The sequence below is a fragment of the Kitasatospora sp. NPDC057738 genome (assembly GCF_042798815.1).
Classification (GTDB): domain Bacteria; phylum Actinomycetota; class Actinomycetes; order Streptomycetales; family Streptomycetaceae; genus Kitasatospora; species Kitasatospora lactacystinica.
Genome location: NZ_JBHVJT010000025.1, coordinates 55,428 through 102,518, shown reverse-complemented (window position 1 = coordinate 102,518; position 47,091 = coordinate 55,428). Strand labels below are relative to the sequence as shown.

39 protein-coding genes, 1 tRNA gene, 1 pseudogene and 1 riboswitch are annotated in these 47,091 nt (G+C 72.9%); of the genes and pseudogenes, 20 read left to right on the top strand and 21 right to left on the bottom strand.

Annotated features, from left to right (window positions below; genetic code table 11):
* Positions 1-217 (bottom strand): annotated as a pseudogene (locus tag ACFVGO_RS16475) (TIGR03767 family metallophosphoesterase); the annotation flags it as partial.
* A gap of 331 nt (positions 218-548) precedes the next feature.
* Here ACFVGO_RS16475 and ACFVGO_RS16470 point away from each other — a divergent pair.
* Both ACFVGO_RS16470 and ACFVGO_RS16465 read left to right on the top strand, forming a co-directional pair.
* Positions 549-1,844, top strand: coding sequence for a cobalt-precorrin-5B (C(1))-methyltransferase (locus ACFVGO_RS16470; RefSeq protein ID WP_359901669.1), 1,296 nt, complete (start codon positions 549-551; stop codon positions 1,842-1,844).
* Positions 1,845-2,086: 242 nt separating this feature from the next.
* The gene (locus ACFVGO_RS16465; protein ID WP_380348769.1) at positions 2,087-3,616 is read left to right on the top strand and encodes a UDP-N-acetylglucosamine 1-carboxyvinyltransferase; all 1,530 of its coding nucleotides are present in this window, start codon (positions 2,087-2,089) and stop codon (positions 3,614-3,616) included.
* A gap of 34 nt (positions 3,617-3,650) precedes the next feature.
* On the opposite strand, the gene ACFVGO_RS16460 is transcribed toward ACFVGO_RS16465, so the two are convergent.
* From ACFVGO_RS16460 to ACFVGO_RS16435, 6 genes are all read right to left on the bottom strand, one after another.
* Positions 3,651-4,157 carry a protein phosphatase gene (locus tag ACFVGO_RS16460; RefSeq protein ID WP_359901663.1) on the bottom strand — a complete coding sequence of 169 codons (507 nt, stop codon included), beginning with the start codon at positions 4,155-4,157 and terminating at the stop codon, positions 3,651-3,653.
* Between the two features lie 48 nt (positions 4,158-4,205).
* Positions 4,206-4,709 carry a DinB family protein gene (locus ACFVGO_RS16455; protein ID WP_359901660.1) on the bottom strand — a complete coding sequence of 168 codons (504 nt, stop codon included), beginning with the start codon at positions 4,707-4,709 and terminating at the stop codon, positions 4,206-4,208.
* 160 nt (positions 4,710-4,869) lie between these two features.
* Entirely contained in the window at positions 4,870-5,607 is a 738-nt protein-coding gene (locus ACFVGO_RS16450; protein WP_380348840.1) for a cobalt-precorrin-6A reductase, read from the bottom strand.
* Positions 5,607-6,368, bottom strand: coding sequence for a precorrin-4 C(11)-methyltransferase (cobM, locus tag ACFVGO_RS16445; RefSeq protein ID WP_359901657.1), 762 nt, complete (start codon positions 6,366-6,368; stop codon positions 5,607-5,609). The genes ACFVGO_RS16450 and cobM overlap by 1 nt, the downstream gene beginning before the upstream one ends.
* Positions 6,365-7,603, bottom strand: coding sequence for a precorrin-6y C5,15-methyltransferase (decarboxylating) subunit CbiE (gene cbiE, locus ACFVGO_RS16440; protein WP_380348772.1), 1,239 nt, complete (start codon positions 7,601-7,603; stop codon positions 6,365-6,367). The genes cobM and cbiE overlap by 4 nt, the downstream gene beginning before the upstream one ends.
* Positions 7,604-7,691: 88 nt before the next feature.
* Entirely contained in the window at positions 7,692-8,132 is a 441-nt protein-coding gene (locus tag ACFVGO_RS16435; RefSeq protein ID WP_359901651.1) for a gamma-glutamylcyclotransferase family protein, read from the bottom strand.
* Between the two features lie 189 nt (positions 8,133-8,321).
* On the opposite strand from ACFVGO_RS16435, the gene ACFVGO_RS16430 reads away from it, so the two are divergent.
* On the top strand, positions 8,322-9,407 hold the full coding sequence (locus tag ACFVGO_RS16430; RefSeq protein WP_380632316.1) for an EamA family transporter: 1,086 nt from the start codon (positions 8,322-8,324) through the stop codon (positions 9,405-9,407).
* 180 nt (positions 9,408-9,587) lie between these two features.
* Here ACFVGO_RS16430 and ACFVGO_RS16425 read toward each other — a convergent pair whose 3' ends face one another.
* The 5 genes from ACFVGO_RS16425 to ACFVGO_RS16405 form a co-directional block, all read right to left on the bottom strand.
* Positions 9,588-10,151, bottom strand: coding sequence for an EF-hand domain-containing protein (locus ACFVGO_RS16425; RefSeq protein ID WP_359901645.1), 564 nt, complete (start codon positions 10,149-10,151; stop codon positions 9,588-9,590).
* Positions 10,152-10,349: 198 nt separating this feature from the next.
* The gene (locus ACFVGO_RS16420) at positions 10,350-12,065 is read right to left on the bottom strand and encodes a dipeptide ABC transporter ATP-binding protein (RefSeq protein ID WP_380632314.1); all 1,716 of its coding nucleotides are present in this window, start codon (positions 12,063-12,065) and stop codon (positions 10,350-10,352) included.
* A gap of 14 nt (positions 12,066-12,079) precedes the next feature.
* Positions 12,080-13,072, bottom strand: a complete 993-nt coding sequence (locus ACFVGO_RS16415; protein ID WP_359901642.1) for an ABC transporter permease — start codon at positions 13,070-13,072, stop codon at positions 12,080-12,082.
* Between the two features lie 153 nt (positions 13,073-13,225).
* Entirely contained in the window at positions 13,226-14,986 is a 1,761-nt protein-coding gene (locus ACFVGO_RS16410; protein ID WP_380632312.1) for an ABC transporter substrate-binding protein, read from the bottom strand.
* Positions 14,987-15,059: 73 nt separating this feature from the next.
* A complete protein-coding gene (locus tag ACFVGO_RS16405) occupies positions 15,060-16,040 on the bottom strand; it encodes an ABC transporter permease (RefSeq protein ID WP_359901637.1) in 981 nt (326 codons plus the stop codon).
* Between the two features lie 305 nt (positions 16,041-16,345).
* Positions 16,346-16,442, top strand: a riboswitch (ZMP/ZTP riboswitch).
* 19 nt (positions 16,443-16,461) lie between these two features.
* Between ACFVGO_RS16405 and ACFVGO_RS16400 the strand changes: the two genes are divergently transcribed.
* A complete protein-coding gene (locus tag ACFVGO_RS16400) occupies positions 16,462-17,919 on the top strand; it encodes a glycine hydroxymethyltransferase (protein WP_380348780.1) in 1,458 nt (485 codons plus the stop codon).
* A 128-nt stretch (positions 17,920-18,047) separates the two neighbouring features.
* Here ACFVGO_RS16400 and ACFVGO_RS16395 read toward each other — a convergent pair whose 3' ends face one another.
* From ACFVGO_RS16395 to ACFVGO_RS16360, 8 genes are all read right to left on the bottom strand, one after another.
* Positions 18,048-20,174: a hypothetical protein gene (locus ACFVGO_RS16395; protein WP_380632310.1), complete on the bottom strand. Its 2,127-nt coding sequence runs from the start codon at positions 20,172-20,174 to the stop codon at positions 18,048-18,050.
* On the bottom strand, positions 20,171-20,938 hold the full coding sequence (locus ACFVGO_RS16390; protein WP_380348786.1) for a hypothetical protein: 768 nt from the start codon (positions 20,936-20,938) through the stop codon (positions 20,171-20,173). The genes ACFVGO_RS16395 and ACFVGO_RS16390 overlap by 4 nt, the downstream gene beginning before the upstream one ends.
* A gap of 141 nt (positions 20,939-21,079) precedes the next feature.
* Positions 21,080-21,733 carry a Crp/Fnr family transcriptional regulator gene (locus ACFVGO_RS16385; RefSeq protein ID WP_380348788.1) on the bottom strand — a complete coding sequence of 218 codons (654 nt, stop codon included), beginning with the start codon at positions 21,731-21,733 and terminating at the stop codon, positions 21,080-21,082.
* Positions 21,734-21,801: 68 nt separating this feature from the next.
* Positions 21,802-22,239: a Pycsar system effector family protein gene (locus ACFVGO_RS16380; RefSeq protein WP_380348790.1), complete on the bottom strand. Its 438-nt coding sequence runs from the start codon at positions 22,237-22,239 to the stop codon at positions 21,802-21,804.
* 272 nt (positions 22,240-22,511) lie between these two features.
* Positions 22,512-23,948, bottom strand: coding sequence for an aldehyde dehydrogenase family protein (locus ACFVGO_RS16375; RefSeq protein ID WP_380632307.1), 1,437 nt, complete (start codon positions 23,946-23,948; stop codon positions 22,512-22,514).
* Between the two features lie 115 nt (positions 23,949-24,063).
* Complete coding sequence (locus tag ACFVGO_RS16370) at positions 24,064-24,528, bottom strand: DUF6624 domain-containing protein (RefSeq protein ID WP_380632323.1); 465 nt, start codon at positions 24,526-24,528, stop codon at positions 24,064-24,066.
* 337 nt (positions 24,529-24,865) lie between these two features.
* Positions 24,866-26,515 carry an APC family permease gene (locus ACFVGO_RS16365; RefSeq protein WP_380632305.1) on the bottom strand — a complete coding sequence of 550 codons (1,650 nt, stop codon included), beginning with the start codon at positions 26,513-26,515 and terminating at the stop codon, positions 24,866-24,868.
* Between the two features lie 314 nt (positions 26,516-26,829).
* Positions 26,830-26,914 (bottom strand) — tRNA-Leu (locus ACFVGO_RS16360).
* A 521-nt stretch (positions 26,915-27,435) separates the two neighbouring features.
* Between ACFVGO_RS16360 and ACFVGO_RS16355 the strand changes: the two genes are divergently transcribed.
* Positions 27,436-27,903: an ATP-binding protein gene (locus ACFVGO_RS16355; RefSeq protein ID WP_359901750.1), complete on the top strand. Its 468-nt coding sequence runs from the start codon at positions 27,436-27,438 to the stop codon at positions 27,901-27,903.
* 69 nt (positions 27,904-27,972) lie between these two features.
* Here ACFVGO_RS16355 and idi read toward each other — a convergent pair whose 3' ends face one another.
* The gene (gene idi, locus ACFVGO_RS16350) at positions 27,973-28,626 is read right to left on the bottom strand and encodes an isopentenyl-diphosphate Delta-isomerase (protein WP_359901625.1); all 654 of its coding nucleotides are present in this window, start codon (positions 28,624-28,626) and stop codon (positions 27,973-27,975) included.
* A 629-nt stretch (positions 28,627-29,255) separates the two neighbouring features.
* Between idi and ACFVGO_RS16345 the strand changes: the two genes are divergently transcribed.
* From ACFVGO_RS16345 to ACFVGO_RS16275, 15 genes are all read left to right on the top strand, one after another.
* Complete coding sequence (locus ACFVGO_RS16345) at positions 29,256-30,011, top strand: phosphocholine cytidylyltransferase family protein (RefSeq protein ID WP_359901623.1); 756 nt, start codon at positions 29,256-29,258, stop codon at positions 30,009-30,011.
* Positions 29,999-31,060, top strand: coding sequence for an iron-containing alcohol dehydrogenase family protein (locus ACFVGO_RS16340; protein ID WP_359901620.1), 1,062 nt, complete (start codon positions 29,999-30,001; stop codon positions 31,058-31,060). The genes ACFVGO_RS16345 and ACFVGO_RS16340 overlap by 13 nt, the downstream gene beginning before the upstream one ends.
* A 91-nt stretch (positions 31,061-31,151) precedes the next feature.
* Entirely contained in the window at positions 31,152-31,889 is a 738-nt protein-coding gene (locus ACFVGO_RS16335) for a CDP-alcohol phosphatidyltransferase family protein (protein WP_359901747.1), read from the top strand.
* On the top strand, positions 31,886-32,782 hold the full coding sequence (locus tag ACFVGO_RS16330; protein ID WP_359901618.1) for a glycosyltransferase: 897 nt from the start codon (positions 31,886-31,888) through the stop codon (positions 32,780-32,782). The genes ACFVGO_RS16335 and ACFVGO_RS16330 overlap by 4 nt, the downstream gene beginning before the upstream one ends.
* Before the next feature lie 152 nt (positions 32,783-32,934).
* Entirely contained in the window at positions 32,935-33,876 is a 942-nt protein-coding gene (locus ACFVGO_RS16325) for an ABC transporter permease (protein ID WP_380348796.1), read from the top strand.
* Positions 33,869-34,678 (top strand): ABC transporter ATP-binding protein, encoded by an 810-nt coding sequence (locus tag ACFVGO_RS16320; protein WP_359901613.1) that lies wholly within the window; start codon positions 33,869-33,871, stop codon positions 34,676-34,678. Before ACFVGO_RS16325 ends, ACFVGO_RS16320 begins: the two co-directional genes overlap by 8 nt.
* A gap of 305 nt (positions 34,679-34,983) precedes the next feature.
* Positions 34,984-35,946, top strand: a complete 963-nt coding sequence (hpnC, locus tag ACFVGO_RS16315; protein WP_380632301.1) for a squalene synthase HpnC — start codon at positions 34,984-34,986, stop codon at positions 35,944-35,946.
* Positions 35,947-35,987: 41 nt separating this feature from the next.
* The gene (gene hpnD / locus ACFVGO_RS16310) at positions 35,988-36,845 is read left to right on the top strand and encodes a presqualene diphosphate synthase HpnD (protein ID WP_359901745.1); all 858 of its coding nucleotides are present in this window, start codon (positions 35,988-35,990) and stop codon (positions 36,843-36,845) included.
* 127 nt (positions 36,846-36,972) lie between these two features.
* Positions 36,973-38,406 carry a hydroxysqualene dehydroxylase HpnE gene (hpnE, locus tag ACFVGO_RS16305; RefSeq protein ID WP_359901607.1) on the top strand — a complete coding sequence of 478 codons (1,434 nt, stop codon included), beginning with the start codon at positions 36,973-36,975 and terminating at the stop codon, positions 38,404-38,406.
* A 236-nt stretch (positions 38,407-38,642) separates the two neighbouring features.
* The gene (locus ACFVGO_RS16300; protein WP_380348844.1) at positions 38,643-39,731 is read left to right on the top strand and encodes a polyprenyl synthetase family protein; all 1,089 of its coding nucleotides are present in this window, start codon (positions 38,643-38,645) and stop codon (positions 39,729-39,731) included.
* Positions 39,732-39,882: 151 nt separating this feature from the next.
* Positions 39,883-41,820, top strand: a complete 1,938-nt coding sequence (gene shc, locus ACFVGO_RS16295) for a squalene--hopene cyclase (RefSeq protein ID WP_359901739.1) — start codon at positions 39,883-39,885, stop codon at positions 41,818-41,820.
* The gene (locus tag ACFVGO_RS16290) at positions 41,817-42,497 is read left to right on the top strand and encodes a 1-hydroxy-2-methyl-2-butenyl 4-diphosphate reductase (protein WP_359901604.1); all 681 of its coding nucleotides are present in this window, start codon (positions 41,817-41,819) and stop codon (positions 42,495-42,497) included. The genes shc and ACFVGO_RS16290 overlap by 4 nt, the downstream gene beginning before the upstream one ends.
* 2 nt (positions 42,498-42,499) lie before the next feature.
* On the top strand, positions 42,500-43,528 hold the full coding sequence (gene hpnH, locus ACFVGO_RS16285; protein ID WP_359901601.1) for an adenosyl-hopene transferase HpnH: 1,029 nt from the start codon (positions 42,500-42,502) through the stop codon (positions 43,526-43,528).
* Positions 43,529-43,704: 176 nt separating this feature from the next.
* Complete coding sequence (dxs, locus tag ACFVGO_RS16280; RefSeq protein WP_380632298.1) at positions 43,705-45,615, top strand: 1-deoxy-D-xylulose-5-phosphate synthase; 1,911 nt, start codon at positions 43,705-43,707, stop codon at positions 45,613-45,615.
* Positions 45,605-47,002, top strand: coding sequence for an aspartate aminotransferase family protein (locus ACFVGO_RS16275; RefSeq protein WP_359901596.1), 1,398 nt, complete (start codon positions 45,605-45,607; stop codon positions 47,000-47,002). The genes dxs and ACFVGO_RS16275 overlap by 11 nt, the downstream gene beginning before the upstream one ends.
* Positions 47,003-47,091: the final 89 nt, after the last annotated feature.

Here is a 47,091-nt window from a genome sequence, read left to right as displayed (position 1 = left end):
GCCAGCCCGGTCCGGCCGTCAGCCACTCGCAGCCACCGGTGCCGACCGGGGTGGCCACCTGCTCCAGCGTGGTCCCGGTGATCCTGATCGCCCGCTCGGCCGTCGTCGCGAGCGCCCGGTCGCGCGCCGCGGCCGAGGCGAACTGCGCGCCGCCCAGCGACAAGGCCGACCAGGCGGCGGCCACCGACGTACCGGTGAGGAACGTACGCCGACTCATCCCTGCCACAAAAACCCCCACATGCTGATGGCCCGGCGGGGCGCTTCGACCCCGGCCGGGCCCACGTCTGTCATGAACCCGCTTCTGGCGGACCGCCAGATTACTCACTGGTAGGCACGGTGGGCGAGGCCCGTGCGGAGAACTCTTCGGGAACGCGGGGCAGCGGCCCCGTGCGGCTCGTGCTCGGGATTCCTCCGCACCGCGCGGGACGCGGGTGCCGCCACCCCGGTCGGGTCCCACCCGGCCCGGTGGGGGAAAATCGGCGGCGGCGGCCGGTGTGGCCGCCGGAGCGGAGCAGGACGGCGCGGGCGCCGTCGGAAACGGGGCGCAGGTGGCCGCAGCGGGAGCCGAGGCGGGAGCCGGAGCAGGAGGCCGGGCCGGCCAGCTGAAGAGCAGCGGCCTGCGGCCCGGCTGGACGACGGGGGCCTGCGCCACCGCGGCCACCAAGGCGGCGTACACCGCGCTGCTCACCGGCGAGTTCCCGGACCCGGTGGTCATCACCCTGCCCAAGGGTCAGCAGCCCGCCTTCGCCCTCGCCGCCGAGGAACTGACCGCTGCCGAGGAACTGACCGTCGCCGAGGAGTCGGCCGCCGCCGGAGAGCCGGCCACGGCCGAGGAGTCGGCTGCCGCCGCGAACCCCGTCGCCGGAGAGCCGGCCGGTGCGCCCGACAAGCCCGACAGGCCCGGTGCGCCCGGCCCCGACCGGCGCATCGCCGCCATGGCCGGGGTGGTCAAGGACGCGGGCGACGACCCCGACGTCACCCATGGCGCACTGATCCGCTCGACCGTACGGCCCGGCGCGCCCGGCACCGGGGTGGTGTTCCGGGCCGGTCCCGGGGTGGGGACGGTCACCAAGGCCGGCCTGCCGCTGCCGGTCGGCGAGCCCGCCATCAACCCGGTGCCCCGGCAGATGATCCGGGACGCGGTAGCCGAGGTGGCCGCCGCCCGCGGGGGCAGCGGGGACGTGGTGGTGGAGATCTCGGTCGACCACGGCGAGGAGATCGCCCGTTCCACCTGGAACCCCCGGCTCGGCATCCTCGGCGGTCTGTCCATCCTCGGCACGACCGGGGTGGTCGTCCCCTACTCGTGTTCGGCCTGGATCGACTCGATCCGCCGCGGGGTGGACGTGGCCCGGGCGGCGGGGCGCACCCACGTGGCCGGCTGCACCGGGTCGACCTCGGAGAAGGTCGCGGTGGCGGAGCACGGGCTGCCGGAGGACGCGCTGCTGGACATGGGCGATTTCGCCGGCGCCGTGCTCAAGTACCTCAAGCGCCACCCGGTGCCCCGGCTGACCATCGCGGGCGGCTTCGCCAAGCTGTCCAAGCTCGCGGCCGGCCACCTCGACCTCCACTCGGCGCGCTCCCAGGTGGACAAGGGGTACTTGGCCGAACTGGCCCGTCGGGGCGGGGCCGACGAGGTGCTGGCCGGGGCGGTCGCGGGCGCCAACACCGCACTGGAAGCGGTGCAGTTGTGCCGGGCGGCCGGGGTGCCGCTCGGGGATCTGGTCGCCGAGGCGGCCCGGGCGACGGCGCTCGGCGTGCTGCTGGGCTCGCCGGTCGCGGTGGACGTCATCTGCATCGACCGCGCGGGCACCGTCGTCGGCCGGGCGGAGCCGCTCGGGCCGTGACCCTGCCCGCCCGTCGCGCGGCCTGCCCGTGAGGTCGTCGGGTCGTGGCCTCGTGGGGCCGTGGCCTCGTCGGGCCGTGGCCTCGTGGGGCCGTGACACTGTCACGAGTGTCACGACGGCGTGACAACCTCACCTGGTGATGTGAAGAACTGACGTCCATACGGGGCGAGAAACGGACAAATGGAGTACCACGCCGGGCCCCAGTTCTGTCGCCATCTCAACCATGAGATATCGTCTGGCGAGTGACAGGCGACTACCTCACCCGTATCGGCACCCTCATCCGTACCGCGCGCCAGCACCGCGGCTGGTCCCAGGCGCAGCTCGGAGAGGCCCTCGGAACCAGCCAGAGCGCGGTCAACCGCATCGAACAGGGCAAGCAGAACGTCAGCCTTGAGATGATCGCCCGCATCGGCGAAGCCCTCGACAGCGAGATCGTCTCCCTCGGCTACTCCGGCCCGATGCACCTGCGCGTCGCCGGCGGCACCCGGCTCTCCGGTGCGATCGACGTCCGCAGCAGCAAGAACGCCTGCGTGGCGATCCTCTGCGCCTCGCTGCTGACCACCGGCCGCACCACGATCCGCAGCGTCGCGCGGATCGAGGAGGTCTACCGCATCCTCGAGGTGCTCACCAGCATCGGCGTCAAGAGCCGCTGGATCAACGAGGGCCGCGACCTCGAACTCACCCCGCCCGCCGAGCTGGACCTCGCGGCGATGGACGTCGAGGCGGCCCGCCGCACCCGCAGCGTGCTGATGTTCCTCGGCCCGCTGATGCACCGCGCCCAGCACTTCGCCATCCCGTACGCGGGTGGCTGCGACCTCGGCACCCGCACCGTGCAGCCGCACCTGACCGCGCTGCGCCGCTTCGGCCTGGAGGTCGCCACCACCGGCGGCGCCTACCACGCCTCGGTCGAGCCGGGTGCCCCGATGGACCGCCCGATCGTGCTGACCGAGCGCGGGGACACGGTCACCGAGAACGCCCTGCTGGCCGCCGCCCGGCACGACGGCGTCAGCGTCATCCGCAACGCCTCGCCCAACTACATGGTCCAGGACCTCTGCTTCTTCCTGGAGAAGCTGGGCGTGAGGATCGAGGGCATCGGCACCACCACCCTCACCGTGCACGGCGTCCCGCAGATCACCTGCGACGTCGACTACACCCCGGCCGAGGACCCGGTGGAGGCGATGAGCCTGCTGGCCGCCGCCGTCGTCACCTCCTCCGAGCTGACCGTCCGCCGGGTGCCGATCGAGTTCCTGGAGATCGAGCTCGCCGTGCTGGAGGGCATGGGTCTCGACTACGACCGCACCCCCGAGTACCGGGCCCACAACGGTCACACCCGGCTGGTCGACCTCACCGTGCGCCCGTCCAAGCTGACCGCGCCGATCGACACCATCCACCCGATGCCGTTCCCCGGCATCAACATCGACAACGTGCCGTTCTTCGCCGCCATCGCCGCGGCCGCGCACGGCACCACGATGATCCACGACTGGGTGTACGACAACCGCGCGATCTACCTGACCGAGCTGACCCGCCTCGGCGCCGACGTCAAGCTCCTCGACCCGCACCGGGTGCTGGTCCAGGGGCCGACCCGGTGGCGCGCCGCCGAGATGATGTGCCCGCCGGCCCTGCGCCCCGCCGTGGTCATCCTGCTCGCCATGCTCGCCGCCAAGGGCACCTCGGTGCTGCGCAACGTCTACGTCATCAACCGCGGCTACGAGGACCTCGCCGAGCGCCTCAACTCCATCGGCGCCCAGATCGAGACGTTCCGCGACATCTGAGAAATCTGACGGAACGTCATGCCGCTGACCGGCCTCACCCGTTGAGGCCGGTCAGCAGCACGGCGACCTCCAGTCCGGTGTCCAGGTAGTCCACGAACACCGGGTTGTTCAGTGCCCAGGGCGAGCGCCGTTCCCGGACCAGCCGGACCGCCTCGCCGCTCTCGTGGCCGAGGCCGATGAGCGCCTGCGCCACCACCAGGCCCGAGCGGTTGTACCCCGAGTGGCAGCGCACCAGCGTCCGCCGGCCCCGGCGGACGGCCGACTCGGTGAGCCCGGCCGCCTCCTGGACGGCGAGCAGCTGACCGGGGGAGAGCGGGGCGTCGGGCACCTCCCGGACGACGTGCTCCACTCCCGGTGCCGGACCGTGCCCGGAACGGGTGAACAGGCTGACCACCAGGTCGAACTCGGCCCGTACGATCGCGAGTTCCAGTTCGCCGCCGGGCCGGGTGAAGTAGTGCCCGCCCATCCAGAGCCCGGGGACGATCTCGTTCCAGGGCTCGGACGGCCCGGGGGTGTCGCGTTCCTTCTGACGGGTCCGCACGCTCTGCTCGCTCCCTCGTCGTCCGGCCGCGTCCGGCCGCGTCCGGTGCTACTCGCCGGTGGTGCCGTCGAGGTGCTCGCGGAGCAGGTCGGCGTGGCCGTTGTGGCGGGCGTACTCCTCGATCATGTGGGTGAGGATCCAGCGGAGCGAGAAGACCTCGTCGCCGTAGTGGCCCAGGACGTCCAACGACTCGGCGGCGGAAACGAGTTCCCGGGCGCGGTCGCACTCCCGGCGCCAGATCGCGAAGGCCTCGTCGGGGTCGGCGGTGTCGGCGTCGAACTCGGCGAAGGACCCGTCCGGGTGCTTCCAGAATCCCGGCAGGCCCTCGTCGTTGAGGACGTTGCGGAACCAGCCGCGCTCCACCTCGGCGAGGTGGCGGACCAGCCCGAGCAGGGAGAGCCCGGACGGTTCCAGCACCCGGGCGCGGAGCTGCTCCGCGGTGAGGCCCGCGCACTTCATCGCGAGGGTGTCGCGCTGGTAGTCCAGGAAGCCCGCCAGAGTGGCGCGTTCGTCGGCGGTGCGGGGAGTCTGCGTGCGCTGATCATCGGTCATCGGGCCATCCTTCCCGACGTCCGCCGGGGCCGCCCCGCAATTTCCGCGGGACGACCGGGCGAGCGGGCACCAGCACGACGGCGAGCGGGTACCAGCGCGACGGTGAGCAGCCGCAGCGCCCGGGCCGGCTGGTGCCCGGGCCGTCCAGCGCCCGGGCCGGCTAGCCCAGGTGCTCCAGCCAGCGCAGTGCGCCGGGGACGTCCGGTGCGACCGGGACGCCTTCCGTGACCGGCGGGCGTTCCACGATGATGACGGGCAGGCCGAGTCCGCGTGCGGCGGCCAGCTTGGGGGCGGTCGCGGCGCCGCCGCTGTCCTTGGTGACCAGGACGTCGATGTCGTGTTCGCGCAGCAGCGCCTCTTCGCCGTGGATCGTGAACGGCCCCCGGTCCAGCAGGACTTCGAACGAGGGCGGTACCGGGGGCTCGGGCGGGTCCACCGAGCGGGCGAGGAAGTGGACCCCGTCCAGGTGGGCGAAGGCGCCGACGCCCTGTCGGCCGACGGTGAGGAAGACCCGTTCCCCGCGCCGGGGCAGCAGGTCGGCCGCCGCGGCGAGGGAGGGGACGGGGAGCCAGCGGTCGCCGTCGACGCGGGTGAAGCCGGGGCGGCGCAGCACCAGCAGCGGGACCGCGGTGGCGGCGGCCGCGAGGGCGGCGTTCCGGGAGATGCCGGCGGCGAACGGGTGGGTGGCGTCCACCACCGCGTCCACCTGCTCGGTGCGCAGCCAGTCGGCCAGACCCTCCGGTCCGCCGAAGCCGCCGATCCGCACCTCCCCGGCGGGCAGCCGCGGCTGGGCGACCCGGCCGGCCAGCGAGCTGGTGACCCGGTGCGCGGTCGGGGCGAGCTCGGCGGCCAGCGCCCGCCCTTCGGTGGTGCCGCCGAGGATCAGGACGTGCCGCATCACGCCCCGCAGGGCTCGTGCGGGCGCTCGCGGTCCGCCGAGTAGAGGTGGCTGTCGCGGAACTGCTCGGCGGCCAGCGTGCGGCCGACGAGGATGACGGCGGTGCGGACCACGCCCGCCGCCTTGACCTGCTCGGCGATGTCGCCGACGGTGCCGCGCAGCACCAGCTCGTCAGGGCGGCTGGCCATCGCGACCACGGCGGCCGGGCAGTCCGCGCCGTAGTGGGGGAGCAGCTGCTCGACCACGTCGTCCACGTAGCCGGCGGCCAGGTGCAGCACCAGCAGGGCGCCGCTGCGGCCGAGGGTGGCGAGGTCCTCGCCCTCGGGCATCGGGGTGGCGCGCTTGGCGATCCGGGTGAGGATGACGGTCTGGCCGACGGTCGGGACGGTCAGCTCCCGCTTCAGCGCGGCCGCGGCGGCGGCGAAGGCGGGCACGCCGGGGACCACCTCGTACGGCACGCCGGCCGCGTCCAGGCGGCGCATCTGCTCGGCGACGGCGGAGAAGACGGACGGGTCGCCGGAGTGCAGCCGGGCCACGTCCTGGCCGGCCCGGTGGGCGGCGACCAGCTCGGCGGTGATCTGGTCCAGGTTGAGCTGGGCGGTGTCGATCAGGCGGGCGCCGGGCGGGCACTCGTCCAGCAGCTCGCGCGGGACGAGGCTGCCCGCGTACAGGCAGACCTCGGCGCGGGCCAGGATGCGCTGGCCGCGCAGGGTGATCAGATCGGCGGCGCCCGGGCCGGCTCCGATGAAGTGGACGGTCACGAGGCGTTCTCCTGAGGGGTTTCGGGCTTGACTGCGGACCACTGGGTGACCGGCATGGCCTGGCGCCACCCGGTGAAGCCGCCCACCGGGACGGCGTGGGCGACGGCGAGTTTGACGAGCTCCCCGCCGTGGCGCCGGTACCACTCGGTGAGCAGCGCCTCGGACTCCAGCGTCACGGTGTTGGCGACGATCCGGCCGCCCGGGCGCAGCGCGGCCCAGCAGGCGTCCAGCAGGCCGGGCGCGGTGAGGCCGCCGCCGATGAACACGGCGTCGGGGGTGGGGAGTTCGGCGAGAGCGGCGGGGGCGGGGCCGGTCACCACGCGGAGCCGGGGCACCCCGAGTGCGGCGGCGTTGCGGACGATCCGCTCGGCCCGCGCCGGGTCGCGCTCGATGCTGACGGCCCGGCAGTCGCGGTGGGCGCGCAGCCACTCGACGGCGATCGAGCCGGAGCCGCCGCCGACGTCCCAGAGCAGCTCGCCGGGGGAGGGGGCCAGCGTGGCGAGGGTCGCGGCGCGGACGTGGCGCTTGGTGAGCTGGCCGTCGCTCTCGTACGCGGCGTCGGGCAGGCCGGGGACGAGGGAGGCGCGGGGGCCGTCGCCGAGGTCGACGGCGATGACGTTCAGCGGGTCGCCGGGCGGGTGCGGCCAGCCGTCGGCGGGGCCGTCGAGGTGGCGTTCGGCGGGGGCGCCGAGCTGTTCGAGCACCCGCAGGCGGGCGCCGCCGAAGCCGCGGGCGGTGAGCAGCTCGGCCACGGCGGCCGGGGTGGCGGCGTCGGCGCTGAGCACCAGCAGGCGGCGGCCGGGGTGGAGGGCGAGGGAGAGGGCGTCCAGCGGCCGGCCGACCAGGCTGACCACCTCGGTGGCCTCCAGCGGCCAGCCGAGCCGGGCGCAGGCGTAGGAGACGGAGGAGGGGTGCGGCAGGACGCGCAGGCGCTCGGCGCCGACGGTCTCGGCGAGGGTGCGGCCGATGCCGTAGAACATCGGATCGCCGCTGGCCAGGACGGCGATGCGGCGGCCGGCGTGGGCGGCGAGCAGTCCGGGGACGGCGGGGCGCAGGGGGGACGGCCAGGGGACGCGCTCGGCGGTGACCTCGTCGTGGGGGAGCAGGTCCAGCTGGCGGGGGCCGCCGACGACGGTCTCGGCCTCCCGCAGCGCGGCCCGGGAGCCGGCGGCGAGGCCGGGCCAGCCGTCGGCCCCGATCCCGACGACGGTGATCGGGGGTGGCAGCTCGGGCACCGGGTGGCTCCTCGTCGTTCGATGGGCCGATGAGCGGGAAATCTCATTGGCCGGGGCAGCCTACCTGGCGGTTGTCATCCGCCACCCGTCATCCCACTCCTCCCCCGGCCGCTCCCCAGTCCCCCGATTCGATCAGCGCCGGCCGCTCCCGCAGCCGTGCCTCGGCCCTCGGCCCGGCGAGGTAGACCCAGGCCTCCCGCAGCTCGCCCGCCGCCGTCCGCACCGCCATCCGCCGCCGCACGTACAGCCCGGTCCCGTCCGCCCGGCAGTCCTCCAGCCGGTCCAGGGCGTCCAGGGCTCCGGCGTACGCGCCCGGGCGTACGGTGACGAGCTCACCCAGGATCCGGCGCCCGGGCGCCGGATCCGGCACCGCGTACGGGAAGCCGGGGCCCTCGTGCAGCGCGGCGCCCTCCAGGACCGCCGGCCGGATCTCGGCGCAGCGTCCGGCCAGGTGGGCGGCGTGATTGCGGCCGCCGCTGCGCAGGGTGCCGTACACGAAGAACGGCAGGGCCTCCTCGGGTGCGGGCACGGGTTCGACCTCCTCGTCGGGGAGCGCCCACCGTACGTCCCGCGGTCCGGGTTCCGATACGGACTGGCGCACCGGGCCGTCCATGCGCTGTCATGTCGGATGTTCGGCCAGCACCGTCCAAGGGGGACACCCATGACATCGCCCGCTTCACCCTCCCAACCGGCCGCGGATCCCGGCCCGACCCCCGGCGTGGCTCCCGACGTTCCCGCGCCCGCCGACGCCCCCGTCCGCCCCGACGCCCCCGCCCGCGCCGACAGCCCCGTCCCCGCCGCCGCCGGCGTCCCCGCCGACGCCGCCGTCAGGGCCGAGGCGGCCCCCGCCCGCGGCCCCCGCCTCGGCGGCGCGGTCTGGCTGGCCCTCCTCGTGGTCTACATCGTCTGGGGGTCGACGTACCTCGCGATCCGGGTCGCCGTGGAGACGATGCCCTCCTTCCTCTCCGCCGCCGCCCGCTTCCTCGTCGCCGGCCTGCTGCTGACCGGCTACCTCCTGGTGCGCCAGGGCCCGGCCGGTCTGAAGGTGACCAAGCGGCAGCTGGCCTCCTCCGCCCTGGTCGGCCTGCTGCTGCTGACCGGCGGCAACGGACTGGTGGTCCTGGGCGAGACCTCCGTCCCCTCCGGGCTGGCCGCCCTGCTGGTGGCCGCGGTCCCGCTGTGGATGGTGGTGCTCACGGCGGTCGGCGGCGAGCGCCCGAGGCCCGCCGAGCTGGCCGGGGTGCTGCTCGGACTGGTCGGCCTCGGCGTCCTGTCGGCGCCCGCGATCGGCGGGTCGATCGAGCCGACCGGCGTGATCATGATCATCGCTGCCACCCTGCTCTGGGCGACCGGCTCCTTCGCGACCAAGAAGATCCCGATGCCCGACAACGTGCTGGCCGCGAGCGCCTACCAGATGCTGGTCGGCGGAGTCGGCGACCTGGTGATCGGACTGGGCCGGGGAGAGCAGCACGGGCTGGACCTCGCAACGATCTCCGGGCGGTCCTGGCTGGCCCTCGCCTACCTGGTGATGTTCGGCTCGCTGCTCGCCTTCACCGCGTACGCCTGGCTGCTGCGGTCGGCCCCGCTGACCCTGGTCGCCACCTACGCCTACGTGAACCCGGTGGTCGCGGTGCTGCTGGGCTGGCTGATCCTCGCCGAACCGCTGACCGGCCCGACCCTCGCGGGCGGCGCGATCGTGGTGGCGGGCGTCTGCCTGGTGGTGAGCGTCAGCCGGCGTTCGGGCGGCTCGTCGCGTGCCGGGAGTCCGGCCCGTCCGGCGAAGGAGCCGTCCGCTCGGAGGTGAGCCCGGCCCGCCACCACCGCCCCGGACGACGGCCATGGCGGTCACGACGGCCACGGCATCCACAGCGTCCACGGCATCCACAGCAGTCAGGACGGCCACGGCGGCCACGGCGGCCACGACGTCAACGGCGGCCCGCCCCCGCGCTTCCGGCTCACGGGGGAGGGCCGTCCGCCGTACGGCTCAGAAGGCGTACGGCGGCTTGCCCGTCCACCAGTTGCCGGGCGCGTCCGGGTCGCGGCTGGTCCAGAACTCGATGATCGCGGTGGTGAACTCGGCGGCGGAGAGCACGCCGTCGCCGTCGGTGTCGAGGTGGCGGAAGGCCTCGTCGGCGTCGTCGCGGGAGAGGCCGGCGAAGTGGCCGCGCTGGAAGACGAAGAACTCACCGGCGTCCACCGTCCCGCTGCGGTCGGCGTCGGCGACGGCGAGGAAGGCCTCGGCGAGCGCGCCGAGGATCTCGCGCGCGGCCTCGGGGTCGTCGGCGAGCGAGCCGGTCGAGGTGACGAACTGCTGACGGGTGATCGCCTCGGTGCCGGCGGGCAGCCGGGCGAGGTGCAGGTCGTGCCAGGTCGTCAGGTAGGCGCGGACTATCACGGCCTCGGCCTCGGAACCCTCCTGATGGCCGAGCGAGCGGGCCACCGAGAGGCCCATCAGGACGTGGTCCCGCTCGGTGAGCAGGCCGTCGCCGTCGGCGTCGAGGTGATCGAAGCCGTGGTTGATCTTTGCGATGAGCAGGTCGTCCGACAAATGTGCCTCCTCGGTTGGTGATTCCTTGCTCGGTCTCCTACGTCACATCGCCTGCACGCTAGCGTCTTGAGCCGGACCGGCGCAGCCGAACGAACGGCGAACGACCTGCCCGTTCACTCCCACACCACTCGCCGAGCCGTCCGCCGGGCCGCTGGCCGGGCCGTCCGCCGGGCCACTCGCCGGACGGCCCGGAGCGTCTCAGTGCACCGCCGCCAGCAACTCCCTCGTGTACGCGGTGTGCGGCGCCTCGAAGAGCTGGTCCCGGTCGGTGGACTCGACCAGCCGGCCCCCGTGCATCACCGCCACCCGGTCGCAGAAGTGCCGCACCACCGCGAGGTCGTGGGAGACGAACAGGAACGCCACGCCGAGCCGTTCGCGCAGCTCCATCAGCAGGTTGAGCACCTGGGCCTGCACCGACACGTCGAGCGCGGAGACCGGCTCGTCGGCGATGATCAGCCGCGGCTGCGGGGCCAGCGCCCGGGCGATGCCGATCCGCTGGCGCTGCCCGCCGGAGAACTCGTGCGGGTAGCGGTCCAGGTGCCCGCCCTCCAGCCCGACCTGCTCCAGCAGTTCGACGGAGCGCTCCCGACGTTCGGCCGGGCCCAGCGAGGTGTGCAGGCGCAGCGGGGTGTCCAGGGTCCGGCCGATCGTCCGGCGCGGGTTGAGCGAGGCGTACGGGTCCTGGAAGACCAGCTGGATCTCGCGGCTGAGCCGCTTCCGGAGCTCCCGGTCGGGCCGGGTGACGTCCTGGCCGTCGTACAGCACCCTTCCGCCGGTGGGTCGTTGCAGCCCGGCCAGGACCCGCGAGGTGGTGGACTTCCCGGAGCCGGACTCGCCGACCAGCCCGAGTGTCTCGCCGGGGGCGATCCGCAGGCCGACGCCCTCGACCGCCCGGACCGGTTCGGCCCGCAGGCGGGGGAAGCGCCGGCGCCCCGGGAAATGCACGGACAGGTCGTCCACCTCGACCAGCCAGCGCTCGGGACGCCCGACGGTTCGCGGCCGGAACGTCCGCGAGGGTGTCGGCTCGTCGACCGTCGGAAGGGCGGTGCCCGGCACCGAGTCCAGCCGGAGCGCCGCGCCCACCAGGGCCCGGGTGTACGGCTCGCGCGGCGCGGCCAGCAGTTCGGCGGTCGGCGCGGACTCGATCCCGGCCCCGCCGCGCATGACCAGCGTGCGGTCCGTCGTCCCGGCGACCACGCCCAGGTCGTGGCTGACCAGCAGCACCGCCGTCCCGTGCTCGCGCTGCAACTCGCCGAGCAGGTCGAGGACCTGCCGCTGCACGCGGGCGTCCAGGGCGGTGGTCGGCTCGTCCGCGATGATCAGCCGGGGGTCGTTCATCAGCGCCATCGCGATCATCACCCGCTGGCGCATGCCGCCGGAGAACTGGTGCGGGTAGTCGCGGCTCCGGGCCGCCGGGATGCCGACCCGGTCGAGCATCTCGGCGGCCCGCCGGCCCGCCTCGGCGCGGCCCGTGCCCGGGTGGTGCAGCCGGTACATCTCGGCGAGCTGGGCGCCCACGCCGTGGAAGGGGCTGAGCGAGGTGAGCGCGTCCTGGAAGACCAGCGCGGCCCGTCCGCCCCGCACCCCGCGCAGCGCGGACTCCTCGGCACCGACGACCTCCTGTCCGCCCAGCCGGATCGAGCCGGTGACGGTGGTGGTGCGAGGGTCGTGCAGACCGAGGACGGCGAGCCCGACGGTCGACTTGCCGGAGCCCGACTCGCCGACCAGGCCCAGGACTTCACCCGGCGCGAGGTCGAAGGAGAGGTTCCGGACGGCGGTCACGGGTGCGCCGCCGCGCGGGTCGGCGAAGGCGACGGTCAGGTCGCGGACGCTCAGCACCGGCTCGTCGCTCCCCGCCGCGGTGCCCTTCGCCCCTTCGCGCCGCACGCCGTCCCCGGGAACAGTGGATTTCATCGAAGGACTCCCCATCAGCTCAGCCGCACACGCGGATCGAGCCAGGCGACCGCGAGGTCGGCCAGCGCGACGAACAGCACCATGAAGCAGGCGGCCAGCAGCACCGCGCCGACCACGGCGGGCAGGTCCTGCCCGGCGACGGCCTCCGCGGCGAACCGTCCGACCCCGTTCAGCCCGAACACCGTCTCGGTGATCACGGCTCCGCCGAGCAGCACCCCGGCCTCCAGCCCGATCAGCTGCACCAGCGGGCCGGCGGCGCCGCGAGAGGTGTACTTCAGGTGGGCGCGCAGCCGTCCCAGACCCTTGCCGCGGGCCGTGCGGACGTATTCCTCGTTCATCGTCTCCAGCAGCTGCGAGCGCGAAAGCCGGGCGAACACGGCCGAGTTGACGAAGCCGAGGACGAACCAGGGGAGCAGCATCCCGCCCGCCCAGGCGGCCGGGTCCTCGGCCGGCGGGGTGTAGGAGGGCAGCGGCAGCAGCCCGGTGGAGTACACCAGCAGCCACTGCGCGACGTACCCGAGGAAGTAGATCTGCACGCTCGCGCCGACCAGGGTGAAGCCGGAGAGCAGCCGGTCAGTCCGCCGCCCGTGCCGCAGCGCGGAGACGAACCCGGTGCCGAGGCCGAACACCAGCAGGACGGCGAGCGCCCCGGCGGTCAGCGAGAGGGTGACGGGCAGGTGGTCGGCCAGTGCCTCGGTGACGGGCTGGTGCAGCCGGTAGGAGTAGCCGAGGCAGGGGGCGTCGCAGTGGATGGTCGAGCCGTCCACGTCGCCGATGTCCCGCCCGGCGACCACTCCGACCAGGTAGTCGGTGTACTGGGTGAGCAGCGGCTGGTCCAGGCCCATGCTCTGGCGCACCGCCGCGACCTGCCCGCTGTCGCAGCGCGGGCCGCAGGCGGCGCGGGCCGGGTCGGCGGGCGCGGCGTAGAAGAGGGCGAAGGCGGCGGCGGAGACCGCGACCAGGACCGCGAGGGCCTGGGCGGTCCGCCGCAGGACGAAGGAGAGCATGGCCGATCCGGGGTCGACGTGACGGGGGAGGCGCGCGAAGGGTGAGCAGCTGAGCGGGAAGCGGGCGAGAGGGAGGGGGAAGGGGCCCGCCCCCGTTCCGCCGTGGAACCGGGGAACCCAGGGAACCCGGGGAACGGGAGCGGGCCCCGGCACTCAGGACTTCAGGTACAGCCAGGCCAGCGAGACGGTCCCGTAGATCGGGTGGACGAACGCCCCGCCGACGTTGCTGCCGCGCAGCTGGTTGACCGTCGGGTAGGCGAACGGCAGCACCGGCAGGTCCTTCATCACGGTCTGCTCCAGCGCGTACAGCTCCTTGGCCTTGGCGCGGGGTTCGCCGATCTGGTTGATCCGGTCGATCTCCTTGTCGACCTCCGGGTTGCGGTAGCGCGCGGAGTTGATGTCGCTGCCGGCCCGGCCGTCGAAGGAGAACGGGACGAGGGTGGACGGGGTGGGCCAGTCGACCGAGCTGGTCTCCTCGAACAGGTCGTACGGGGAGTCGGTGCGGTGCACCTCGTCCAGGAAGGCCTTGGGGTCGACCGGCTTGGGCACGACGGTGATCCCGGCCTTGCCGAAGCCCTCGACCAGCACCTGCGCGACGCGCTGCCCGGTCGGGGTGTTCCGGTACGCGTAGGTCAGGCTCCCGGGCGCCTGCTTGGCCTTGGCGAGCGCGGCCCTGGCGGCCTCCGGGTCGCCCTCGGGCCTGGCCGGGTAGAGGTCGTACTTCTGGTAGTCGATCAGCGCGGGGGAGCTCAGCGTGGTGGCCAGCTCGCCGGTCCGGGCGCCGCCCTGGACCTGGCGGGCCTGCTGGCGCGGGTAGGCCAGGTGCAGCGCCTTGCGGACCTCGACGTCGGGCACCCGCTCGTTGTTGATCATCAGCTGGGTGACGAAGGCGCCCTGCCGTCCGGAGACCACCAGTTCCTTGGCCTTCGGGTCGGTGTCGGTGGTCTGGTACAGCTCGGCGGAGAGGGTGTCGGAGGCGGTGGTGGCGTTGGCGCCGCCGTCCCGTCCGGAGAGGATCTCCTGGTTGAGGTTGAGCGCCTCCTTGCCGTACGTGAAGACGAACTTCTCCGGGTACTGGCTGCGGATCGGGTCCGTCTCGGGCTTCCAGGCCGGGTTGCGCTCCAGCACCATGCGGGTGTTCTGGACGTGCTCGACGATCCGGTACGGCCCGGTCGCGAACGGCAGTCGGTCGTAGTCCGTCCCGGTGTCCTTGTCCCGGCGCACCGGGGAGGAGGAGGACTGCGCGGCCATGTACGGGACGTCGGCCTGCGGCTGCGGGAAGTGGAAGACGATCGTGCGCTCGTCCGGCGTCTCGATCGCGTCCAGGTCGCCGGCCTGCGGGCCCGCGTACTTGGTGCGCGCCGCCTCGTAGCCGGCCTCGCCGGTGAGCCACTGCGGCCAGTACGGCGGGCCGACCTCGTAGCCCTTGCCGAAGGTGCGCTCGATGCCGTACTTGACGTCCTGGGCGGTGATCGGCTGCCCGTCCTCCCAGGCGACGCCCGGCTTGAGGCGGTACGTCCAGGTGCGGCCGCCGTCGGCCGGGGTGCCGGTGTCGGTGGCCAGGTCGCCGACCAGCTTGGCCTTGCCGTCCACGACCTGGTACTGGGTCAGCTGGCGACCCCAGAGCAGCGAGGCGTTGTAGGCGGCGCCCGCGTAGACCTTCTGCGGGTCGAGGTGGCGGAACTCCACGCTGTTGTACACGTTCACCGTGCCGCCCGCGCGGGCGCCCGGGACGGCCGGGGCCGGGCCGGCGCTCTCCTGCTCGCTGCCGAGCACGGCGGTCAGCGGGGAGGTCTCCTTGGCGGAGGCCCCGGCGGCGCCGCCGGAGCCGGTGGTGCTGCCCGCGCCGGCCGAGCAGGAGGTCGCCAGCAGGGCGGTGGCGATGACGGCGAGGGACGGTCTGGTCCAGCGCATGGCGAATCTCTCCTTGCCCCGGCGGATCGTGCCGGGGCGGGCTCGGGTTGATGGATGGGAGGAGGCGAGGGGGTCAGCGGGCAGTGCGGGCGCGCGGGTCCAGCGCGTCCCGGACGGCGTCGCCGAGCAGGTTGAAGGCGATGACGAACAGCAGCAGCGCCACGCCGGGGAACACCATGTAGGTGGGGTCGGCCTGGAAGACCTCGGAGCCGCGCGCGATCATCCGCCCCCAGTCCGGGACCGGCTCGGTGATGCCGACGCCGAGGAAGGACAGCGCGGCCTCGGAGGCCACGAAGGTCGGCACCGCCATGGTGGCGTGCACCAGCAGCTGCGAGCGCACATTCGGCAGAAGTTCGTGGACGACGACATGGAACCGGCCGGCGCCCTGGGCCCGTGCGGACTGCACGAAATCCCTTTCCCGGAGTGAGCGGACGGTGGCCCGCAGGGAAAGCGCGAGCGGAATCCAGCCGAACGCCGAGAAAACCAGGATCAGCACCAGGAACTGCATCCACTCCGGTTCCGCGGTGCCCGGGTCGACCAAACGGGACTGGATCACCGGGCTGAGCGCGAGCAGCAGCAGCAGCGTGGGAAAGGCCAGCAGCACATTCGCGAGGAATCCGAACAGCCGGTCCGTGATCCCGCCCAGGTAGCCGACCGCGACGCCGGCCAGCACGCCCAGGGTGGTGGTCACCGCGGCGGCCGCGAAGGCGATCAGCAGCGAGGTGCGGATGCCGTACAGCAGCTGGGTGAAGACGTCCCGGCCGAGGCCGGGCTCCAGGCCGAACCAGAAGTCGCCGGAGATCCCGCCGTTCGGCAGCATCGGCAGTCCGCTGTCGCTGAGCAGGCCCGGGACGTTCTGGCCGTAGTGGTCGACCGGGTTCTTCCCGTACAGCGCGGCGACCAGCGGGGCGCCGAGGGCGAGCAGCAGGAACAGCACCACCACCGCCAGGGCGGCGCCGCCGACCCGGTCCCGCAGGATCCGGCGGAGCAGGCCGGGGTCGGCGGCGGGCGCGGGCCCGGCCGTGGTGCCTGGGACGGTGTCGACCGCTGCCATGAGGCGTAACCCCCGAATTCTCCGCCGCCCCATGGGTGAGGGTGCGCTGGTGTGCATTTCCGGTACGGCGTCCCGGGGTTTTCCCGGCGGCCGTTCGAGCGCCATTGGATCGGATGCGTCCGAGGTTCCGCAAATCACCTTCGGCGGTCGTTCGGCTCATTCCTGCGGAACTGTTTCGGGATATGTGGCGGCTTCATTTCGCCGAAACACCGGCGTTGCAAAAGAACGGACATAGCGGCACATAGCGGACTGCCCGTTCCGCATTCTGAGACCTCCGCCACAGTCCCTCCGGTGTTGGTACGATCCCGGTGGGCCGCAACTGGCGCGTAGGGATGGAATCAACCATCGGGAAGCGGCCCCGTGAATCCTCACGTGAACTTGCCGAGCGCCTGGGCCCCCGCATCCCCACCAGGAGACCGCCATGGCCCAGCAGCCCCACACCGCCGCCTCCGCCGCGGCCGACACCGCCTTCCGCAGCGCCCTCGACGTGGTCGCCGGCGTCGAACCCCGGATCGCCGCCGCCATCGGCCAGGAGCTGGCGGACCAGCGCGCCTCGCTCAAGCTGATCGCCAGCGAGAACTACGCCTCCCCGGCGGTCCTGCTCACCATGGGCAACTGGCTCAGCGACAAGTACGCCGAGGGCACCGTCGGCCGCCGCTTCTACGCGGGCTGCCGCAACGTCGACACCGTCGAGAGCATCGCCGCCGAGCACGCCCGCGAACTGTTCGGCGCCGACCACGCCTACGTCCAGCCGCACTCCGGCATCGACGCCAACCTCACCGCCTTCTGGGCCGTCCTCTCCCAGCGGGTCGAGAGCCCAGCCCTGGAGCGCGCCGCGGTGCGCAACGTCAACGACCTCACCGAGGAGGACTGGGCGCGGCTGCGCCAGGAGCTCGGCAACCAGCGGATGCTCGGCATGTCCCTGGACACCGGCGGCCACCTCACCCACGGCTTCCGGCCCAACATCTCGGGCAAGATGTTCGAGCAGCGCAGCTACGGCACCGACCCGGCCACAGGCCTGATCGACTACGACGCGCTGCGTGAGACCGCCCGCGAGTTCCGCCCGCTGATCATCGTCGCCGGCTACTCCGCCTACCCGCGCCTGGTGGACTTCCGCAGGATGCGCGAGATCGCGGACGAGGTCGGCGCGACCCTCATGGTCGACATGGCGCACTTCGCCGGCCTGGTCGCGGGCAAGGTGCTGACCGGCGACCACGACCCGGTCCCGCACGCCCACATCGTCACCACCACCACCCACAAGTCCCTGCGCGGCCCGCGCGGCGGCATGGTGCTGTGCCAGTCCGAACTGGCCGAGCACGTCGACCGCGGCTGCCCGCTGGTGCTCGGCGGCCCGCTCTCGCACGTCATGGCCGCCAAGGCGGTCGCCCTCGCCGAGGCCCGCCGCCCCGAGTTCCAGGCCTACGCCCGCGCCGTCGTCGCCAACGCCCAGGCGCTCGCCGAGGGCCTGCTGCGCCGCGGCGGCAAGCTGGTCACCGGCGGCACCGACAACCACCTGGTCCTCGCCGACGTCTCCGGCTACGGCCTGACCGGCCGCCAGGCCGAGGCGGCCCTGCTCGACTCGGGCATCGTCACCAACCGCAACTCCGTCCCGCTGGACCCGAACGGCGCCTGGTACACCTCGGGCGTCCGCCTCGGCACCCCGGCCCTCACCACCCGCGGCCTCGGCACCGCGGAGATGGACGAGATCGCCGACCTGATCCACACCGTCCTGAGCGCCACCACCCCCACCACCACCGCCAAGGGCTCCCCGTCCAAGGCCGCCTACAGCCTGGACGCCGCCCTCCGCGACGCCACCGCCAAGCGCGCCGCCGACCTGCTCGCCCCGTACCCGCTCTACCCGGGCGTCGACCTGGTCTGACGGCGGACGGCAGACGGCGAACAGATGACAGATTTCGAAATCTGTCATCTGTCATCTGTCATCTGTTCGCTGAAAGCTGTCAGCCGCTGGCGGTCCTCCGCGAACCTCCCCTGCCGGGGACGCGGGCTTCAGGAGCGCCGTAGCCGGACGAGCGAGGCCCAGAGGTCGTCGCCGACCTGGGTGCCATCGGGCAGGAGCAGTCGGCCGACCTGGTGGAACAGGTCGATGCCGGCGTCCCGTGACGACTGTCCGCCCAGCGCGGGCACGACGCAGTTCCGGACGGCGGCGTACGCCGCGGTGTCGGTTGCCGCGGTCTTGAACCACGCGCAGATGGCGGGGACCGCCTGTGGCTCGAACTGCGGGTCCGCCAGGAGGTCCCGCAGACCTTCGTCGATCTCGGTACGGGCCTTCTCATTGGCCGTGCCGAGCAGCCAGGGCCGAGGGCCGTCGAACTGCGCCATCAGCCCCAGCAAGGCGATCTTCCCGGATCGGCGGGCCTTCTTCTCGCGCCAGCGCAGCACCTCGGAGAGCAGCAGGTTCCGTCCCTCCTCCCGGTGGCCGAGGCGGTGGAAGACGGCCAGGACACCGGCGAGGAGGGACTGGTCCTTCGAAGTCGAGGCAACCCGGCGCAGCCGCGTCATCGCCTTTCGGTGGTCCCTGCCCCCGGGGTCTTCGGCGGTCAGGACGTGCTCGGCTACGTCGACAACCACGGACTGCGTCGCAAGGCGGCGGTCGTCGGCCCAGTCGTAGAGCCGGGCCCACGCGGCCCGCTCCATCCCCACGTCCTTGAGCACGCGTGTCATGACGGCCGCGCACATGTCCGATCGTCCGGACTCGTGGGCGGTGTCGCGGATCTCGGTCAGAACCGTCGGCGCCTGGTGCCGGGCAGCCAGTGTGGTCAAGGCGGAGATGCTCTTGTCCGCCTCGGCCCGCTCGGCCGGGGCGGTCGAGATCAGCCACTCCAACAGGACGGATCGCATGTCCTCGTAGTTGTCCCAGACGTACGTGAGGACGGCCTGGGCGTAGCCCGGGCGACTGAGCGCGGCGATGTCCTGGGAACTCACCGTCGCATGGAGGGCGGTGAGCCTCTGCCGAAGTCCGCGCCCGGCGAAGACCTGGCCGAGGTTCGTCGGAGCGTGCGTCCGGTCCTTCTTGGCGATCAGGTCCTCCAGGGCACGGGCATCCCGTGAGATCTTGGCGGCCGGCGCGACCCGGTGGAGGGCGAGGGAGAGCAGCAGGCACCGGTCGGGCAGGGACAGCGCACCGCCGGTGTCGCCGCCGTGTGCGAAGACGCCGTCCAACTCGGTGCGCCAGTCACCGAGGGCGTTCTCGACGCTCGTGCGGAGTTCGGGATGGCACGCGTTGTCGCCCGCTTCATCGGGCCGGCCGAGTTTTCCTTCCTCGATCCAGCTGGCCTCCTCCGAGTGGTCGCGCTTGAACTCCAGCCACTGTTCGGCCACGGCGCCGGCGGCGCGTACGGCCTCCACCGCGTTGCGCAGGGACGACAGATGGACCCGGGCGGTGTCCGACCGGAGGTACGGCACGAGCCAGGGCATGCCGGCTGCGGTCAGATGGCGTTCCGCGACGGCGAACGGCTCCGGCGGGGAACGGAGTTCGACCACCCGGACCCCGGGGGCGACGGGCCAGGTCCGCTGTTCGGTCCAGAGATCCGCGGCGATGTTGAGGACCCAGGTCGAGCTGACCTGCTTCAGCACCGGGACGCTCGCAGCGAGGTCGTCGAGGAACGTCGTCGACGGGTGGTCGGTGTGCGGGTCCTTGAGGTCCAACTGGTAGGCGCGCCCGCGCTCCCGGCGGATCCTCGACACCTTCGGGCGCGGCCCGTCCGGTTCGAGTTCGACGAGCTTCGTCTCGAACGGTGTGTGGTGCGCCAGGACATGGTGGACGAAGGTGGTCGAGCCGTAGCCGCGCGGCGCCACCATGATGATCACCCGGACCTCGGGGTCCGCCAAGGCGTCGGCCAGCTGGGCCCGGACGGCTTTCCAAGCGGAGGGAAGGGCGAACGTCCGGGACTCGAGCAGCTTGGTGCGGTCCAGCCCCCGGGCCTCCAGGAAGTCCTGTCGGATCTCCTGGTACATCCTGTCGACCTGGCCGATGGCGACCCCGACGTCCGCCATGAAGGTCAGCGAGGGCGCAGTGTGCTCCGGCGTGACGGGCTTCCTGGTGGCACCGGCCGGAGCAGTGCGGACCGGCGCGGGCAGGAAGGCCTGGATCCGCTCCAAGTCGTCCCTGGTCATGCGAGGTTGACGCCCCCCATGTTCAGCGTCGCGACTGTTCCGACGGCCGTGCCGACGCTGCCGTTGAAGGTGAGCTGTGGACCGGGCGCGGGGCTCGGTGCGGGCTCCACGGGCGGTTCCCCCCGGCCGAGGGACGCCTTGACCGTCACGGGCGCGAGCCGCGGCACGTGGACCCAGGAGGTGCGGCGGAACTGCTTCTTCGGCACGACTGCCGAGACCTCCAGAAAGTCCCGCTCGGCCAGCGTGTACGTGCGAGCGGCCGCGACGGCTCGTCGGTAGACCTCGTCCGAGAGGATCGCCGCGACGAACGATTCGTGTTCCGCGGCCACGCCGGCCGCGACGCGGACCTCCTCGCTGTCCACCAGGCGGCAGGCGTCATTGATGGCGTCGCCCCGGTGACCGGGGGAGAGCGGGCCGAGGTGGACGCTCAGCCGGGTCCGCAGGACCGGATCGTGGGCGCGTCGCGCCCGGTCATGGCGGCGCAGCGCGTCCTCCAGGAGCGCGATGCCCGGGTCGACCAGCCGTACGACCTTCGCAGCGGGCACGATCCTGATCCAGCCGTCACCCGTGTCGCTGCCCCGGCGTTCGTCGGCCCAGAGCGCGGCCAGGCCGATGTGGGTGAAGGTCTCGGCGACGGCGTTGTCCAGTGCAGCCCGCATACCGGGCATTGCGGTCTCCGGCACCTTGCTGTAGCCGACGATGTCGACCACGAGGATGGCGAGGTCGGGCGGGAGGTCGTCCACGTCAACGGGGGCGGGGAGCATGCCTGTTTGTCCTCCTGGTGCGGTGGCGAATCCGAGGTCCGTGTGCCAGGCAGCGATCATGCCTCCGATCGGGCGGTCGGTGCTGCCCAACGGAGGGCAGCGCGGAAGTGACCTGCGCCACTTCATGGAGACGTCGGCGTACTACTGCTCGGCGGCGTGCGCACGCAGCGCCCGTACGTCGGTCACCGTCACGCCACCGCCCGGAGCCGTGGTCAGCCAGCCGTGTCGGCTCCACTCCTTCAGGACCTTGCCGACGGCGTTGCGTGAGGCACCGATGAGCCTGGCGAGGTCCTCCTGCGGCAGCCGGATCCGGGACGGGCCGTTGGGCGTTGCCGGGCCGGAGAGCCGCATGAGAAGACCGGACAGCCGGAGCGCGACGGATCCGGTCGCGAGTTCCAGCTTGGTTCGGTCGGCTTCGCGGAGCCGACTGTAGGAATGCCGGAGCAACGGTCGCAACAGGCCGTGCGATTCGATGAAGTCCGTGAAGTCCACAGCGGGGACCACGCGGACCTGGCAGGGCTCAAGGGTCCGTACGGTCGCACTGCGCACTCCCTCCGCCAACACCGACATCTCACCGAGGAGTTCGCCGTTGCCGCGGACCGCGAGCAACTGCTCGCTGCCACGAGGGCCGTCGGCGGTCACCATCACGCTGCCGGTCTCCAGGAGCACGACACAGCTGGCGGGTTCGTCCTGCCGCAGCAGGGTGGCGCGGGACGCGCGATAGCGCACCGGCGCCAGCCGCTGGAGGAGGGTCCACTTCTCGTCACTCAGGAACTCTCGGTGTGACTCCTGCATGTGGCGCCTCCGGTGGCCGGGTTCACGGTCGGCGGATCACCGAGTTGCCGGCCGACACCATGATCCGATCAGTGTGCCGCAAGCATCAGAACGGCGGCCAGCGTGCCCAACACCAGCCCACAGGACAGCAGATCGACCGCACGCCGGAGAAGGCGGTACTTCCGCAGGACGAGCCGGGAAAGCTCCACCAGGCGTTGTGCGTGCGCCGTTGCGAGATCACCGGAATTCCGCTCCGAGAACGATTCGACCAACTGTTCCGGCGTCAAACCGGCGAATTCCAAGTAGGAGAGAGCGCGATGGCCGTCGTGGCGGAGCTGGGGCCTGGCGGCTGCCAACGACAGGGCGAGCGAGCCGATCAGGAGGGTGAGGACGCCCAGGAGCGTAGCCTTGGCCAGCGGGGAGAACGGCGGCAGCGCGCTGCTCAGCGCGGTTGCCATGGTGATGCCGCCGACGGCCGCGGCTCCAATGCCGGTGGCCTTGGCGTCGCTCCGTTGCAGCTCTGCCATGACCTCCTGGGTGGACGACTCCATCCGGCGCGGAGTCTGAGGGCCGGCCGGACCGGTGACAAGGGGGCGGATCGCTCGCATGACGGGGCCTTCCGTCGGTGTACGGGTCTCTGTGGCCCCAGTTTCCGCGCGATCTTGGTTCCGTACTGCCCAGTGGATTGCCGATCCGCCGAGACGTGCGTCACTTGCCGGCCCGGATGAGCCGGTCGGTGCGAGCCGGCCGGGAGGTGGCGGACCGAACGGCCCGCGCACCGCCCTGGCCAGGGATGCCGTCAGTACTGCAGGGACTTGTACTGGAGGAACTCCTCCAGCCCGTGGCGGCCCAGCTCCCGGCCGAGGCCCGAGTTCTTGTAGCCGCCGAAGGGCGCGAGCGGGTTGAAGCGGCCGCCGTTGAGGTCCACCTGGCCGGTGTCGAGGCGGCGGGCGAAGGCGGCGGCGGTGTCGGTGTCGCGGGCCCAGACGCCGCCGCTCAGGCCGTACGGGGTGCCGTTGGCGAGTTCGGCGGCGTGGTCCTCGTCGCGGTAGCGGAGGATCGCCAGCACCGGGCCGAAGACCTCCTCCTGGGCCACCGTCATCTCCGGGGTCACGTCGGCGAGCACGGTCGGGCGGACGTAGTAGCCGGTGGGCAGTTCGGCGACGGGCTCCGAGCCGCCGACGACGAGCCGGGCGCCCTCGGCCAGCGCGCCGTCGATGTAGCCGCGCACCCGGTCCAGCTGCTTGGCGTTGACCAGCGGGCCGATCCGGGTCCGCGGGTCGGTCGGGTCGCCCGGCCGGTACTGGGCGGCGAGCTCCTCGGCCCGGGCGACCGCCTCGTCGTACTGGTCCTCGTGCACCAGCAGCCGGGTCAGCGCGCTGCAGGTCTGGCCCGAGTTGGCGAAGACGTTGGCGACGTTGGCCTTGACCGCGCGGGCCAGGTCGGCGCCCGGCAGCACCACGTTGGCGGACTTGCCGCCCAGCTCCAGGGAGACCCGCTTCAGCCCCCGGCCGGCCGTCTCGGCGATCTGCCGGCCGACGGCGGTGGAGCCGGTGAAGGAGACCAGGTCCACTTCCCGGTGCCCGACGAGCGCCGCGCCCGCCACCGCGCCGGTGCCGGTCACCAGGTGGAAGGTGCCGGCCGGGAAGCCGGCCTCGTGCACCAGCCGGGCGAACAGCCGGGCCACCAGCGGGGTGTCCTCGGCCGGCTTGAGGACCACCGGGCAGCCGGCCGCCAGCGCCGGGACGGCCTTGGCCACGATCTGGTGCAGCGGGTAGTTCCAGGGCGTGATCGCCGCGACCACCCCGGCCGGCTCGGCGTGCACCACCGAGTTGCCGATCCGCTCCTCGAAGGGGTGCTCGGCGAGCAGGGTCAGGTAGGAGGTCGCCACGGCGAGCGGCAGCCCGGCGTGCACGGCCCCGGCGAAGCCGACCGGCGAGCCCAGCTCGGCGACGACGGTCTCGGTGATCTCGTTCTGCGCGGCGGCGATCCCGTCCCGCAGCCGGGTCAGCAGGGCCAGCCGCTCCTCGCGGGTGGTGGAGCCCCAGCTCCGGGCCGCCCGGCGGGCCGCCGTCACCGCCGCGTCGACGTCGGCCGGACCGCCGGCCGGCACCGTGGCCAGTACCTGCTCGGTCGCCGGGTTCAGCACGGTGATCGACCCGGTGTCACCGGAGGGCCGCCACTCGCCGTCGATGTACTGGTCGCCGTGCTCCGGGTACTGCGCGTACTGCCGCACCGATCGTCCTCTCGTCCACTCAGCCGACCCTTGACCAGCAGCGCTGGTCGGAGGTCAGTCAATGCGGCGCGGACGGCCGCGCGCAAGAGTCAATCCCGACCGGCGGACGTGACGGTTACTTCGGGGCGAACCGCGCGGTGTACTCGTCGAACGGCTCGATGCCCGCCTCGGCGCGCCGCTCGTCCAGCCGCTCGGGCTCCTCGCACGGCCACGGCACCGGGCGGCCGTCCGTCACCGCGCCGATCTGCGTCCCGTAGCGCTGCGCCCGGCCCTCGTTGACGGCCAGCCGGTCCTGGAGGAAGGCCAGGTCGCGGGCGCTCGCCTCGCCTCTGGCGACGGCCCCGCCCATCAGCGCCGCGGCCTGCCGCTGGACGTCGAGCTGCCGGTCCGCGTGCTGCGCCACCAGCCAGGCCGCCCGGGCGGCCTCGGGGCCGACGGTGCGCTCGGTCGGCCAGCCGTGCGCCGCCATGATCTCCGCGAGCCGGTCCCCGTGCCGGGCGGTGAGCCGGCGCCAGGCCGCCTGTTCGGCCAGGTCGGGGCTGTTCGCCAGGCGGGCGGCCGCGCCGTCCTCGGCCATCATCCCGGTCAGCTCCCGTGCGAGGGCCGGATCCTGACCGTACTGCTGTGCTTCCGTCACGTCGACGACGCTCCCTGCCCGGGCCCTCCCGTCGAGGGCCGCCCGCGACCACGCTAGGCGCGGAAACCGCGACGAAGATCATCCCCGAAGACGGTGACCCGGGGGTGCCCGCCACGGCAGAATGGACGTACACCGGGAACGGAGCGCATCGGGAACGGAGCGCACCGGAAACGGAGCACACCGGAAACGGAGCACACCGCGCACGGTCCCCGCGAACGCCGAAGGGCCGGTCGGAGGATTCCGACCGGCCCTTCACCGTGAGTTCACGCGCTCAGGCGCCTCAGACCCGCGAGGGCTCCGCGGCGTCGTCCGGCGCGGCGCTCCGGGCCTCCTCGGCCATCTCCTGGCGGACCGCGGCCAGCGAGGGGTTGGCCCAGGCGCTGGCGACGCCCCAGCGGTAGAACGCCAGCCCGATCGCGGCGACGATCAGCAGGTCCCAGCCCTGCGGCAGGTAGTCGTGCCCGCCGAAGTCGGCGCTGCCCGCCCAGGAGACGCCGGCCATCACGAACAGGTACGCGACCATCCAGGCGCCCGCCTTCAGGTGCGGCTTCAGCTCGGCGAACGGCTTGCGCAGCTCGTACCAGGCCCAGATCGGCAGACCGGCGGCCATCAGCAGGATGACCTTGCCGGTGAGCGGCCAGCGGGCCCAGTAGAGCACCAGCGAGCCGAACACCATCGCGACCGGGGCGATCACCGGCATGGCGCGCAGCCGGACCGGCCGGGGCAGGTCCGGTGCCAGGCGGCGCAGCGCCATCACGGCGACCGGGCCGGTGATGTACGAGATCACGGTGGCCACCGAGACGATCTCGGCCAGCGAGCCCCAGCCGCGGAAGACCGCGAGGAACAGGAAGGCGACCACCAGGTTGAGCACCAGCGCCGGGCGCGGGATGCCGGTCTTGGCGTCGACCTTGCCGAAGATCTTGGGCAGGTGGCCGTTCTCCTGCACGCCGTGGATCATGCGCGAGGTGGTGGCGGCGTAGATCATGCCGGTGCCGGAGGGCGAGATGAAGGCGTCCGCGTACAGCGTGATCGCCAGCCAGTTCAGGCCCCAGGCGATGGCCAGGTCGGCCAGCGGCGAGGTGTAGGAGAGGTTGCTCCAGCCGTTCGCCAGGTCGCCGCCGGGGATGGCGCCGAGGAAGGCGATCTGCAGCGCGACGTAGATCACCAGGGCGATCAGGATCGAGCCGATGACGGCCTTCGGCAGCGACTTGCCGGGGTTGCGGGCCTCGCCGGCCAGGTTGAGCGGGGACTGGAAGCCGTTGAAGGCCCAGACGATGCCGGAGACCGCGACGGCGGTGAACACCGAGCTCCAGCCGTTCGGCGCGAAGCCGCCGTGGTCGGTGAAGTGGGCGGTGTCGAAGTGCGCGAAGAGCAGCGCACCGGCGGTCACCGTCGGGACGACGACCTTGAAGACGGTGATCGCGGTGTTGGTCTTGGCGAACAGCGTGATCGCGAACCAGTTGAGGGCGAAGTAGACGAGCAGCAGCACGCTGGCCAGCGCCACTCCGCTGAGGGTCAGCTCCTTGCCGTCGAACAACCCCTGTGCCCAGCCGAAGTGCCAGGAGCTCATGTACTGCACGGAGGCGGTGGCCTCACCCGGGATGACCGAGACGATGGCGATCCAGTTGGCCCAGGCGGCGAGGTAGCCGGCCAGCGACCCGTGCGAGTACTGGCCGTACCGGACCATGCCGCCGGCCTTGGGGAACATCGAGCCCAGCTCGCTGTAGGTGAGCGCGATGGTCAGCGCCACCGCGGCACCGATCACCCAGGCGAGGATCGAGGCGGGTCCGGCGAGCTTGGCGGCCCGCTCGGCACCGAACAACCACCCGGAGCCGATGATCGACCCCAGCCCGACCGCGGTCAGGCTGATCGTGCCGAGCGATCGGCGGTAGTTCTGGTGTGATGCCGTCGACGATTCGGGCTCACTCAACGTATCGGTCCTCTCGCTCGTGGTTCATCGGGTGGTGTCGGTGTTTTTGCGATTTTGAGCCGGTATTTCGGACAAACGGAGAGCAGCCTATGTTCCGAAAACGGGCGAATACCTCAGAGGAAGCTCAAACCGTCCGATTGTTGCCATCTCGTGTCCGGCGTCCGGGCCGGTGCGGACCGACGAGGAGACCGAGGCCACAGTGCCCGGAAGGGGTGATGGCCGGGGATGGCGACCGGGGATGGCCCGGGAAAGGGGCGGCCCGAAAAACGAAATTCCCCGTGGGTGCCTTTCGGCTCCCACGGGGAATTCGGCTGTGTCCGAGGGGGGACTTGAACCCCCACGCCCGATAAAGGGCACTAGCACCTCAAGCTAGCGCGTCTGCCATTCCGCCACCCGGACCGGGTGTGTGCTTCGGGGGATTTTTCTCGCCCCCTCGGCGACAGAGAGAACATTACCAGGGTTCTGGAGTGCTTCTCACCTGCGCTTCCTCGGGGCGGGGCCACCGGACATCCTGGTCCGAGGCCCGTCCGGCCCCGCGGGCCGCGGCGCCCGGGCCGTACCGCGCCCGCGGCGAGCCAGGGCCCTGCCCGGAACGCGGCCGGTACCGCCCGCACGCGGCCCGGAACGCGGCCCGCACAGGTTGGTACGGCCTGGGAACGCGCTCGAATCCGGCCCGAACCGGTGGCGTCCGCGAAGGAACCGGTCGACTCCCGCACCGGCCGCGGTCGGTTGCGGCCGGAACCGGTCCGACACGGGCAACTTGTCGACGGTGCCACGGCCGCCGCGACGGCTCTCGTAGCGTCTGTGGACCGAGGGCGCCATGAAGCGGATCGCCTGATTCCCGGGTCGCGGACGAAGGGCGGCTGGACGTGGAGCAGATCAGCGGAGCGGCGAAGGCCGAACCGAGACGCGACAGGCGGATGGAGGGCCGGGGCGGGGCCACGGTCTCCGGAGGCCCCGCCGAGGGCGTGTGGCGCTTCCCGGTGCCCGCCACCGAGGCCTCGGTGCCGCTCACCCGGCACGCGGTGCGGGACCGTCTGCTGGCCCAGGGCATGACGGGGGTGCGCTACCAGGAGCTGGTGGACGACCTGCTGCTGATCGTCTCGGAGCTGGTGAGCAACGCGGTGACGCACGCCGCCGAGCTGTCCCCCGAGGTGGTCACCGAGCTGTCGGTGCACCGGGCCTCGGTGCGGGTGTCGGTCGAGGACGGCGATCCGTACCGGCCGAAGGCGCTGGAGAACGACACCGCGAGCACCGGCGGGCGCGGCCTGCTGCTGGTGAAGAGCGTCACCCTGCAGGCCGGCGGGGTGTGCGACGTCGAACACACGGGGGAGGGCGGCAAGGTCATCTGGGCCTCGCTGCCCGTCCCCCCGGAGCCCGGCCACTGACCGGCCGGGCCGACGACCGGGCCGATGACCGGGCCGACGACCGGAGCGGCCGGAGCGGCCGGACCAGGACTACCAGTCCCGCCCGGCGATCTCCCGGATGCCCGGCAGCGCGGCCTCGAAGACCGTCTCGAACCAGACCGAGAACGGCCGCTCCGCCCGCAGCTCGCGCAGCTCCTGCGCGGTCACGAAGGCGAAGTCGTCCACCTCCTCCGGGTCCGGCTCGACCGGGGCGGTGACCAGTCCCACGAACAGGTGGTTCCACTCCCGCTCGATCAGCCCGGAGGCCTCGTCCGGCAGGTCGTAGCGGACGGTGCCCGCCTCGCACAGCAGTGCCGGAGCGACGCCCAGCTCCTCGGCGGTGCGCCGGGCGGCGGCGACGAACGGCGGCTCGTCCGGGTACGGGTGGCCGCAGCAGGTGTTCGACCAGACGCCGGGGGAGTGGTACTTGCCGAGCGCCCGGCGCTGGAGCAGCAGCCGGCCCTGGCGGTCGAACAGGAAGACGGAGAAGGCCCGGTGCAGGCGGCCAGGCTGCTGGTGGGCCCAGAGCTTCTCGCCGGTGCCGATCGTGACGCCCTCGTCGTCGACCAGTTCCAGCAGGATCTCGGCTCCGGCCGGGGCGGATCCGGTGGCCCGGGGGTCGACCGTGACATCGGTCTCCACGTCGAGACCGGTGTCGATCTCGGCGGCGAAGTGCGTCGGGTCGGTCGGCAGACTCTGGGGCATGGGGCCTCTTTCGGGAGCGGAGCAACGGGAGCATCGGGTGTCTCCGACGCACCGGGTGGAGTGCGGCGGACACAGCAGGGGCACCGGCGCCGGCGTCGGGCTCCAGTCTGCCGTATGGGTGGCACTCGCCAGGGGTCCCACGCACAACCGGACGGATCATGACCCGGAGGAATCGGAAACCGGCCAGAGAAGGATCCGGGAAGCCCCCGAAAGGGGCACGGAATTCGCAGAACCGTTCGCCGCGCGTTCGGAGCCCGTTCGACCGGCCCGGCGGAGCCGGTGCGGACCCCGGGCCGCTCCACCGCCGCCGCGGACCGCTCCGCCGCCGCCCCGGGCCGCTCCACCGCCACCGCGGCCGCCGTTCTGCCTGCCGTTCCGGCCGCCGTTCGTCCCGCCCGCCGCCCGGGGCCCGCCGCCCCGTCGGCCGTCCCGTCGGCCGCCCCGGGCCCACGGGCGCGTTCTGGCCGGTCGCCCCGGTCGCCTACCATCACATACGACACGGTGCCCGGATCTGTGCCGGCACCGGCGCGCCGCCGCCCGCCCCGGTCGAACGCCGGTCCGGGCGAACCGGTGGCGCCGCCGACCTCCGGCACAGATCCGCGCACAGCACGACGGATCAGGAGACCCGCATGATCGGCCTCGTTCTGGCAGCCGGCGCCGGCCGCCGGCTGCGCCCGTACACCGACACCCTGCCCAAGGCGCTGGTGCCGGTGGACGGGGAACGGACCGTCCTGGACCTCACGCTCGGCAACTTCGCCGAGGTCGGACTGCGCGAGGCCGCGATCGTCGTCGGCTACCGCAAGGAGGCGGTGTACGACCGCAAGGACGCCCTGGAGAACAAGTACGGCGTCAAGCTCCACCTGGTCGAGAACGACAAGGCCGAGGAGTGGAACAACGCCTACTCGCTGTGGTGCGCCCGCGAGCTGTTCGCCGAGGGCCTGCTGCTCGCCAACGGCGACACCGTCCACCCGGTCTCCGTCCAGCGGACCATGCTGGAGGGCAACCGGCGACTGACCGAGTCCGGCACCGCCCCCGGCATCCTGCTCGCCCTCGACACGGTGAAGAAGCTCGCCGACGAGGAGATGAAGGTGATCGTCGACCCGGCCACGGGCATGCGCCGCATCACCAAGCTGATGGAGCCGGCCGAGGCGACCGGCGAGTACATCGGCGTCACGGTGATCAACCCGTCCGCCGCCGCCGACCTGACCGACGCGCTGCGCGCCACCTACGAGCGCGACCCGCAGCTGTACTACGAGGACGGCTACCAGGAGATGGTGAACCGCGGCCTGCGGATCGACGTGCAGCCGATCGGCGAGGTCTCCTGGGTCGAGGTCGACAACCACGACGACCTGGCGAAGGCGCGGGAGATCGCGTGCCGGTACTGACCCGACTGGTTCCGTCGCCGCTGTTCGTCGAGATCCGCCCGGGCGCGCTGGACGCGCTCGGCGGCATCCTCGCGGACCAGCGGCTGTCGGCTTCGGGCCGGATCGCGGTCGCGATCAGCAACGGCTCCGGCTCGGCCATGCGCCGTCGCCTGGAGCCGGCCCTGCCCGGAGCCGACTGGTACAACGTGGACGACGGCAGCCTGGACAGCGCGGTGCGGCTGGCCGAGGCGATGCGCGGCGGGCACTACGACGCGATCGTGGGCCTCGGCGGCGGCAAGATCATCGACGCCGCCAAGTACGCCGCGGCCCGGGTCGGCCTGCCGCTGGTCGCGGTCGCCACCAACCTGGCCCACGACGGCATCTGCTCGCCGGTCTCCACTCTGGACAACGACGCCGGGCGCGGCTCCTACGGGGTGCCCAGCCCGATCGGCATCGTGGTCGACCTGGACGTGATCCGGCAGGCCCCGCCGCGCTTCGTGGCGGCCGGCGTGGGCGACGTCGTCTCCAACATCTCCGCGTGCGCGGACTGGGAGCTGTCGCACGCGGTGACCGGTGAGCCGGTGGACGGACTGGCCGTGGCGATGGCCCGCTCGGCGGGCGAGAACCTGCTGCGGCACCCGGGCGGCACCCAGGACCAGGACCTCCTGACGGCGCTCGCCGAGGCCCTGGTACTGTCCGGCATCGCGATGAACATCGCGGGCAGCACCCGGCCCTCGTCGGGTGCCTGCCACGAGATCTCGCATGCCCTGGACGTGCTGTATCCCAAGCGGTCCGCCCAGCACGGCGAGCAGGTCGGCCTCGGCGCCGCCTTCGCCAGCTTCCTGCGGGGCGAGCGCGAGCTGACCGGTCTGATCGTGGAGCGCCTGGCGAGCCACGGACTGCCGGTGACCGCCGCTCAGATCGGCTTCACCGAGGCGGAGTTCACCGAAGCGGTGCACTACGCTCCGAACACCCGACCGGGGCGCTTCACCATCCTCGAACACCTCGACCTCTCCCCTTCCGCAATCAGGGACGCGTACGCCGACTATGTCCAAGCCGTCAACAGCTGACCCCTCCACCGCGGGAGCCCAACGGCCCCCGGTGGACCTGAGCCGCAGGCCCTCGATCGAGGAACTGCGCGCGGTGATCCACCCGGAGGGCATGCTCCAGCGCCGCAGCGCCGAGCACTGGGCCGGGCGCCTGTACATGCGGAAGATCTCGCTGCGGATCACCCGCGTGCTCTCCACCATGACGGCGATCACGCCCAACGGCCTGACGTACCTGATGATGTTCACCGGCATCCTGGCCGGTGCCGCGCTGGTCGTGCCGGGCATCGCGGGCGCCGTCCTGGGCGCCCTGCTGATCCAGGTCTACCTGCTGCTGGACTGCGTGGACGGCGAGGTGGCCCGCTGGCGCCGGCAGACCTCGCTCACCGGGGTCTACCTGGACCGGGTCGGCCACTACATGTCCGAGGCGGCCCTGCTGACCGGCCTCGGCCTGCGCGCCACCGACCTGCTGCACCGCGAGGGCGCCGGGTCGCACTGGGAGTGGGCCTTCCTCGGCACCCTGGCCGCGCTCGGCGCGATCCTGATCAAGTCCGAGACCGACCTGGTGGACGTGGCCCGGGCGCGCAGCGGCATGACGGCCGTCGAGGACAGCGCCTCGGTCCCGCGGTCCTCCTCCGTCGCCAGGGCCCGCCGGGCGGCCTCCTTCCTGAAGTTCCACCGCCTGGTCGGCGCGGTCGAGGCCTCGCTGTTCGTCCTGGCCGCCGGCGTCGCGGACGCCGTGCACGGCGGACTCCTCTTCACCCGGCTCGCGGTGGTCGTCCTGGCGGCGATCGCGATGCTCCAGACCGTGCTGCACCTGCTGAGCATCGTCCTCTCCAGCAGGCTGCGATGAACGGGACCACCGCGGAGAACTTCCGCCTCGGCGCCGTGATCATCACCATGGGCAACCGGCCGGCCGAGCTCAACGCCCTGATCGAGGCCGTCCGCGCCCAGGAGGGCCCGGCGGTCGAACTGGCCGTGGTCGGCCAGGGCGTGAAGCTGCCCCCGCTGCCGGAGGGCGTGCGCAGCGTCGAGCTGCCGGAGAACCTGGGCATCCCGGGCGGGCGCAACGTCGGCATCGAGCTGTTCGGCCGGGACGGGGCGGAGGTCGACGCGGTCCTCTTCCTGGACGACGACGGGAACCTGCCGCGCACCGACTCGGCCCGCCTGCTGCGCGAGGCCTTCACCGCCGACCCGGAGCTGGGCATCGTCGCCTTCCGGATCGCGGATCCGGACACCGGGGTCACCCAGCGCCGCCACGTCCCCCGGCTGCGCGCCAGCGACCCGCTGCGCTCGTCCCGGGTGACGACCTTCCTCGGCGGCGCGAGCGCGGTGCGCTGCAAGGTGTTCGAGCAGGCCGGGCAGCTGCCCGCCGAGTTCTTCTACGCCCACGAGGAGACCGACCTCGCGTGGCGCGCGCTGGACGCCGGCTGGGCCATCGACTACCGGGCGGACGTGGTGCTGCACCACCCCACGACCTCGCCGGCCCGCCACGCGACCTACTTCCACAACGTGGCCCGAAACCGGGTCTGGCTCGCGAGGCGGAACCTTCCGGCCCTGTTGGTGCCTCTCTATCCGGGAACCTGGTTCCTGCTGACCCTGGCCCGCCGCCCCTCCCCGGAGGCGCTGAAGGCCTGGTGGGGCGGGTTCCGGGCGGGCTGGCGCGAACCCTGCGGTCCGCGGCGGCCCATGCGGTGGCGTACCGTCTGGCGACTGACCAGGCTGGGCCGACCACCGATCATCTGATCGCATCCGATGGCACCCGCATCGAATGCCCGATCGCTGCGGCCGGTGCCCACACACCGGCCGGCTCCCCCGAGATCCCAGTGGATCCCCATCGGTGCACCGGCGGACCTCGCCGACCGGCCGCCCCGACCGATCCCGCGTGAAGGACGAATGTGTCGACAGTGAGTGAACCCGTCAGCCTCTCGGCCCCCAGAGGGGTGGACGCGGGCCTGACCCCCAAGCAGCTTGCGGACAAGTACGGCCTGGCGGTCAGCGGTGCCCGTCCCGGCCTGTTCGCCTACTCCAAGCAGCTCTGGGCCCGGCGCCACTTCATCTGGGCCTTCGCCACCGCCCGCCTGGTGGCCCAGTACACCAACGCCAAGCTCGGCCAGCTGTGGCAGGTGGTGACCCCGCTGCTCAACTGCGCGGTGTTCTACCTGGTCTTCGGCGTGATCCTGGCGAGCAAGCAGGGCTTCCCGGACAACACCTACATCGCCTGGCTCTGCATCGGCGTCTTCGTCTTCCAGTTCACCCAGAACGCGGTGCAGGCCGGCACCCGGGCGATCTCCGACAACCTCGGGCTGATCCGGGCGCTGCACTTCCCCCGGGCCAGCCTCCCGATCGCCTTCACCGTGATCCAGCTCCAGCAGCTGCTGATCTCCATGGTCGTCCTGGTCGTCACGGTGCTCGCCGCCGGCATCACCCCGGGCCGGACCTGGCTGCTGATCATCCCGGCGCTGCTCCTGCAGACGCTCTTCAACACCGGCATCTCGCTGGTGATGGCCCGGATCGGCTCCCGGACCAGCGACATCTCCCAGCTGATCCCGTTCGTGATGCGCGCCTGGATGTTCCTGTCCGGTGTGATGTTCAGCATCCAGGACAAGATCACCCACTGGCCGCACTACATCCAGACGCTGATGTCGCTCAACCCGGCGTCGATCTACATGGACCTGCTGCGGCACGCCTTCGCGCCGGTCATCTACAACCCGCACCAGCCGGTGCACCAGGCCCTCCCGCCGCACCAGTGGGCGTACGGCCTCGCCTGGGGCGTGGGCATGTTCGTCGTCGGATACGTCTTCTTCTGGAAGGCCGAGGAGGAGTACGGCCGTGGCTGACATCGACCTGAGCAAGAGCGACACCGTCCTGGACACGGACGTGGCCCGCGAGCCCACCGTCGTCGTCGACGACGTGCACATCGTCTACAAGGTGCACGGCGCCGGCTCCGGCAAGGGCAGCGCCACCTCGGCGCTGAGCCGCATCATCAGCCGCAAGCGCGCCGCCGGCGTGCGCGAGGTGCACGCGGTCAAGGGCGTCAGCTTCACCGCGTACAAGGGTGAGGCGATCGGCCTGATCGGCTCCAACGGCTCCGGCAAGTCGACCATGCTGGCCGCCATCGCGGGCCTGCTGCCGACCGAGAAGGGCGGCATCTACACCAACGGCCAGCCCTCGCTGCTGGGCGTCAACGCCGCGCTGATGAACGAGCTCACCGGTGAGCGCAACGTCATCCTCGGCTGCCTGGCGATGGGCATGACCCCGGCCCAGGTCAAGGCGCGCTACCAGGACATCGTCGACTTCTCCGGCATCAACGACAAGGGCGACTTCATCTCCCTGCCGATGCGCACCTACTCCTCCGGCATGGGCGCCCGGCTGCGCTTCTCGATCGCGGCCGCGAAGACCCACGACGTGCTGCTGATCGACGAGGCCCTCGCCACCGGCGACCAGGCCTTCCAGCAGCGCAGCAAGCGCCGGATCGACGAGCTGCGCAAGTCCGCCGGTACGGTCTTCCTGGTCAGCCACGACAACAACTCGATCCGCGAGGTCTGCGAGCGGACCATATGGATCGAGGCCGGCGAGCTGGTCATGGACGGACCCACCGAGGAGGTCGTCAGCCGCTACGAGCGCGGCGACCGACCGTAGTCTCCGTCACACCCCAGGGGCCGGTTCCGGAACTTCCGGAGCCGGCCCTTCACCGTGCCCGTGGCCCGGTCCGTACGCCCCGAGGCCCCGGCCGGCCCGCCGCCGCGGGGGTGAGCGCGCGGTGCCCGGGGCGGGGCGCTCTTTTCCGCCGGGCCCCGGCGTGCCAGCCTGGTGGTCCCGGGGGCGGTGTGCCGTGCGTGGCCCCCGCGCTCGGACGCGTGTCCGAGTCGGGCCGGTCGTGCCACGCGGTGTAGAACGGGGGAGTGACAGCAGTGTCGGCTTCGGCCCAGCCCAGAGATACGCCGGTGAACGGTTCCGCAGGACAGACCCTGGACAAGGCGGGCGCGGAGAACTTCCCCGTCGCCCCCTTCTTCCTGCCCGCGGCCTGGCGCGACGACCTGATGGCGGTGTACGGCTTCGCCCGCCTGGTCGACGACGCCGGCGACGGCGACCTGGCCGACCCGGCCGCCACCGCCCGCCTGCTCGGGGTCGAGCGGACGCCCCCCGCCACCCCTTCGGCCCAGCCCGGCCCGCCGACCCCGCAGGAGACCGCCTTCCGGCTCGCCCTGCTCGACGGGCTGGAGCAGGACCTCGACCGGGTCTTCGAGACCGCGCTGAGCACCGCCGGCGGCTCCGGGGCCGGCGCCGACCGGCCCCGCCACCCGCTGCTGGACGCGCTCGTCCCGCTGGTCGACCGGCACGGCCTGACCCCCGAGCCGTTCCGCCGTCTGATCGAGGCCAACCGGGTGGACCAGACCACCGCCCGCTACGCGACCTTCGACGACCTGCTCGGCTACTGCATCCTCTCCGCCGACCCGGTCGGCCGCCTCGTGCTGGCCATCGCCGGCGTCTCCACCCCCGAGCGGATCGAGCTCTCGGACGCCGTGTGCAGCGGCCTCCAGGTGGTCGAGCACGTCCAGGACGTGGCCGAGGACCTCGCCCACGGCCGGATCTACCTGCCCGCCGAGGACCTGGCCCGCTTCGGTGTCACCGAGGCGGACCTGGCCGCCCCCTCCGCCGACGGCGCGGTGCGCGAGCTGATCGCCTTCGAGGTCGAGCGGGCCCGCACCCTGCTCGACCGCGGCGCACCATTGGTAGGTACGGTTCGGGGGAGGCTTCGACTGCTCCTGGCGGGATTCACCGCAGGCGGCTACGCGGCCCTGGCGGCCGTCGAGGACGCCGGGTACGACGTGCTCGCCCAGCAGGCGAAGCCTGACAAGCGCCGCCTCGCAGCGAAGGCGGCGGCCATCTTCGCGAAGGGAAGGTGAACGCCCGAGTGGCGGTATCACCACTGGCGTCGGCCCAGGTCATGGCGGCGTACCGGTACTGCGAGGCAGTCACCGGACTGCAGGCGCGCAACTTCAGCTACGGCATCCGGTTGCTGCCCGAACCCAAGCGGCTGGCCATGTCGGCCCTGTACGCCCTGGCCCGCCGGGTGGACGACATCGGGGACGGCGACCTCCCGGACGACCGCAAGGCCGAGGCACTGCTGCGCACCCGGGAACTGGTGGACGAGGTCCGCTCCGGGGTCGTCGCCGAGGACGACACCGACCCGATCAAGGTCGCCCTGGCCGACGCGGCCCGGCGCTTCCCGATCCCGCTCGGCGGCTTCGACGAGCTGATCGACGGCGTCGAGATGGACCTCAAGGGCGCCGAGTACCAGACCTTCGAGGAGCTGAAGGTCTACTGCCGCTGCGTGGCGGGCGCGATCGGGCGGCTCTCGCTGGGCGTCTACGGCTGCGACGACCCGGAGCTCGGGGCGCGCTACGCGGACACCCTGGGCCTGGCGCTGCAGCTCACCAACATCCTGCGCGACCTGCGCGAGGACGCCCTGAACGGCCGCACCTACCTGCCCGCCGAGGACCTGGTCCGGTTCGGCTGCGAGCAGGGCTTCGCCCTGCCGGAGCCGCCGGTCGGCGCGGACTTCACCGGCCTGGTGGCCTTCGAGGCCGCCCGCGCCCAGGCGGCCTTCGAGGAGGGCCTGCGGCTGCTGCCGATGCTCGACCGCCGCAGCCGCGCCTGCACCGCCGCGATGGCCGGGATCTACCACCGGCTGCTCGGCCGGATCGCCACCGACCCGGAGTCGGTGCTGCGCGGCCGGGTCTCCCTGCCGGGCTGGGAGAAGGCGTACGTGGCGCTTTCCGGGCTCGCCGGGGGGCGTTCTTGATTCTCACACCAGTTCTGTCACGCTGTGTCAGCGTGGAATCACGTGCGGGTAGTTCCGTGCCGACCGGGCGAGTACCGGCTTCAGCGACCGCCTGCGGGCGGTCCACCGACTGCGAGGGGGAGGGCCGATGACCGGGCGAGCCGATGCCGCGCGCCCGGCCGCCGTCGTGGTCGGCGGCGGTCTGGCCGGGATCACCACCGCACTGCGCCTCGCCGAGGCCGGCCACCGGGTCACCCTCGCCGAGGGGCGGCCGCGGCTCGGCGGCCTGGCCTTCTCCTTCCAGCGCGGTGAGCTGACCGTCGACAACGGCCAGCACGTCTACCTGCGCTGCTGCACCGCCTACCGCGGCCTGCTGGAGCGGCTCGGCGCCACCCGGCTGGTCAACCTCCAGGAGCGCCTCGACATCCCGGTGCTCTCCGTCACCGGGCCGCGGGCCGCCCCGGTGCGCACCCTGGGGCGGCTGCGCCGGGCCGGCCTGCCCGTCCCGCTGCACCTGGCCGCCAGCCTGGCCCGCTACCCGCACCTGTCCCCGGCCGACCGCGCCCGGGTGGTCCGCGGCGCGCTCGCCCTGCAGCGGCTGGACCTCGCCGACCCGGCGCTGGACGCGATCTCCTTCGGCGAGTGGCTGCGCCGCAACGGGCAGAACGCCGCCACCCAGGCCGCCCTGTGGGACCTGGTCGGCGTCGCCACCCTGAACGGCCGGGCCGACCAGGTGTCGATGGCGCTCGCCGGGATGGTCTTCAAGACCGGTCTGCTCTCCGACCCGGGCGCCTCGGACATCGGCGTCTCCGCCGTCCCGCTCGGCACGATCCACCACGACCGGGCGCTCGCCGAGCTGGAGCGGGCCGGCGTCCGGGTGCTGCTGCGGTCCCGGGTGGCCGAACTGAAGCCGGCCGCGCCGCAGCACGACGTCCGGCTGGAGAGCGGGGAACTGCTCACCGCCGACACCGTCGTGCTGGCCGGCGCCCAGGACAGCACGGCCGCGCTGCTGCCGCCGAACGCGATCCCCGGGCAGGAGCGGCTGGCCGGCTTCGGCACCGCGCCGATCCTCAACGTGCACGTGATCTACGACCGCAAGGTGCTGCGCCGGCCGTTCTTCGCCGCGCTCGGCTCCCCGGTCCAGTGGGTCTTCGACCGCACGGCGCACTCCGGCCTGGCCGCCGCCCCGCTGGGCCGGGCCCACCCGGGCGCCCAGTACCTGGCGCTGTCGCAGTCCGCCGCGCAGGACGAGATCGACCTCCCGGTCGCCGAGCTGCGCCGCCGCTACCTGCCGGAGCTGGGCCGGCTGCTGCCGGCCGCGGCCCAGGCGGAGGTGCTGGACTTCTTCGTCACCCGGGAGCGCACCGCCACCTTCGACCCGGCCCCGGGCAACGGGGCGCTGCGCCCGTCGGCCCGTACCGACGTCGCCGGCCTGCTGCTGGCCGGCTCGTGGACGGCCACCGGCTGGCCCGCGACCATGGAAGGGGCCGTGCGCAGCGGCCACGCCGCGGCGGACGCCGCGCTCGCCGCGGCCGGCACCCGGGTGCCGGTGGACCGCGGCGACGGGAGGTGGCCCAGGTGACGGCGGGCCCCGCCGCCGGAGAGCCCGCCAGAGCCGACGGGCGTACCGTCGAGCGCATCGGCGCAACCACCGGCCGCGGCCCGTCCGGCCGCACCGGCACCACCGACACCGGCACCACTGACACCGGCACCACCGACACCGGCACCATCGGCACCGGCACTCGATTCGACACCTGCCGCACTGCCGGCACCCGGCCGCCCCGTGCGGTCCGGCACCACGAGGGAGAGGGAACGCACGTGGAGTCACGCACCGGCTTCGCCGTCGGAGGCACGGCGCACGCCGAACCGGTCTCGGTGCCGGAGCTGCTCGCCCGCAGCCGTACGCTCTGCACCCCGCCGCTACGGGCCGCCGTCGCCCGTTTGGCCGCACCCATGGACACCGTCGCCGCCTACCACTTCGGCTGGATCGACCGGGACGGCACGCCGGTGACGGGGGACGGCGGCAAGGCCGTGCGCCCGGCGCTGGCGCTGCTGTCCGCCCGGGCCACCGGCGCGGCGGCCGAGGTGGGGGTGCCCGGCGGGGTCGCGGTTGAACTGGTGCACAACTTCTCCCTCCTCCATGATGATCTGATGGACGGTGACGAGACCCGACGGCACCGGGCCACCGCCTGGACGGTCTTCGGGCCGGCCCAGGCGATCCTGGTCGGCGACGCCCTGGCGACGCTCGGCACCGAGGTGCTGCTCGACGCCGCGGTGACCGGCGGCGCCAGCGCCACCGACGCCGCGCGTGCCGTCCGACTGCTCACCACGGCGACCCGCCGGCTGATCGACGGCCAGGCCATGGACGTCGCCTTCGAACAGCGCGACAGCGTCACGGTCGCGGAGTGCCTGGAGATGGAGGGCGGCAAGACGGCGGCCCTGCTGGCCGCCGCCTCGGCGATCGGCGCCGTCCTGGCCGGCGCCGACGACAAGGTCTCCGGCGCGCTCCAGCGCTACGGCCACCACCTCGGCCTGGCCTTCCAGGCGGTCGACGACCTGCTCGGCATCTGGGGTGCCACCGAGGTCACCGGCAAGCCGCACTGGGGAGACCTGCGCCAGCGCAAGAAGTCCCTGCCGGTGGCCGCCGCACTGGCCGAGGGCGGAGCGGCCTCGCGCCGGCTCGCCGAGCAACTGGCCGACCCGAAGGGACGCGGGGAGGAGAGCGAGCCCGAGCTCGCCGACCGGGCCGCGCTGATCGAGGAGGCCGGCGGCCGCGCCTGGACCCAGGAGGAGGCCCGCCGCCAGCACACGACTGCCCTCGCCGCCCTGGACGAGGTGCCCATGACCGACGAGGTGCGCGAGCACTTCGTCGCACTCGCCGAATTCGTGGTGGTACGAGAGAGGTGACGTTACGTTGACAGCAACCGCGGACGGCCGGCTCGACCCTGAGTACGATCCCGAGCCGGTCGCGGTGGGCGACCGCCCCCCGGCCCTGCTGGGCACGGGGCGGTGGCAGCCCGAGGACACCGACCAGCTCCGGCCGGCCGGTGGGGCGGACCTGCGGCCGGCCGACGCGCGGGAGGCCCTGGCCCGCGCCACCACCCACCTGCTCTCCCTGCAGTCGTCCGAGGGCTGGTGGAAGGGCGACCTGGAGACCAACGTCACCATGGATGCCGAGGACTTACTGCTCCGCCAGTTCCTCGGAATCCGCACCGAGGAGCTGACCCACGCCACCGCCGAGTGGATCCGCTCCCAGCAGCGCGAGGACGGCACCTGGTCCACCTTCCACGGCGGGCCGCCCGAGCTGTCCACCACCGTCGAGGCGTACGTCGCGCTCAAGCTGGCCGGCGACGACCCGGACGCCCCCCACATGCTGGCCGCCGCGCGCTACGTCCGCTCCGCCGGGGGCATCGCGGCCGCCCGGGTGTTCACCCGGATCTGGCTCGCCCTGTTCGGCTGGTGGCCCTGGGACCGGCTGCCCGAGATGCCGCCCGAGATCATCTTCCTGCCCAAGTGGCTGCCGCTGAACATCTACGCCTTCGGTTGCTGGGCCCGCCAGACCATCGTCCCGCTGACCGTCGTCTCCTCCCACCGCCCGGTCCGTCCGGCCCCCTTCGCGCTCACCGAGCTGCACACCGACCCGAACGACCCGTACCCCCACCGGCCGCTCGCCCCCGCCACCACCTGGGACGGCCTCTTCGAACGCCTCGACAAGGCGCTGCACGCCTACCACCGCCGGGCCTTCCGCCCGCTGCGCCGACTGGCCGTCTCGCAGGCCTGCCGCTGGATCGTCGAACGGCAGGAGGCCGACGGCTGCTGGGGCGGCATCCAGCCCCCCGCCGTCTACTCGCTGATCGCCCTGCACCTGGAGGGCTACGAGCTGGAGCACCCGGTGGTGAAGGCCGGGCTCTCCTCCTTCGACCGCTTCACCGTGCACACCGAGGACGGCAAGCGCTGGCTGGAGGCCTGCCAGTCCCCGGTCTGGGACACCTGCCTGGCCACCATCGCCCTGGTCGACGCCGGGGTGCCGGCCGACCACCCGGCGCTGGTCTCCGCCGTCGACTGGATGCTCGGCGAGGAGATCCGCAAGCCCGGCGACTGGGCCGTGAAGCGGCCCGGGCTCGCCCCCGGCGGCTGGGCCTTCGAGTTCGAGAACGACACCTACCCCGACATCGACGACACCGCCGAGGTGGTGCTCGCGCTGCGCCGGGTCGCCCACCCCGATCCGGGCAAGGTCGACGCGGCGGTGGACCGGGGCGTGCTGTGGAACCTCGGCATGCAGTCCAAGAACGGCGCCTGGGGCGCCTTCGACGTGGACAACACCGGCACGCTGCCCAACAAGCTGCCGTTCTGCGACTTCGGCGAGGTGGTCGACCCGCCGTCCGCCGACGTCACCGCGCACGTGGTGGAGATGCTCGCCGAGACCGGCCGCTCCCGAGACCCCCGGACCAGGCGCGGCGTCGAATGGCTGCTGCGCAACCAGGAGGCGGACGGCTCCTGGTTCGGCCGCTGGGGCACCAACTACATCTACGGCACGGGCTCGGTGCTGCCCGCCCTGGTGGCGGCCGGCGTCCCGGACGAGCACCCGGCGATCCGCCGGGCGGTGCGGTGGCTGGAGGACCGGCAGAACGCCGACGGCGGCTGGGGCGAGGACATGCGCTCCTACGACGACCCGGCGCGCTGGGCCGGGCGCGGCGACTCCACCGCCTCGCAGACCGCGTGGGCGCTGATGGCGCTGCTCTCGGCCGGCGAGGGGCCGCAGGGCCGGGCCAACCCGGCGGTGGAGCGCGGCGTGGACTGGCTGGTGCGCACCCAGCTGCCCGAGGGCACCTGGGACGAGCCGCAGTTCACCGGCACCGGCTTCCCGTGGGACTTCTCCATCAACTACCACCTGTACCGGCTGGTCTTCCCGGTCACCGCGCTCGGCCGCTACCTCAACGGCGCCCCGGGCACGGGCCGGCCCGACGGCGCCCCGGCGATCGGGGCGGCCCGGTGACCACCGCGCCCCTGCTGGTGCTCTGCGCCCTGGGCCCCGAGGTCTGGGCCCTGCGCGGCGGTGACTGGCGCGGCGCGGTCGGCGGCTCCCCGGTACTGCTGCGCACCGGGGTCGGCCGGCGGCGCGCCGGGACGGCCGTCCGACGGCTGCTCGGCTCCGCCCCCACCGGCTACGGCGCCGTGGTGGTGGCCGGCTTCGGGGCCGCGGTCGGCCCCGGTGTCCTGCCCGGCGACGTGGTGGCCGCCGACGGCGTGCGCGACGCCGAGGGCCACCTGTACCCGGTCGACTCCGGCCCGGGGCTCACCCGGGCGCTGAAGGAGCGCGGCCTGACCGTGCACACCGGCGTCCACCACACCGCCGACCACGTGGTGCGCGGCATCGAACGGCGCGCCCTGCACCTCCAGGGCGCGCTCGCCGTCGACATGGAGGCCGCCGCCGTCCTGGCCGCGCTGTGCGAGGTGCGGCCCGCGCTGCCGGCGGCCGTCCTGCGGGTGGTGGTGGACACGCCCGAGCACGAGCTGCTGCGGTTCGGCACCCTCCCGGCCGGGGTGCGTGCCTGGCGGACCCTGCGGGCGACGGTCCCCGCCCTGGTCGACTGGTACCGGCAGGAGCGCGCGCCCGGCTCCGCAGACCTGAACCACCCCACATCCTCGACGCTCCCCCAGGAGGCGAGCTAGCCATGGCCATGCCGTTGCGCCAGACCGTGCGGGTCGGCACCTACCTCATGCAGCAGAAGCTGTTCAAGCGCCGGGACAAGTTCCCGCTGATCGTGGAGCTGGAGCCGCTCTTCGCGTGCAACCTCGCCTGCGAGGGCTGCGGCAAGATCCAGCACCCGGCGGGCGTGCTGAAGCAGCGGATGCCCGTGGCCCAGGCGGTCGGCGCGGTCCTGGAGTCGGGTGCCCCGATGGTCTCGATCGCCGGCGGCGAGCCGCTGATGCACCCGCAGATCGACGAGATCGTCCGGCAGCTGGTCGAGCGCCGCAAGTACGTCTTCCTCTGCACCAACGCGCTGCTGATGCGCAAGAAGATGGACAAGTTCACGCCCTCGCCGTACTTCACCTTCGCGGTGCACATCGACGGCATGCGCGAGCGGCACGACGAGTCGGTGGCCAAGGAGGGCACCTTCGACGAGGCGGTGGCCGCGATCAAGGAGGCCAAGCGCCGCGGCTTCCGGGTCACCACCAACAGCACCTTCTTCAACACCGACACCCCGCAGACCGTCATCGAGGTGCTGGACTACCTCAACGACGAGCTCAAGGTGGACGAGATGATGATCTCGCCCGCCTACGCCTACGAGAAGGCCCCCGACCAGGAGCACTTCCTCGGCGTCGAGCAGACCAGGGAGCTCTTCCGCACGGCCTTCGCCGACGGCAACCGCAAGCGCTGGCGCCTCAACCACAGCCCGCTCTTCCTGGACTTCCTGGAGGGCAAGGCCGACTTCGAGTGCACCCCCTGGGGCATCCCCAACTACTCGCTGTTCGGCTGGCAACGGCCCTGCTACCTGATGGCCGACGGCTACGTGCCGACCTACCGCGAACTGGTCGAGAAGACCGACTGGAGCAAGTACGGCCGCGGCAAGGACCCGCGCTGCGAGAACTGCATGGCCCACTGCGGCTACGAGCCGACCGCCGTCCTCGCGACGATGGGCTCGCTCCAGCAGTCGCTGCGCGCCATCACCGAGACCGTCAGCGGCAACAAGGGCCGCTGAGACGGGAGCCGGCCCCCGGGTCGGCACCCCGGCCCGGGCCCCGCGCCCGGGCCGGCTCCGCCCAACCGGGCCGGGCCCGTTCCCGAACCGGGTCCGTTCCCGAACCGGGCCGGGCCCCGCGCCGCCCGGGCCGGCCGGAGGCGCCACCGCACCGCTCCGAGTCGTGAGGTGTACCCATGTCACTGCTCTCCCGCGTCACGTCGCCGGCCGAGCTGCGCAAGCTCCCGGCGGCCGAACTCCCGCTGCTCGCCGACGAGATCCGCGACTTCCTGATCGACGCCGTCACCCGCACCGGCGGCCACCTGGGGCCCAACCTCGGCGTGGTGGAGCTGACCATCGCGCTGCACCGGGTCTTCGACTCGCCGTACGACCGGATCGTCTTCGACACCGGCCACCAGAGCTACGTCCACAAGCTGCTCACCGGCCGCCAGGACTTCACCCGGCTGCGGATGCGCGGCGGACTCTCCGGATACCCCTCGCGCGGCGAGTCCGAGCACGACCTGGTCGAGAACTCGCACGCCTCCACCGCGCTCTCCTACGCCGACGGCCTGGCCAAGGCCGCCCGGCTGCTCGGCCAGCACGACCGGCACACCGTCGCGGTGATCGGCGACGGCGCGCTCACCGGCGGGCTCGCCTGGGAGGCGCTCAACAACATCGCCGAGGCGCGCGACCGGCCGCTGGTCATCGTCGTCAACGACAACGAGCGCTCCTACGCCAGGACCATCGGCGGCCTCGCCAACCACCTGGCCACCCTGCGCACCACCCAGGGCTACGAGCGCTTCCTCGCCCTCGGCAAGGAGGCCCTGCAGCGCACCCCGCTGGTCGGCCAGCCGATCTTCGACGCGCTGCACGGAGCCAAGAAGGGGTTCAAGGACGCCTTCGCCCCGCAGGGCATGTTCGAGGACCTCGGCCTCAAGTACCTCGGACCGATCGACGGCCACGACCTGGGCGCGGTCGAACAGGCGCTGCGCCAGGCCCGCAACTTCGGCGGGCCGGTCATCGTGCACTGCCTGACCGTCAAGGGGCGCGGCTACCGGCCGGCCGAGCAGGACGAGGCCGACCGCTTCCACGCCGTCAACCCGATCGACCCCTACACCTGCCTGCCGATCTCGCCCAGCGGCGGCGTCTCCTGGACCTCGGTATTCGGGGACGAGCTGGTCACCCTCGGCGCCGAGCGGCCGGACCTGGTGGCGATCACCGCGGCCATGCTCCAGCCGGTCGGCCTGGCCCCGTTCGCCAAGGCCTACCCGGAGCGGACCTTCGACGTCGGGATCGCCGAGCAGCACGCCGTCACCAGTGCGGCGGGGCTGGCCACCGGCGGGCTGCACCCGGTGGTCGCGGTCTACGCGACCTTCCTCAACCGGGCCTTCGACCAGGTCCTGATGGACGTCGCCCTGCACCGGCTGGGCGTCACCTTCGTGCTCGACCGCTCCGGGGTGACCGGGCCGGACGGCGCCTCGCACAACGGCATGTGGGACATGTCGATCCTCCAGGTGGTCCCCGGCCTGCGGCTCGCCGCGCCCCGCGACGCCGAACAGCTGCGCGCCCAGCTGCGCGAGGCCGTCGAGGTCCGGGACGCCCCGACCGTCGTGCGCTTCCCGAAGGGGAACGTCGGGCCCGCGGTGCCGGCCGTGGAGCGGACCGGCGGGGTGGACGTGCTGCTGCGCACCGGGCGGGTGCCGGAGATCCTGCTGGTCGCGGTCGGCACCACCGCCTCCGCCTGCCTGGACGCGGCCCGGCTGCTGCTCGCCGAGGGCTTCACCGCGACCGTGGTCGACCCGCGCTGGGTCAAGCCCGTCGACCCGGCGCTGCCCGAACTGGCCGCCGCCCACCGGCTGGTGGTCACCGTCGAGGACAACGGCCGTACCGGCGGCGTCGGTTCGGTCCTCGCCCAGGCGCTGCGCGACGCCGACGTGGACGTGCCGGTGCGGGTGCTCGGCCTGCCCCAGGAGTTCCTCGGCCACGCCTCGCGCGGGGAGATCCTGGAGGAGGCCGGACTGACCGGCACCGGGGTCGCCGCCCAGACCGCCGTCTTCGCCAAGAACCTGCTACCGACCCGAGGAGCGAACCCGCGCCATGCCGGCTGACCCAGACCGCCCCTTCGACCTCGCCGCCCTGATCGCCGAACGCGGCGGCGAGCGCTACGAGTTGCAGAGCCGCTACCTCAATCCGCAGCTGCCGCGCATGCTGCACACCATCGGCTTCGACAAGTACTACGAGCGCGCCGAGGGCCAGTACTTCTACGACGCCGAGGGCAACGAGTACCTCGACATGCTGGCCGGCTTCGGGATCTTCGCGCTCGGCCGCCACCACCCGGTGGTGCGCTCGGCGGTCCAGCAGGTGATGGACCTCGACCTGCCGGACCTGGTCCGCTTCGACTGCCCGCCGCTGCCCGGACTGCTGGCCGAGCGGCTGCTGTCGTACGCGCCCGGGCTGGACCGGGTGTTCTTCGGCAACAGCGGCACCGAGGCGGTGGAGACCGCGCTCAAGTTCGCCCGGTACGCCACCGGGCGCCGGCGGATCCTCTACGCCGACCACGCCTTCCACGGACTGACCACCGGCTCGCTCTCGGTCAACGGGGAGAACGGATTCCGCAAGGGCTTCGACCCGCTGCTGCCGGACACCGCCATCCCGCTCGGCGATCTCGGCGCGCTGGCCAAGGAGTTGAAGCGCGGCGACGTCGCGGGGCTGATCGTCGAGCCGATCCAGGGCAAGGGCGTCCAGGCTCCGCCGCCCGGCTGGCTGCGCGCCGCCCAGGCCCTGCTGCACGAGCACAAGGCGCTGCTGATCTGCGACGAGGTGCAGACCGGCATCGGCCGCACCGGCGAGTTCTTCGCCTACCAGCACGAGGACGGGGTCCTGCCCGACCTCGTCTGCGCGGCCAAGGCGCTGTCCGGCGGGTACGTGCCCATCGGGGCGACGCTCGGCAAGAGCTGGATCTTCGAGAAGGTGTACTCCTCGATGGACCGGGTGCTGGTGCATTCGGCCAGCTTCGGGTCCAACGCCCAGGCCATGGCGGCCGGGCTGGCGACCCTGGAGGTGATGCGCGACGAGCAGGTGGTGGAGAACGCCCGCAAGGTGGGCGACCACCTCCGCGAACGGCTGGCCGCACTGGTCGACACCTACGAGCTGCTCGCCGAGGTGCGCGGGCGCGGGCTGATGATCGGGATCGAGTTCGGCCGGCCCAAGTCGCTCAAGCTGCGCACCGGTTGGACCGCGCTCCAGGCGGCGCGCAAGGGGCTGTTCGCGCAGATGGTGGTGGTGCCGCTGCTGCAGCGGCACCGCATCCTGACCCAGGTGTCCGGCGACCACCTGGAAGTGATCAAGCTGATCCCGCCGCTGATCATCACCGAGCGCGATGTGGACCGGTTCGTGGAAGCCTTCAGCGACATCATGGACGAGGCCCACCGGGGGAGCGGCCTGATGTGGGACTTCGGGCGGACGCTGGTCAAGCAGGCGGTCGGCGGCCGCTGAGCCCGGGGCCGCGCGTGGCGCGGACTGGGAAGCCGGGGGTGTGGAGTGGGAGCCGGGGCGTGGGAAGTCGGTGGCGCGGAGTGGGAAGT

Excerpts from the sequence above, each read along its gene's own strand:
- ACFVGO_RS16455 (WP_359901660.1), bottom strand. The coding sequence starts at position 4,709 with ATGACCGATGATCAGCGCACGCAGACTCCCCGCACCGCCGACGAACGC.
- ACFVGO_RS16450 (WP_380348840.1), bottom strand. The coding sequence starts at position 5,607 with ATGCGGCACGTCCTGATCCTCGGCGGCACCACCGAAGGGCGGGCGCTG.
- ACFVGO_RS16420 (WP_380632314.1), bottom strand. The coding sequence starts at position 12,065 with ATGAAATCCACTGTTCCCGGGGACGGCGTGCGGCGCGAAGGGGCGAAG.
- ACFVGO_RS16415 (WP_359901642.1), bottom strand. The coding sequence starts at position 13,072 with ATGCTCTCCTTCGTCCTGCGGCGGACCGCCCAGGCCCTCGCGGTCCTG.
- ACFVGO_RS16410 (WP_380632312.1), bottom strand. The coding sequence starts at position 14,986 with ATGCGCTGGACCAGACCGTCCCTCGCCGTCATCGCCACCGCCCTGCTG.
- ACFVGO_RS16405 (WP_359901637.1), bottom strand. The coding sequence starts at position 16,040 with ATGGCAGCGGTCGACACCGTCCCAGGCACCACGGCCGGGCCCGCGCCC.
- ACFVGO_RS16400 (WP_380348780.1), top strand. The coding sequence starts at position 16,462 with ATGGCCCAGCAGCCCCACACCGCCGCCTCCGCCGCGGCCGACACCGCC.
- ACFVGO_RS16395 (WP_380632310.1), bottom strand. The coding sequence starts at position 20,174 with ATGACCAGGGACGACTTGGAGCGGATCCAGGCCTTCCTGCCCGCGCCG.
- ACFVGO_RS16390 (WP_380348786.1), bottom strand. The coding sequence starts at position 20,938 with ATGCTCCCCGCCCCCGTTGACGTGGACGACCTCCCGCCCGACCTCGCC.
- ACFVGO_RS16385 (WP_380348788.1), bottom strand. The coding sequence starts at position 21,733 with ATGCAGGAGTCACACCGAGAGTTCCTGAGTGACGAGAAGTGGACCCTC.
- ACFVGO_RS16380 (WP_380348790.1), bottom strand. The coding sequence starts at position 22,239 with ATGGCAGAGCTGCAACGGAGCGACGCCAAGGCCACCGGCATTGGAGCC.
- ACFVGO_RS16370 (WP_380632323.1), bottom strand. The coding sequence starts at position 24,528 with ATGATGGCCGAGGACGGCGCGGCCGCCCGCCTGGCGAACAGCCCCGAC.
- ACFVGO_RS16355 (WP_359901750.1), top strand. The coding sequence starts at position 27,436 with ATGGAGGGCCGGGGCGGGGCCACGGTCTCCGGAGGCCCCGCCGAGGGC.
- idi (WP_359901625.1), bottom strand. The coding sequence starts at position 28,626 with ATGCCCCAGAGTCTGCCGACCGACCCGACGCACTTCGCCGCCGAGATC.
- ACFVGO_RS16345 (WP_359901623.1), top strand. The coding sequence starts at position 29,256 with ATGATCGGCCTCGTTCTGGCAGCCGGCGCCGGCCGCCGGCTGCGCCCG.
- ACFVGO_RS16335 (WP_359901747.1), top strand. The coding sequence starts at position 31,152 with ATGCTCCAGCGCCGCAGCGCCGAGCACTGGGCCGGGCGCCTGTACATG.
- ACFVGO_RS16330 (WP_359901618.1), top strand. The coding sequence starts at position 31,886 with ATGAACGGGACCACCGCGGAGAACTTCCGCCTCGGCGCCGTGATCATC.
- hpnD (WP_359901745.1), top strand. The coding sequence starts at position 35,988 with ATGGCGGCGTACCGGTACTGCGAGGCAGTCACCGGACTGCAGGCGCGC.
- hpnE (WP_359901607.1), top strand. The coding sequence starts at position 36,973 with ATGACCGGGCGAGCCGATGCCGCGCGCCCGGCCGCCGTCGTGGTCGGC.
- hpnH (WP_359901601.1), top strand. The coding sequence starts at position 42,500 with ATGGCCATGCCGTTGCGCCAGACCGTGCGGGTCGGCACCTACCTCATG.
- dxs (WP_380632298.1), top strand. The coding sequence starts at position 43,705 with ATGTCACTGCTCTCCCGCGTCACGTCGCCGGCCGAGCTGCGCAAGCTC.
- ACFVGO_RS16275 (WP_359901596.1), top strand. The coding sequence starts at position 45,605 with ATGCCGGCTGACCCAGACCGCCCCTTCGACCTCGCCGCCCTGATCGCC.